This window comes from Streptomyces sp. BE303 (assembly GCF_036290945.1).
Taxonomy (GTDB): domain Bacteria; phylum Actinomycetota; class Actinomycetes; order Streptomycetales; family Streptomycetaceae; genus Kitasatospora.
In genome coordinates, this window is record NZ_JAQYWZ010000713.1 from 1 (window position 1) to 56311 (window position 56311).

Here is a 56311-nt window from a genome sequence, read left to right on the forward strand (position 1 = left end):
CCGGACGACCTGCTCTCGGGCACCGGCATCCGCTTCATGGAAGGCGCGATCCTCGCCGTCCCGCTGGTCGGCACCTACATCCAGATGTTCCTGTTCGGGGGCGAGTTCCCCGGCCACGACATCGTGCCGCGCTTCTTCACCATCCACGTGCTGCTGATCCCGGGCATCATGCTGGGCCTGCTCGTCGCCCACCTGATCCTGGTCTTCTACCACAAGCACACCCAGTGGGCGGGCCCCGGCAAGACCGAGAAGAACGTCGTCGGCATGCCGCTGATGCCGGTCTACATGGCCAAGGCCGGCGGCTTCTTCTTCCTGGTGTTCGGTCTCATCTCCGTCATCTCGGCGATCGCCACGATCAACCCGATCTGGGCGTACGGCCCGTACCGGCCGGACCAGGTGTCGACCGACGCCCAGCCCGACTGGTACATGGGCTTCTCCGAGGGCCTGATCCGCATCATGCCGGGCTGGGAGATCAGCCTCTGGGGCCACACCCTGAACCTGGGTGTCATGGTGCCGCTGGCGATCTTCCCGATGGTGCTGGCCGCGATCGCGGTCTACCCCTTCATCGAGGGCTGGATCACCGGCGACAAGCGCGAGCACCACATCCTGGACCGCCCGCGCAACGCACCGGTCCGCACCGGTCTGGGCGCCGCCTGGATCAGCCTCTACCTGATCCTGCTGATGGCCGGTGGCAACGACCTGTTCGCCACCCACCTGCACCTGTCGATCAACTCGGTCACGTACTTCGTCCGCGTGGGCATGTTCGTGATCCCGGTGCTCGTCTTCATCATCACCAAGCGCTGGTGCCTCGGCCTCCAGCGCCGTGACAAGGAGAAGGTGCTGCACGGCCGCGAGACCGGCGTCATCAAGCGCCTGCCGCACGGCGAGTTCGTCGAGGTGCACGCCCAGCTGCCGCAGAAGGAGCTGCACACGCTCACCGCGCACGAGCAGCAGCAGCCGTTCGAGCTGCCGGCCGCGACGGACGAGAACGGCGTGGCCCGCAAGGCCAACGTCATCACCCGGACCCGGGCGAAGCTCTCCCGCGGCTTCTACGGCGAGGGCAGCCAGATCTCCAAGCCCACCGCCGAGGAGCACCACGAGATCACCAGCGGCCACGGCCACCACTGATCCCGTACGCACCCCGCGTCACCCCCGAGGGCCGCTGACCAGAGTTCATCTGGTCGGCGGCCCTCGGGCTGTTCCGCCCCGACCCGACCGATCCCGACCCGCCCGAACCTCAGGAGCCCTTCCGTGCAGCTGTCCGTCGACCCGGCCTCCACCACTCCCCCGTACGAGCAGATCCGCGCCCAGATCTCCGGGCAGGCCCGCAGCGGCGAGCTGGCGACCGGGCTGCGGCTGCCCACCGTCCGGGCGCTGGCCGAGGAGCTGGGGCTGGCCGCCGGGACGGTCGCCCGCGCCTACCGGGAGCTGGAGGCGGACGGCGTGGTGGAGACCCACGGCCGGCGCGGCACCCTGATCGCCGCGGTCGGCGACGCCTCGCACCGGCTGGCCGCCGCGGCGGCCGCCGAGTACGCCGAGCGGGTCAGGCGGCTCGGGCTGCCACTGCCGGACGCCCTGGGGGCCGTGGACACCGCGCTCCGGCTGGCCTACCGCGACGGGGCGGGCGAGGGCTGAGGAGGGCCCCGGCGGGCCCCTCAGAGCTGCGGGGCGATCATCCCGGTGGCGGGGGCCCGGGTGACCGGCGCGGTGGTGCTGACGGGCTGCCCGAGGGCGCTGTGCCCGACCCAGTCCGTCCAGGCGATGTTCCAGTCCCCGAAGCCGTTGCCGAACGACTCCATGCCCTTGCCGCGGCTGTTCACCACCGTCACCAGGTCCCCCACCCTGGTGTTCTGGTAGAACCAGCGGGCGTTCTCGGTGCTCATGCCGGTGCAGCCGTGGCTGACGTTCTCGACCCCCTGAGCGCCCACCGACCAGGGCGCCGCGTGCACGTACTCGCCGCTCCAGGTGACCCGGGTCGCCCACTCGACGTCGAGGTCGTACGACTCCTCGCTGCCGGCCGCTATCCCGATCGTCTCGCCGCTCATCCGGACCTTGCGCTCTTGGCCGAGCACCACCTTGACGCCGTTGCGGGTGTCGAACCCCGGCTTACCGGTGGTGACCGGGATCGTCCGGACCACCTGGCCGTCACGCTTCAGGGTGAGTTCGTGGGCCGCCGCGTCCACCACGGTCTCGACCCGTTCGCCGATCCGCAGCGCCAGGGCGGCCCGGTCGCCGCCGTACAGGCCGTCCGCGATCCGGCTGCCGGTGCCCTCGAAGGCGAGGCTGACGGTGGTGCCGGTCGGCCAGTACTGCTCCGGGCGGAAGTGCAGGTTCCTGTCGTCCACCCAGTACCAGCCGCCGGTGACGGCCGGCTGCGAGGTGACGGTGAGGGCCCGCTCCACCTCCTGGCGGGCCTGCGGGTCCTTCACCGCCTCGGAGAGCTGGACGGTGAGCGGCTGGCCCACCCCGTAGACGCCGCTGCCGGAGGAGTCCGGGCCGAGCTTGGCGGCCAGCAGCCGCTGGGCGGCGACGGTGGCGAACCCCGCAGTGGTCTCACCGCGGCCGCCCTTGCCGTCGTCGGCGGCGATCCGGACGGTGTACGTGGTGGCGGCCTTGAGCCGCCCGGTGGTCTGCCAGCTGCGCTGGTCCTCGGAGAGCCGCCCGGCGACCACCCGGCCGTCCGGGCCGACCACCGTGACGTCGGTGAGCCGGCTGCCCTGCTCGGCGGTGACGGTGACCGGCTGGGACGGGTCCACCTGCTCGGTCGCCGAGAGATGGACCAGCCGCGCGGCGTCGACCGTACGGACGGTCCCGGCGAGGTCGTCGCCGCTTCCGGACGTGCAGCCGGCCAGCGGGGCCAGCACTGCCAGGGCCAGCGAGATGCCGCCGATACCCGCGATTCCGCGCCTGTCGGCCATGACCGCCTCCGGGGGTTCGCACGATTGATCAGATCGTAGGAACCGGTCCGGCCGAGCGACATCCGGGCGGCGCGCCGTTGCGCCGGGAGGGTGAGCCCGTCACTCCGGGGACGCAACGGGGCCGGGCATCCCGTGCGGGATGCCCGGCCCTGTGCGAGTGGCGGGGACCTACTGGTTCTGGTTCTCGCCGCGGTAGAACTCGAAGACCCAGCCGAAGAGGCCGATCAGGATCACCGGGATCGACCAGTACAGCAGCCACCAGCCGAAGATCACACCGAGGAAGGCCAGTGCGCCACCGATCGCCAGCGAGAGCGGCTGCCAGCTGTGCGGGGCGAAGAAGCCCAGCTCGCCGGAGTCGTCCGCGACCTCGGCCTCGGGGTTGTCACCCGCGCCGCTGTCCACCCGGCGGGCGGTGAAGGCGAGGTAGTACCCGATGAAGGCGCAGAGGGCGAAGGCGAGGAACAGCGCGGTGGTGCCCGCCGCCTCGATGCCGGTGTCCGAGCTGTTGGTCCACAGCCCGTAGGTGATGGCCATGGCCAGCACGAAGACCGCCAGGCCCAGGAAGATCTTGCCCTGTTCCTTCATCAGGCGTCCCCACCCTTCTTGCCCTTGCCCAGCTGCGGGGCGTCGTACTTCGCCGGGGTCACACCGGCGAGGTGCTTGGCCGGCTCACCGTGGTTCTCGAGGTAGTCCAGCGCCGCGATCTCCGGGTGGTGGAGGTCGAAGGCCGGGGATTCCGAGCGGATCCGGGGCAGCGTGAGGAAGTTGTGCCGCGGCGGCGGGCAGGAGGTCGCCCACTCCAGCGAACGGCCGTAGCCCCACGGGTCGTCGACCTCGATCTTCTCCCCGTACTTGGCGGTCTTCCAGACGTTGTAGAGGAACGGCAGGATCGACAGGCCGAGCAGGAAGGAGCCGATGGTCGACACGGTGTTCAGGGTGGTGAACCCGTCGGCCGCCAGGTAGTCGGCGTAGCGGCGGGGCATGCCCTCCGCGCCGAGCCAGTGCTGCACCAGGAAGGTGGTGTGGAAGCCGATGAACAGCGTCCAGAAGGTGATCTTGCCGAGGCGCTCGTCCAGCATCTTGCCGGTCATCTTCGGCCACCAGAAGTGGAAGCCGGCGAACATCGCGAAGACGACGGTGCCGAAGACCACGTAGTGGAAGTGGGCGACGACGAAGTACGAGTCCGAGACGTGGAAGTCGATCGGCGGGGAGGCCAGCAGGACACCGGTCAGACCACCGAAGAGGAAGGTCACCAGGAAGCCGACCGTCCAGAGCATCGGGGTCTCGAAGCTCAGCGAGCCCTTCCACATGGTGCCGACCCAGTTGAAGAACTTCACACCGGTCGGGACCGCGATCAGGAAGGTCATGAACGAGAAGAACGGCAGAAGCACTTGGCCGGTGACGTACATGTGGTGGGCCCACACCGTCACGGACAGACCGGCGATCGCGATGGTGGCCGCGATCAGGCCGGAGTAGCCGAACATCGGCTTGCGGCTGAAGACCGGGATGACCTCGGACACGATGCCGAAGAACGGCAGCGCGATGATGTACACCTCGGGGTGACCGAAGAACCAGAACAGGTGCTGCCAGAGCAGCGCCCCGCCGTTCGCCGGGTCGAAGACGTGGGCCCCGAACTTGCGGTCCGCCTCCAGGGCGAACAGCGCGGCGGCCAGCACCGGGAAGGCCAGCAGGACCAGCACGGCGGTCAGCAGGACGTTCCAGACGAAGATCGACATCCGGAACATCGTCATGCCGGGCGCGCGCATGCAGATGATCGTGGTGATGAAGTTGACCGCACCGAGGATCGTGCCGAAGCCGGAGAAGGCCAGACCCATGATCCACATGTCGGCGCCGATGCCCGGCGAGCGGACCGCGTCCGACAGCGGCGCGTAGGCGAACCAGCCGAAGTCGGCGGCGCCCTGCGGGGTGATGAAGCCGGCGACGGCGATCAGCGAGCCGAACAGGTACAGCCAGTAGGCGAACATGTTCAGACGCGGGAACGCGACGTCCGGGGCACCGATCTGGAGCGGCATGATCCAGTTCGCGAAGCCGGCGAAGAGCGGCGTCGCGAACATCAGCAGCATGACCGTGCCGTGCATGGTGAACGCCTGGTTGAACTGCTCGTTCGACAGGATCTGGGTCCCGGGACGAGCGAGCTCGGCGCGCATGACCAGGGCGAGGACGCCACCGATCAGGAAGAAGGCGAACGACGTGCCCAGGTAGAGGGTGCCGATCGTCTTGTGGTCAGTGGTGGTCAGCCACTTGATGATGGTGGAACCCGGCTTCCGGGTCCGCTGCGCCCCGACCGTGACGGCCCCGGCGCCCCCGCCGGCCGCGGCGGGCTCGTTGAGGATGGTCACTTCTCTTCACTTCCCATGGTCGTGATGCCGGAGGGCACCGCGCCGGTCTGCCCCTTGGCCCGGAGCTCCTTCAGGTGAAGGTCGTACTCGGCACGGTCGACGACCTTCACGTTGAACAGCATGCGCGAGTGGTCGACGCCGCAGAGCTCGGCGCACTTGCCCATGTATTCACCCTTGACGGTCGGGGTGACCTCGAACTTGTTCACCACGCCCGGCACGACGTCCATCTTCATCAGGAAGTTGATGGGCCAGAAGTCGTGGATGACGTCACGAGAGGTGAGGCGGAACTGCACCGTCTCGTTGACCGGCAGGTACAGGGTCGGCGCCGCCTGCGGGGTGCCCACGTCGTACGCCGCGTCCTGGTTGGCCGGGTCGGGGTTCTCGGTGTTCTCGTAGTTGAACGCCCAGCTCCACTGGAAGCCCACCACGTTGACGGTGTGCTGCGGCTTCTCGGAGACGGCGATCAGCTTCGACTCGTCGCGGGCGACGAAGTAGAAGAGGACCGACACGATGATGATGGGGACCGCGGTGTAGAGCGCCTCGATGGGCACGTTGTACCGGGTCTGCGGAGGGACCTGCACGCCGGTGCGGCTGCGCCGGTGGAAGATCACGCTCCAGATGATCAGACCCCACATCAGTACGCCGACCACCAGCGCCGCGATCCAGGAGCCCTGCCACATGTGGAGGACCAGGGGCCCTTCCTCGGTGACGGGACTCGGGAGGCCAAGCCTGGGGAGGTCGTTGGCCGAGCAGCCGGTGGCGGTCGCGATGACGAGGCCCAGTGCCAGCGCCTGAGGCAGCTTCCGCCGCATCGTGCGCCGCGGCGAGCGGTCGGAGCCGTTGGGACTCACGTAGCGCCTTCCCGAAGTCTCGCCCGCCTTCGCGTCGCCCCGGAGAGGTTGCTGCCTCCCGGCGACCCGACCACGGGCACGGTTTGAATGCTTATGCGGGCCAAACCCTACTCCAGCCTTATGCGCTGCTGACGGGCAGGTCCCGGTAACGCGCCGCCCGGACACCCGATCAGGCCCGGCAGGGGCTGCGCCGCAGGTCATCCTAGGCATTAGGGGTCCGTACGCCCGATCGGGGGATGACCTCGGACGACGTACGTGACAGTCCGTCGGACGTGGACTATTCGGACATTCGGGGTGATCGACTGACGGTCGGTAAGCACCCGGGGCACGCCGGAATACACCCGGGAGTGTCGTTAAATGTGACCGTGTACTTCGACGTGGCCTCCACCGCACCGCTCCACCCCGTCGCGCGGCAGGCGCTGACCGCCGCCCTGGACGAGGGGTGGGCCGACCCCGCCCGGCTCTACCGGTCCGGGCGGCAGGCCCGGATGCTCCTGGACGCCGCCCGCGAGACGGTGGCGGGGGTCCTCGGCTGCCGGGCCGACGAGATCGCCTTCACCGCGAGCGGGACCCAGGCGGTGCACCTCGGTGTGCTGGGCGCCCTGGCCGGGAACCGGCGCCGCGGCGGACACCTGGTGCACTCGGCCGTCGAGCACTCCGGCGTGCTGCACGCCGCGGAACGGCACGAGGCCGCCGGTGGCGAGGTCTCGGTCGTCCCGGTGGACCGGTACGGCCGGGCCGCCCCCGGGGGGTTCGCGGCGGCGCTGCGGCCGGACACCGCGCTCGCGGTGCTGCAGTCCGCCAACCACGAGGTCGGCACCGTCCAGCCGGTCGCCGAGGTGGCCGAGGTGTGCGGGGACGTGCCGCTGCTGGTGGACGCCGCGCAGAGCGCCGGGCGGGTGGACGTGCCGGGCGGCTGGTCGCTGCTGGCCGCCTCCGCGCACAAGTGGGGCGGACCCGCCGGGGTCGGGGTGCTCGCGGTGCGCAAGGGCGTCCGGTACTCCTCGCCGCTGCCCGCCGACGAGCGCGAGGGCGGCAGGGTCCCGGGGTACGTCAACGTGCCGGCGATCGTGGCCGCGGCGGCCTCCCTGCGCGCGGTACGGGCCGAGGCGGACCGGGAGAACGCCCGCCTGCACGCGCTGGTCGAACGGATCCGGACCCGGGTACCGCAGCTGGTGCCCGAGGTGGAGGTGGTGGGCGACCCGGTGCGGCGGCTGCCGCACGTCGTCACCTTCTCCTGTCTGTACGTGGACGGCGAGGTGCTGCTGACCGAGCTGGACCGGGCCGGGTTCGCGGTCTCCTCCGGCTCCTCCTGCAGTTCGTCCACGCTGACCCCCAGCCACGTCCTGGCCGCCATGGGCGTCCTCACCGAGGGGAACGTCCGGGTCTCGCTGCCGTTCGGCGCGGCGGAGGCGGACGTCGAGCGCTTCCTGACCGTGCTGCCCGGGCTGGTGGCCGGTGTCCGCGCCCCGCTGGGGCTGGACCTGACGCTGCCCCCGGAGCGCGCGCCGGAGTCCGGGCCCTCGGGTCCGGCCGGGGAGCCGGACGCGGGCGGGGATCCGCACGCGGCCGGGGGGACGACCGTCCTCGACGCCCTCGGCAAGCGCTGCCCGCTGCCCGTCATCGAGCTGGCCAGGCGGATCGGCGGAGTCCCCCTGGGCGGGACGGTCGCGGTGCTGGCGGACGACGAGGCGGCCCGGCTGGACGTACCCGCCTGGTGCGGGATGCGCGGGCAGGAGTACCTGGGCGAGGCCCCGGCCGCCGAGTACGGCGGCGACCGGGGCGTGGCCTACCTGGTGCGGCGGACTACTTGACCAGGTGCGCCCGGACGTCGGCGGCCGCCTCGGCGCCGTAGGCGCCCTCGAAGCGCTCCAGGAACGCGGTCGGGCGCAGCTCGTACTCCTGGGTGCCGACGGTCTCGATGACCAGGGTGGCGAGCATGCAGCCGAGCTGGGCGGCGCGCTCCAGCTCCAGCCCCCAGGAGAGGCCGGCCAGGAAACCGGCCCGGAAGGCGTCGCCGACGCCGGTCGGGTCGGTCTTGCTGTTCTCGGGCGCGCAGCCGACCACGATCGGGGTCTCGCCCTTGCGGTCGATCCGGACGCCCTTGCTGCCGAGGGTGGTGATCCGGGTGCCGACCCGGCCGAGGATCTCGTCGGCGTCCCAGCCGGTCTTGGTCTCGATCAGCGCGGCCTCGTACTCGTTGGTGAAGAGGTACGCGGCGCCGTCGACGATCTGGCGGATGTCGTGGCCGTCGAGGCGGGCCAGCTGCTGGGAGGGGTCGGCCGCGAAGGCGTAGCCGCGGGTGCGGCACTCCTGGGTGTGGCGGACCATCGCCTGCGGGTCGTCCGCGCCGATCAGGACCAGGTCCAGGCCGCCGACCCGGTCGGCGATCGGCTTGAGCTCGATGTTGCGGGCCTCCGCCATGGCGCCGGTGTAGAACGACGCGATCTGGTTGTGGTCCTCGTCCGTGGTGCACATGAAGCGCGCGGTGTGCCGGGTCTCGGAGATGTGGACGGACCGGCAGTCCACGTTGTTGCGCTCCAGCCAGCTGCGGTACTCCGCGAAGTCCGCGCCGGCCGCGCCGACCAGGACCGGGCGCAGGCCCAGGACGCCCATCCCGAACGCGATGTTGGGCGCGACACCGCCGCGGCGGATGTCCAGGGTGTCGACCAGGAAGGACAGCGACACGGTGTGCAGCTGCTCGGCGACGAGCTGGTCGGCGAACCGGCCCGGGAAGGTCATCAGGTGGTCGGTCGCGATCGAGCCGGCGACGGCGATACGCACGGGGTCTCCTCAGAAGGGCGGCAGGGCCGTGGAAGGGCGGTGGGTGAACCCACTCACGGTACCCGGCAGGGGGCGGGAGCCAGCAAGAACGCCTTCGGCGGCACCCTCCGCCCCCTACGGTGTACTACCAACCGGTAGCTCTGGTGGGGGCCGGACGACCGGCCTAGGGTCGCAGACAGGGGGCCGTTCCCGGCCCCGCCCAGGCCCGTGGCACCCCCGTCACGGCACCGGTGGATCGGAAGTGATGGCCGATGATGCCCAGTCACCACCCGCTGCGGGTCCCGCCCGCCCTGCTCGGCGACGCGGACGGCGACTCGCTGGACGCGCTGGTGGACTCCTCGCGGCGACTGAGGCGGTTCTGGCCGCTGCTGGCGACCGGTCCGCAGGACGCCGCACCCGCCCGGGCGGCGCTCAGGGTCCCCTCGCGGACCCAGCGGCTGGTCGCGGGGATGCCCGAGTACGGGCTGTAGGCCCCTGCCGGAGCACCCGCCGGGCTCGGACGGGAACCGGATTCGTCCGGCGCACGTCACATCGGCGCGGTGCGGCCCCGGAGGCGTGCCGCTGAGCCCTCGGGAGGAAGTACAGATGGATCTGGAGACGATGCCCCGGCGTTCCGGCCGGGCACGCGCGGTGACACTGGCGGGTCTGGTACTGGCGGCGGCGACGGTGCTGGCCGGGTGCGGCGACGGAGCGAAGTCGGGTTCGGACGCGGCGGCCTCCGGTACCGCGGCGCCCTCGGCGAGCGCGCCTGCCCCTCCCGCGGCGGGCACCGCCGAGACCCCGTCGGCGCCCGGGTCGGCCCCGGCGTCCCCGTCGGCCCCGGCTCCGGTGACCACCCCGCCGGCCGATCCCACGGCGACCACCCCCGATCCGCGGCCGGCCAGTCCGCCACCGGCCACCACCACCCCGGCACCGGCGCTGACGCCGACCCCGGCGCAGACTCCCCCCGGCGGCAACGGCATCGCGGTCGGCGAGCCGCCGCCCAACGGCTCGCAGGTGCACCCGGCGATCACCTACCGGGTGGACGGCAACAGGCTGACGGTCTGGTTCTACGGCGGGATCTGCCAGCGGTACGCGCTCAAGGCCGACGAGTCGCACCCGGGCCGGGTCGACATCCGGGTGACCGTCGCGGCCCCGGTCCCGGCCGGGCAGGCCTGCGCCGATCTGGCCAAGCGGCAGACGGTGGTCTCCGACCTGAAGCAGCCCCTGCAGGGCCGCACGGTGACGGACCTGGCGACCGGCCGTGAGGTGCCGCTGGAGGCCGACCCGCACGTCGGGGCGGAGCCGGTCGGACCGGAGATCGCCGGCACCCCGTAGCGGAAGACCCCGCGCCCCCTCTGCGGAAACGTTCCCGCAGACACGACGAAGGCGGCCCCGGGAGTCCCGGGGCCGCCTTCGTTCAGATCATCGACCGAACGAATTCGGACGACTAGTTGAACGAGTCGCCGCAGGCGCAGGAGCCCGTGGCGTTCGGGTTGTCGATCGTGAAGCCCTGCTTCTCGATGGTGTCGACGAAGTCGACGGTGGCACCGCCAAGGTACGGGGCGCTCATCCGGTCGGTGACGACCTTGACACCGTCGAAGTCCTTGAGGACGTCGCCGTCGAGCGAGCGCTCGTCGAAGAACAGCTGGTAACGCAGGCCGGAGCAGCCACCGGGCTGGACGGCGACCCGAAGTGCGAGGTCCTCGCGGCCTTCCTGCTCCAACAGGGCCTTGACCTTGCCCGCGGCGGCGTCGGTGAGGAGGATGCCACTCTCTACGGTGGTCTCGTCCTGGACGGTCATCTGCTTTCTCCCGGTCTTGACGACGGTCTGCCGCCAGTACCAACCGACAACCGCCCGGATTCATTTCCCGGACGGCGAACGTCTTCGACTGGTTCGTGGCGGCGGGGTTTCCGTGGGCCGGGTGTGCCAGCCGCTCCCCTACGCTCCCCATGCTCGCACACCGGCGGGGCGAACGGTCACCGCCCGAACGGTCCGATCCCGGCGAACCGGCCCCGCGGCGACACCCGGGCCGCCAGGATGGACGCCATGATCCTGCGCCTGGTCCAGGACACCGCCGCCGACGCGGAGGTCGTCCAGCACATCGCCCGCGCCGCCTCCGCCTCGCTGCCCGACTCCCCCGGGGCCGGTGACCGGACCCGCTCCCCGGTCCTGCCGCTGGCCCGGACCAGACATCTCGTCCGCACCGACCCGCAGGGCTGCTGGCTGGCCGAGATCGGCGGCGAGCCGATCGGCACGGTGCTGTCGCTGCGCCGCGAGGGGGTGTGGGTGCTGGCCCTCTTCGCGGTGGTGCCGGGGGCACAGGGCCGGGGGGTGGGCCGGCTGCTGCTGGAGCGGGCCGCCGCGTACGGGCGGGGCTGCCTGCGCGGGATGCTCTGCGCCCCGCCGTCCCCGGCGGCCGCCCGCCGCTACCGGCTGGCGGGGTTCACCCTGCACCCGGCGATGCGGCTGACCGGCAAGGTGGACCGGGCCGGGCTGCTCGATCCCGGGGACATCCCGGTGCACCCGGGCAACGCCTCGCACCGGCACCTGCTGGATTCGGTGGACCGGCGGCTGCGCGGCGCCGCGCACGGCCCGGACCACGAGCTGATGCTGGCGCACTGCGAGGAGCTGCTGGTCGCGGACGCGCTGGCGGGCAGCGGCTACTGCTACCGGGACGGCGGCGAGATCAGGCTGCTGGCGGCGTCCTCGAAGCGGATCGCCGTCCGGTTGCTGCGCGAGGCACTCGCCCGGGTGCCGGACGGCACGGAGGCCCGGGTGGACCACCTGACCGCCGAGCAGGAGTGGGCGCTGGACGTCGGGCTGGAACTGGGCCTGACCCTGGAGACCCGCGGCTACCTGGGCCTGCGCGGGATGCGCCCGCCGGCGCCGTACCTGCCGAACGGCGCGCTGCTGTGACGCCGAGCCCCCGCCGGGCAGGCCCGGCGGGGGCTCGGCGAGCGTGACCTCAGCTCATCGTGTCCAGGATCTCGCGGACCATCTCCATGGTGGTCCCGGGGTGCAGGAAGGCGAACCGGGCGACCGTCTCGCCGTCCCAGCCGGTGGGGGTGACGAAACCGATCTGGTCCGCGAGCAGCTGCTGCGACCAGCGGTAGTAGTCGGCGTTGGTCCAGCCGGTCCGCTTGAAGCAGACGGCGGAGAGCTGCGGGTCGAACAGCAGCTCCAGGTGCTCGGTGTCGCGGATCAGCTGCGCGGTGTCCCGGGCCAGTTCGAGGCCGGCCTCGATGGCGTCGGTGTACGCCTGGACACCGTGCACGGCGAGCGAGAACCAGAGCGGCAGGCCGCGGGCCCGCCGGGTCAGGTGGTAGGCGTAGTCGGTCGGGTTCCACTCGTCGCCCTCGGTGTGCAGCACGTCCAGGTAGGAGGCGTCCTGGGTGTGCACGGCGCGGGCGAGCTGGGGGTTGCGGTAGATCAGCGCGGCGCAGTCGAACGGGGCGAACAGCCACTTGTGCGGGTCCACCACGAAGGAGTCGGCGTGCTCGATGCCGTCGTAGCGGGCGCGCACGGAGGGGGCGAAGAGGCCCGCGCCGCCGTAGGCGCCGTCCACGTGGAACCACAGGTCGCGCTCGCGGGCGACCTCGGAGAGGCCCTGGAGGTCGTCGACGATGCCCTCGTTGGTGGTGCCGGCGGTGCCGACGACCGCGATCACGGTCTCGGGGTTCGGGTCGGCGGCCAGGGCGGTGCGCAGCGCCTCGCCGGTGAACCGGCGGTTCACGGTCGGGACCTTGAAGGCCTCGACGCCGATGATGTTGAAGGTGTTCTTGACCGAGGAGTGCACCTGGTCGGCGACGGCGATCCGCAGCCGCACCTCGGGCCCGCTGGGCAGCCCCTGCTCGGCGAGGCGGCGGCGGGCGGTGTCGCGGGCGACGACGAGGGCGGAGAGGTTGCCGGCCGAGCCGCCGGAGACGAAGGTGCCGCCGGCCGATCCGGGCATGCCCGCGCGGTCCGCGATCAGTCGCAGCACCTGGTTCTCGGCGGCGATGGCGCCGGCCGCCTCCAGCCAGGAGATGCCCTGGAGCGAGGCGCAGGAGACGACCATGTCGAAGAGCAGCGCGGCCTTGGTCGGGGCGCACGGGATGAACGACAGGTAGCGCGGGCTGTCGGCGGAGATCACCGCGCGGGAGAGCTCGTGGTCGTACAGCTTGAGCACGTCGGCCGGGTCGTTGCCGTCCCGGTTGATCAGGCCGGACAGCTGGGTGCGCAGGTGCTCCCCGTCGCCGGGGTGGTCGAGCGGGACGGGGTCGTACTGCAGACGGTCGCGCATGTAGTCGAAAACCAGGTCGACCAGGTCGCTGTCGGGCCGGTGCATGCGGTCGGGTGCTGCGGACACGGGTGTCCCTCTCGGCTGTGGGGGGTCGGGGAGGGCCCGACGGCACGGGAACGGGCACCGTTCTGCCGGACGTGATCAGCGTAGGCAGCGCGGGGCCTGCGCCGCGCGTCGGAACGCGGCCGGTCAGGCAGGTTTCGGGCGTCTTCGACGCGCCCCGCGCAGGATTCCTGCGCAGGGCTGGACCGGGCCGTCCGGAGGTCAGCCGATGAGCTGGGAGAGGACGACGGAGGAGCGGCTGCGCTGGACGCCGGGCTCCCGGCGGATCCGCTCGATGACCGCCTCCAGATGGCGCATGTCGGCGGCGCGCAGGTGGACCAGGGCGTCCGGGTCGCCGGTGACCGTCCAGGCGGCGATCACCTCGGGGAACTGGCGCAGGCTGGCCAGGATCTCCTCGGGCGCGGTCCGCTCGCGGCAGTAGACCTCGACGAACGCCTCCGTCTGCCAGCCGAGGACGGAGGGGTCGAGCACCACGGTGAAACCGCGGACCACCCCGCGCGCCCGCAGCCGGTCGATCCGGCGGCGGACCGCGGTGGCGGAGAGGTTCACCGACAGCCCGATCTCGGCGTACGAGGCGCGGCCGTCGCGGGCCAGCCGGGCGAGGAGCAGGCGGTCGGTCTCGTCCAGGGAGGCCCCGACCGTCTCGTGCGCTCGGCTGCTGCTCATCGGTGCGGGGCTCCACGGGTCGTGCGGCATCGGGGACGGGGGCGGGGCGACAACGGCCCGCCGAAACGGTTCTGCACCATTCTGGCGGATGACAGGACCGAGTCCACCGCTCGCAGATGACGGGCTTCGGTCGACCGGCCCCGGCGCCTCAGTCCACCAGCAGCACGATCTTGCCCCGGGTCCGGCCCTCCGCGCTGAGCGCCTGGGCCGAGGCGGCCTGGGCCAGCGGGAACGTGGACGCGACGGTCACGGTCAGCCGCCCCTCGTCGGCGAGCTCGGCCAGCTCGGCCAGCCCGGCGGCGTCCGGACGGACCCAGACGTAGTGACCCCCGCGCGCCTTCACGCCGAAGTCGGCGACCGAGGCGATCCGCGCCGGATCCGCGACGAGACCGGCCGAGACCTCGACGGCGTCGCCGCCGACCAGGTCCAGCGCGGCGTCCACGCCCTCCGGCGCCAGCGCGCGGACCCGGTCCGCCAGGCCCTCGCCGTGGGCCACCGGCTCGGCGCCGAGACCGCGCAGGTAGGCGTGGTTGCGCTCGCCCGCGGTGCCGATCACCCGGGCGCCGGCGGCCCGGGCGAGCTGGACGGCGAGGTGGCCGACCCCGCCCGCGGCGGCGTGCACCAGCACGGTGTCACCCGCGTTCACGCCGACCGCCCGCAGGGCCTGGAGGGCGGTGAGCCCGGCCAGTGGCAGTCCGCCGGCCTGCGCCCAGTCCAGCGCGGCCGGCTTGCGGGCCAGGGTGCGGACGGGCGCGGCGACGAGTTCCGCGTAGGTCCCGTGCTCGACCGCGTCCTTGCGGACGTAGCCGTAGACCTCGTCGCCGGGAGCGAACTCGGTGACCCCGCCGCCGACCGCGCGCACCACCCCGGCCGCGTCCCAGCCCATCACCAGCGGGAAGTGCGCGTCGAGCAGACCGTCCAGCCTGCCGTCCCGCACCTTCCAGTCCACCGGGTTCACCCCGGCCGCCCTGACCTGCACCAGTACCGAGTCCGGGCCGACCTTCGGGTCCGGGAGGTCGGTGTACTCCACCGCCTCGGGGCCGCCGTAGCGGCGGATCGCGATTGCCTTCATGCACCCAGCCAAACGCGGTCCGGCCGGATCCCGGCTCGGCCACGCCGGACCGGGTCGCAACTTCCCTCCGGCCGCACCGCGCGCCCACCGCGCACCCGTCTCTCACGCACCGCGCACCCCCCGCGGCGCTCCGAACCGGCAAGCGGTTCTCGTCACATCGCCAGGACGGCCATCGTCACTCTGACGCTAACCGGTTATCATAGATTGCGTCAGATAGACGAAAAGGCTGCACGCCCGATCGGCCGCACAGAAGGGCACTCGCCCGTGACCACCACCATCACCGAGACCTACGGCGTCGACCCCACTCCGACGCCGCTCGCTCTGCTGCTGCTCGGCCGCGAGGCCGACCCGAACAGCGAGCGCGGCGTCGAGTGCCCCGGCGACCTCCCACCGGCCTCCGACCCGAACCTCGTCCAGCGCGCCCGCGCGGCCAAGGCCGCGCTCGGCGACCGCGTCTTCATCCTGGGCCACCACTACCAGCGCGACGAGGTGATCGAGTTCGCCGACGTCACCGGCGACTCCTTCAAGCTCGCCCGCGACGCGGCGGCCCGCCCGGAGGCCGAGTACATCGTCTTCTGCGGCGTGCACTTCATGGCCGAGTCGGCCGACATCCTCACCGGCGACGCCCAGCAGGTCGTGCTGCCGGACCTCGCGGCCGGCTGCTCGATGGCCGACATGGCCACCGCCGAGCAGGTCGCCGAGTGCTGGGACGCGCTGACCGACGCCGGCATAGCCGACGTCACCGTCCCGGTCTCGTACATGAACTCCTCCGCCGACATCAAGGCCTTCACCGGCCGGCACGGCGGCACCATCTGCACCTCCTCCAACGCGAAGCGGGCCCTGGAGTGGGCCTTCGAGCAGGGCCAGAAGGTGCTCTTCCTGCCCGACCAGCACCTCGGTCGGAACACCGCGGTGCGGGACATGGGCTTCTCGCTGGACGACTGCGTCGTCTACAACCCGCACCGGCCGAACGGCGGCCTCACCGCCGAGCAGCTGCGCGACGCGAAGATGATCCTCTGGCGCGGCCACTGCTCGGTGCACGGCCGGTTCAGCCTGGACTCGGTGAACGACGTCCGCACCCGGATCCCCGGCGTCACCGTCCTGGTGCACCCGGAGTGCAAGCACGAGGTCGTCGCGGCGGCCGACATGGTGGGCTCGACCGAGTACATCATCAAGGCGCTGGACGCCGCCGAGCCCGGCACCAAGTGGGCCATCGGCACCGAGCTGAACCTGGTCCGCCGGCTCGCCAAGGCGCACCCGGACAAGGAGATCGTCTTCCTCGACCGGGCGGTCTGCTTCTGCTCCACCATGAACCGGATCGACCTGCCGCACCTCGTCTGGGCGCTGGAGTCGCTGGTCGAGGGCCGGGTGCCGAACGTGATCCGGGTCGACCCGGAGACCGAGAAGTACGCCAAGGCGGCGCTGGACCGGATGCTGGCCCTGCCGTAGCGGGCCCGCCGTACCGCTCCCGGTCGCGGCCGGCCGGTGCGGGACCGCAGACGGGCGGGCCCCCTCCCTGGTGGAGGGGGCCCGCCCTGGTGTCTGGCGCGGAGACGGCGGCTATCCGGAAACTCCCGGGATCAGGCCGTCACCTTCGTCCCGCAGCAACTGCCGGACCTCGTCGATCGTCGCATCGGCATCCGGGAGGATCAGGTCGGACGGCTCCAGGGAGTCGTCCGGCAGTGGGGTGCCGAACTGTTTCACCGCGCCGAGCAGCTCACCGAGCGCCCGGCGGAAGTGTTCCTCGTCCCCCGACTCCAGTGCGGTGAGGAGCTCGTCGTCGAGCTCGTTGAGGCGGTTCAGATGGGTCTCGCCCACCTGGAACTGCCCCTCACCCATGACCCTCATGATCATGCCGTGCGTCTCCCTGTTCCTGGGGAATGTTCCCGAAGGTGTTCCGGGGTGGAGCTCAGATCACTTGTTGTAGTTGATGCGCGGGGAGTCCTGCTGGGGGGCCGCGTCCTGCGGACGGCCCTGCTCGATGGCCTGCGGGCCGGAGGCCGGGGAGCCACCGGTCAGCTCGGCCTTCATCCGGGCCAGCTCCAGCTCGACGTCGGAACCGCCGGCCACGCGCTCCAGCTCGGCCTCGATGTCGTCCTTGCGGCCGAGACCGCTGGCGTCGTCGAGCGCGCCGGAGGCCAGCAGCTCGTCGATCGCACCGGCCCGGGCCTGCATCTGGGCGGTCTTGTCCTCGGCCCGCTGGATGGCCAGGCCCACGTCGCCCATTTCCTCCGAGATACCGGAGAAGGACTCGGCGATCCGGGTCTGCGCCTGGGCCGCGGTGTAGGTGGCCTTGATGGTCTCCTTCTTGGTGCGGAAGGCGTCCACCTTGGCCTGCAGCCGCTGGGAGGCGAGCGTGAGCTTCTCCTCCTCGGCCTGCAGCTGCTGGTACTGCGTCTGCAGGTCGTTGATCTGGGACTGCATGTTCGACTTGCGGGTCAGCGCCTCGCGGGCGAGGTCCTCCCGGCCGAGCGAGAGCGCCTTGCGGCCCTGGTCCTCGTACTTCGCCGACTGCTGCTGCAGCTGGGTCAGCTGGAGCTCCAGACGCTTGCGCGAGGTGGCCACGTCCGCGACGCCCCGTCGCACCTTCTGCAGCAGCTCAAGCTGCTTCTGGTACGAATAGTCGAGCGTCTCTCGCGGGTCTTCCGCGCGGTCCAAGGCCTTGTTCGCCTTGGAGCGGAAGATCAGCCCCATACGCTTCATGATTCCGTCGCTCATGGGCCTCGGGTGCCCCCTTCTCCGGCCTGCGGTCTCTATCTCGTTACCAGACACGACGAGTGTATGTGCAGCGAGCCCGTCGCCGCAGTGCACCTGCCTGCAACAAGCCTGCTACAGCCGACCCCCGTACGGCCTCCTCCGCGGGGTGGATACCGTCCTAGTCCCACGCTCCGGTCGGCGGAGTGATCCCCTACGGGAAACCCCCGGGAAACCCGTACCGACCGGCTATCGGACCCGATCGATATGCGTTTGGGTCCGAGGACATCGGAAGAAGCCGCCCCGCACCCCGTACGCTGGTGGTGTGTTCCGACGCCGTTCAGATGATGCCGCTGCCTCCGCCGCCGTGCTGGAGAAGCAGGACGAGACGACCCAGCCCCGCGATCCGCAGGCGAAGAAGGGCCGGCCCACGCCCAAGCGCAGTGAGGCCGAAGCCCACCGGCGTACCCGCGTGACCGTGCCCAAGGACCGCAAGGAGGCCTCCCGACAGGCCCGCGAGCGGATGCGCGCCGAGCGCGAGAAGCAGCGCACCGCGCTGCTGGAGGGCGACGAGCGCCACCTGCCGGCCCGCGACAAGGGCCCGGTGCGCAAGTTCACCCGGGACTACGTCGACGCCCGCTGGTCGCTCGCCGAGTTCTTCCTCCCCGCCGCGGTCCTCATCCTGGTCCTCAGCATCGTCAAGGTGCAGGCCCTCCAGCTGCTCTCCACGGTGCTGTTCCTGCTCTTCTTCGTCCTGGTGATCCTGGACTTCGTCCGGCTCGGCTTCGGTCTGCGCAAGCAGCTGGCCGAGCGGTTCGCCGGGCAGAACACCCGCGGCGCGGTCGCCTACGGCCTGATGCGCATCCTGCAGATGCGCCGGCTGCGGCTGCCCAAGCCGCAGGTGCGGCGCGGAGAGAAGCCCTGACCGCCGAACCGGTGGACTCCGGCTGGGCCCCTCCCGTCTGGGACGGGCCCGGCCTCTACGCGCTCCCGGGGCAGGGCGACGGCGGCCACGACCGGTTCGCCCAGGAGCGGGCCGGCCACGAGCGCCGGCTGCCCTCGCGCAGCGGCTCCTTCGCCGGCGGCACCGGCCACTGGCTGGAGCGCCTCGGCACCCTGCGCAACCTCGTCCGGCAGGAGATGGTCGCCCGGCAGCTCGCCGAGCAGCTCGCCGGGCGCAGCGCCCAGCGCGTCCTCGACATCGGCTGCGGTCAGGGCACCCAGGCACTGCGGCTGGCCAGGGCCGGCCACTACGTCACCGGCATCGACTCCGACCCGGACGCGCTCGGCGTCGCCCAGGGGGCCCTGGCCGAGGAGCCGGACGAGGTCCGCGACCGGATCCAGCTGCTCATCGGCGACGGCCACCAGTGCGGACGCTGGTTCGGCGCCCGCAGCTTCGACGTCGTGCTCTGCCACGGCGTCCTGACGTACCTCCCGGACCCCGATCCGATGATCGCCTCGCTCGCCCGGCTGCTCGCGCCCGGCGGGCTGCTCTCGCTGCTGGTCCGCAACCGCGACGCGCTGGCCCTGCGGCCCGCCGCCGCCGGTGACTGGCGGGCCGCCCTGCACGCTTTCGAGAGCGACCGGTACTACAACCGGCTCGGGCTGGCGGCCCGCGCCGACCGGATCACCGACCTCGCGGTGACCCTCTCCGAGGTGTCCGTACCGCTGCGGCACTGGTACGGCGTCCGGGTCTTCACCGACAACGCGCCCGACGACGCGGCGCCGCCGGTCGACGGCCGGCAGCTCGCCCAGCTGCTGGAGGCCGAGGAGCTCGCCGGCCGGACCGACCCCTACCGGCAGGTCGCCGCGTTGCTCCACGTCATCGGGATGAAGTAGCTCCCGGAGCCGTCACCCCCGGGCCTCAGCCCTCGTGCAGGCTCATCGAGTAGATCTCACGGCCGTCGTCCAGCAGCACGGCGGTGTCCACGCCGTCCTCGGCCAGCTGCTTCCAGGCCTCCCCGATCCAGGTCTCGGCGTCCCCCTGGCCGGCGAACTCCTCCACCTGGCCGTCGCCCGGGGCCACCGCGGTGCCGTCCGTCTTCTCGTACCGCCACGTCCAGACCATGCCCGGCTCCTCCCACTGGCGATCACTGCCGATCGCTGATGACGCGCTTGTGCTGCGCAGCCTAAGTCCTCAGGTTGCCCACCAGGGTCTTCGGTATGCGCGGTGGGAGAGGATGGGGCGCATGACTGATGACGCCCCGCTGCCCCGCACGCTCCTCCTCGGCGGCGCCCGGTCCGGCAAGTCGACCAGGGCCGAGCAGCTGCTCGCCCCGTACGGGGACGTGCTGTACGTGGCCACCGGCGGCACCCGCGACGGGGACGCCGAGTGGGCCCAGCGGGTGGCGCTGCACCGGGACCGGCGGCCGGCGAGCTGGCGCACCGCCGAGACCTGCGCGCTGGAGGCGGTGCTGGCGGACGCCGCCGACCCGGCGCCGGTGCTGATCGACTGCCTGGCGCTCTGGCTCACCTCCGTCATGGACGAGTGCGGCGCCTGGGACGACCGGGTCTGGGCCGACGGGGGCGAGGCGGCGGTGCAGGCCCGCTGCGACGCGCTGGCCGCGGCGTGGGCCGCGACCGGTCGGCCGGTGGTGGCGGTCAGCAACGAGGTCGGCATGGGGGTCGTCCCGGCCACCGCCGCCGGACGCCGGTTCCGCGACACCCTGGGCCGGCTCAACATGGCGGTCGCCGACGCGTCCGAGCGCGTGCTCCTGGTGGTGGCCGGGCAGGTGCTCACCGTCAAGCCGCCCGTCGGCTGAACACCTGCGGCGTGTAGCCTTCCGGACGATGGACACGACCGTGGATCTCGATACGTTCTCCTCGCTCGTCGAACGCCCCGACGAGAGTGCCCGGCGCGCCGCCGAGGAGCGCTGGCAGGAGCTGGACCGGCCGCGCAACGGCCTCGGCAAGCTGGAGGAGCTGGGCGCCTGGCTGTCGTCCGTGCAGGGGCGCTCCCCCGTGCGGCCGCTCTCGGCTCCCAAGGTGGTGCTGTTCGCCGCCGACCACGGGGTGGCGGCCCTCGGCGTCTCCCGGCTGCCGGCCCAGGGCGGTACGGCGGCGCGCGTCCGGGCCGTCCTCGACGGCACCGCGCCCGTCGCCCTGCTCGCCCGGCGGTTCGGTGCCGAGGTACGGGTGGTCGACGTCGCGGTCGACGCGGACCCCGCCGACTTCCCCGACGACGTGACCGCCCACCGGGTGCGGCGCGGTTCCGGGCGGATCGACGTCGAGGACGCGCTCAGCCCGGAGGAGACCGTCAAGGCGTTCCGGGCCGGGATCGCCGTCGCCGACGAGGAGGCCGACACCGGGACCGACCTGGTGGTGCTGGGCGACCTCGGGGTCGGCGCGACCACCGTCGCCGCGGTGCTGGTCGGCGCGCTCTGCGGGACGGACGCGGCGGCGGTCACCGGCCGCGGCTCGGGCGTCGACGACAAGGTGTGGATGGTCAAGTGCGCGACCGTCCGGGACTCGCTGCGGCGGGCCCGGCCGGTGCTGGGCGACCAGCTGGCACTGCTCGGTGCGACCGGCGGTGCGGACTTCGCGGCGATCACCGGGTTCCTGCTGCAGGCCGCGGTGCGGAAGCTGCCGGTGGTGCTGGACGGCGTGGTCTCGTCGGCGTGCGCCCTGGTCGCGCAGCGGATCGCGTTCCGGGCGCCCGAGTGGTGGCGGGCCGGGCAGTCCAGCGGCGAGCCGGCGCAGGCGAAGGCGTACGACCGGCTGACGCTGACGCCGCTGCAGGAGCAGGGCATCACCATGGGCGAGGGCGTGGGTGCGCTGATGGCGCTCCCGTTGCTGCAGGCCGCGTCGGACACGCTCGCGGAGAAGGTGCCGGCGCCGTTCGTGCAGGCGGCACCGAAGGAGCCGGCGAAGCTGCCGTCGGCGGCGGAGCTGCTCGGTCGGCCGTAGGACGGCCGGGAGTCGGTCAGACACGCCCCGGGCCCTCGGCCCGCCGGCCGTCCACGACGACGGTCCGGCGGACCGGGGGCCTTCGCCGTGCGCGGGGGCGGACCGCCGGGGAATGCGGGAGGCTGGTCACGGTGGAGGCGCGGACGATGACGGACGAGCGGGGACCGGGCGCACCGGGACCGGACGCACAGGGGCCGGGCGAGCGGGAACCGGACGGGCGGGCCGGGTGGGTGGACGGCCTGCGGTTCGCCTTCGGGACGCTGTCGGTCCTGCGGGTCCGGGTCGAGCGCTGGGACCGGGCCGCGGGCGGCCGGGCGATGCTCGCCGCCCCCCTGGTCGGACTCGTCCTCGGCACGACGGCCGCGGGCGCCGGGGCGCTGGTGGCCTGGCGCGCGGGCGGCCCGCTCGGCGCGGTCGCGGCCGTCGGGGTACTGGCGGCACTGACCCGCGGACTGCACCTGGACGGGCTCGCCGACGTCGCCGACGGCCTGGGCAGCGGCCGACCGGCCGAGGACGCGCTGCGCATCATGAAGCAGTCGGACATCGGGCCGTTCGGCGTCCTCACCCTGGTGCTGGTCCTGCTGGCGCAGGTCGCCGCACTCGCCGGGCAGTTCGCGGTCTCCCCCCTGCGCGGCGCGCTGGCGGTGCTCGCCGCGGCCGTGGCCGCGCGGTGCGCGCTCACCTGGGGATGCCTGCGGTCGGTGCCGGCCGCCCGCCCGGGCGGGCTCGGTGCGATGGTGGCGAGCACGGTGACCCCGGCCGCGGCGGCGCTGTCGACCGCCGCGGCGGCGCTGTCGACCGCCGCGGCGGCGCTCCTGACCGCGACCGCCGGGGCCGTTGACGGATGGTCATCCCTGCGACTGCCGCTGGCCGTTGTCGCGGGTGCGGGCTGCGCCTGGATCCTGCTGCGACGCTGCGTGCGACGCTTCGGCGGGATCACGGGCGACGTGCTCGGCGCGATGGCGGAGACCGCCGCGACCGGTGCGCTGCTGGTCCTCGCCCTGGCGGGCTGAGGACGGGGCCGGAACCCCGGCACCCGGAGGCGGTACACCGGGCGGCGCGTGATCTCGGCATGCGGACTACCATGCGGGGAGCATCGCAGCCCTGCACCGTCGCAGGTCCTGCCCGGCCGACGCGCGTTGGGGCGCCGGGGCCTCTGGTGTATGCGTCCGCCGCGGAGCCGGCGGGGGCACACAGCCAGGGGCCCCGGGTCCGGCGGGCGCCGGCCGGACAGCCCGGCCGGCGGTTCCGGGCTGCGCCGGTGCGGCACCCGCGCCGCGACCGGCCGTGGACCGCGAAAGAACAGGACGCATTACGTGACTGCATTGTCTGTGAGCACCTCCTCCGCCGCCTCGCTGCGTGCGGACGCCCTGGTGATCGGTGTCGCGAAGGGCCCCAAGGGCATTGTGCTGGCCCCCGGCGCCGAGGCCGTGAGCGAGGCGTTCGAGGGCAAGCTGGCCGAGATCCTCAGCACGCTGGGCGCGACCGGCGCCGAGGGCGAGGCCGTCAAGGTGCCTTCCCCCGCCGGCCTGAAGGCCGCGCTCGTGCTCGCGGTCGGCCTCGGTGACACCGCCGAGGGCTCCTACGAGCTGGAGGCCCTGCGCCGCGCCGCCGGTGTCGCCGCACGGGCCCTCGCCGGCAGCAAGAAGGCCGCGCTGGCCCTTCCGGCCGAGTCGGCCGAGGAGACCGAGGCGGTCGCGCTGGGCGGCCTGCTCGGCGCCTACGCGTTCGGCACCTACAAGAGCGGCGGCGGCAAGGAGCCGGTCGGCGAGCTGATCCTGCTCTCGACCCGCAAGGGCAGCAAGGACGCCAAGGCTGCCGTCGAGCGCGCCCTCGTCGTCGGCGAGGAGATGAACCGCGCCCGCGACCTGGTCAACACCGCGCCGAACGACCTGAACCCGAAGGGCTTCGCCGCGATCGCCCAGGCGGCCGGCAAGGAGCACGGCCTCAAGGTCGAGGTGCTGGACGAGAAGGCGCTGCTCAAGGGCGGCTTCGGCGGCCTGCTGGGCGTCGGCAACGGCTCGACCAACCCGCCGCGGCTGGTGAAGGTGGCGTACACCCACCCGAAGGCCAAGGCGAGCCTGGCGTTCGTCGGCAAGGGCATCACCTACGACTCGGGCGGCATCTCGCTGAAGCCGGCCGGTCACAACGAGACCATGAAGTGCGACATGGCCGGTGCCGCCGCGGTGTTCGCCGCCGTGGTCTCCGCCAAGCGCCTCGGCCTGGCCGTCAACATCACCGGCTGGCTGGCGCTCGCCGAGAACATGCCGTCCGGCTCGGCGACCCGCCCGGGTGACGTGCTGCGGATGTACGGCGGCAAGACCGTCGAGGTCCTGAACACCGACGCCGAGGGCCGCCTGGTGCTGGCCGACGCGATCGTCCGGGCCGGCGAGGAGAAGCCGGACGTCATCGTCGACGTGGCGACGCTGACCGGCGCGATGATGCTGGCGCTGGGCAGCCGCACCTTCGGCGTGATGGCCAACAACGACGAGCTGCGCTCGATCCTGCACGCCGCCTCGGGCGAGGTGGGCGAGCAGTCCTGGCCGATGCCGCTGCCGCCCGAGCTGCGCAAGGGCATGACCGAGTCGACCATCGCCGACCTGGCCAACATGGGCGAGCGGATGGGCGGCGGCCTGGTGGCCGGGCTCTTCCTGAAGGAGTTCGTGGCCGAGGGCATCGACTGGGCGCACCTGGACATCGCCGGTCCGGCGTTCCACGAGGGCGCGCCGTTCGGCTACACCCCCAAGGGCGGCACCGCGACCGCGGTCCGCACCCTGGTCCGCTTCGCCGAGCAGAAGGCGGCGGGCGGCAAGGCCTGACCGACACCGGCGCCCGCGGGCGCGGGACGAAGGCGGGGCGGGGTCCGGCGCGAGCGCGCCGGACCCCGTCCGGCTTTCCCCCCACCGGGCGGTCCTCGCGCGGCGGCCCTCGACCGACGGTCCTCGTCCGACGGTCCTCGTCCGGCCGAGCCTCGCGCCCGAGTCGGTTACCGGCCGGTAGGGGACGCGACGGGGAGTCCGCACCCCTGTTCGCTGCGGGCGAAACTTTGTTCCGCACTGCGGAACCGGGCGCTCCGCAGGCTCGGACGACTCCGTCGGGCCCGCTGTCAACACCGCCCTGAGCTGCGACGATGCCCCTCCGTCCGGGGTGCCCCCACCCCTGCGACCGCCCCTCGGGACACCCCTGGGGCGGACCCGGACATCAGCCGCCGCGAACAAGTGCGAAGATGTATTTCCGGCACGACTGGGCGCCCCACAAAGGCTTCCGAACTACCGGACCGTGACCGGCCCGGCGATCCACACCCCATTGCATGGAGGACGTGACGTGGCGAACGACGCCAGCACCGTTTTCGACGTAGTCATTCTCGGAGGCGGAAGCGGCGGTTACGCCGCGGCGCTCCGCGCCGCCCAGCTGGGCCTGAGCGTCGCCCTGATCGAGAAGGGTGAGCTCGGCGGCACCTGCCTGCACCGCGGCTGCATCCCGACCAAGGCGCTGCTGCACGCGGCCGAGATCGCCGACGAGACGAAGGAGGCCGCCGAGTTCGGTGTGCTGGCCACCTTCCAGGGCATCGACATCAACGGCGTCCACAAGTACAAGGACGACGTCATCGCCGGCCTGTACAAGGGCCTCCAGGGCCTGGTGGCGTCCCGCAAGGTGACCTTCATCCAGGGCGAGGGCAAGCTCTCCTCGCAGACCTCGGTGGACGTCAACGGCCAGCGCGTCGAGGGCCGCCACATCGTGCTGGCCACCGGCTCCGTGCCGCGCTCGATCCCGGGCCTGGAGATCGACGGCAACCGCGTGATCTCCTCGGACCACGCCCTCAAGCTCGACCGCATCCCGAAGTCGGCCGTCATCCTCGGCGGCGGCGTGATCGGCGTCGAGTTCGCCTCGGTCTGGAAGTCGTTCGGCGTCGAGGTCACCATCGTCGAGGCCCTGCCGCACCTGGTCCCGCTGGAGGACGAGAACTCCTCCAAGCTGCTGGAGCGCGCCTTCCGCAAGCGTGGCATCAAGTTCGAGCTGAAGGCCCGCTTCTCCGGCGTCGAGTACACCGAGACCGGTGTGCGCGTCTCCACCGAGAACGGCAAGCAGATCGACGCCGACCTGCTGCTCGTCGCCATCGGCCGCGGCCCGGTCTCGGCCGGCATCGGCTACGAGGAGAACGGCGTCGCGATGGACCGCGGCTACGTCCTCGTCGACGAGTACATGCGCACCAACGTGCCGACCATCTCGGCCGTCGGCGACCTCGCCCCGACCCTGCAGCTGGCTCACGTCGGCTTCGCCGAGGGCATCCTGGTCGCCGAGCGGCTGGCCGGCCTCAAGCCGGTGCCGATCGACTACGACGGCGTCCCGCGCGTGACCTACTCCAACCCCGAGGTGGCCTCCGTCGGCATCTCCGAGGCCAAGGCCGTCGAGCTGTACGGCAAGGACAAGGTCGTCACCCTCAAGTACAACCTGGCCGGCAACGGCAAGAGCAAGATCCTGAAGACCGCCGGCGAGATCAAGCTCGTCCAGGTCAAGGACGGCGCCGTGGTCGGCGTCCACATGGTCGGCGCCCGGATGGGCGAGCAGGTCGGAGAGGCTCAGCTGATCTACAACTGGGAAGCTCTGCCTGCCGAGGTCGCGCAGCTCATCCACGCGCACCCGACCCAGTCCGAGGCTCTGGGCGAGGCGCACCTGGCGCTGGCCGGCAAGCCGCTGCACGCGCACGACTGATCGCGCCCCACCCCCCAAACTTCCAGTACGCAAGACTTGATAGGAGTCGCTGAAACCATGGCGGTCTCAGTAACACTGCCCGCGCTGGGCGAGAGCGTTTCCGAGGGCACCGTCACCCGTTGGCTGAAGGCCGAGGGTGAGCGCGTGGAGGTCGACGAGCCACTGCTCGAGGTCTCCACCGACAAGGTCGACACCGAGATCCCGGCCCCGGCCTCGGGCATCCTGGCCTCGATCAAGGTCGGCGAGGACGAGACCGTCGCCGTCGGCGCCGAGCTCGCGATCATCGACGACGGCTCCGGTGCGCCGGAGGCCGCTCCGGCCCCGGTCGCCGAGGCCGCTCCGGCTCCGGCCGCTCCGGTCGCCGAGGCTGCTCCGGCCGCCGAGGCTGCTCCGGCCCCGGTCGCCGAGGCGCCGGCCGCCGCTCCGGCCCCGGCTGCCGCCCCGGCCGCCCCGGCCGGCGACGCCACCCCGGTGCTGCTGCCCGCACTGGGCGAGTCGGTCTCCGAGGGCACCGTCACCCGCTGGCTGAAGGCCGAGGGTGACACGGTCGAGGTCGACGAGCCGCTGCTCGAGGTCTCCACCGACAAGGTCGACACCGAGATCCCGTCGCCGATCGCCGGCACCCTGGTGAAGATCCTGGTCGGCGAGGACGAGACCGCCGAGGTCGGCGCCCAGCTCGCGCTGATCGGTGCCGCGGGTGCTGCCCCGGCTCCGGCCGCCGCTCCGGCTGCTCCGGCTCCGGCCCCCGTCGCCCCGGCTGCCCCGGCTCCGGCCCCGGCTCCGGCCGCACCGGTCGCCGCTCCGGCCCCGGCTGCCCCGGCTGCCCCGGCTCCGGCTCCGGTCGCTGCCCCGGCTCCGGTCGCTCCGGCTGCCCCGGCTCCGGCCCCGGCTGCCCCGGTCGCCGCTCCGGCTGCCCCGGCCCCGGCCGCGCCGGCCGCCCCGGTGGTCGACGCCGGTGACGCCTACGTCACCCCGCTGGTCCGCAAGCTCGCCGCCGAGCAGGGCGTCGCGCTGGCCTCCGTCACCGGTACCGGTGTCGGCGGCCGCATCCGCAAGCAGGACGTCCTGGCCGCCGCCGAGGCTGCCAAGGCCGCTCCGGCCCCCGTCGCCGCTGCCGCCCCGGCCGCCGCGCCGAAGGCCGCCGCCGCCGCGCCGTCCCCGCTGCGCGGCCAGACGGTCAAGATGACCCGCATGCGCAAGGTCATCGGCGACAACATGCTGAAGGCCCTGCACGAGCAGGCCCAGCTGACCAGCGTGGTCGAGGTCGACGTCACCAAGATCATGTCGCTGCGCGGCAGGGCCAAGGAAGGCTTCCTCGCCCGCGAGGGCGTGAAGCTGTCCCCGATGCCGTTCTTCGTCAAGGCCGCCGCCCAGGCGCTGAAGACCAACCCGGTCGTCAACGCCCGGATCAACGACGCCGAGGGCACCATCACCTACTTCGACACCGAGAACATCGGTATCGCGGTGGACTCCGAGAAGGGTCTGATGACCCCGGTCATCAAGGGTGCGGGCGACCTCAACATCGCCGGCATCTCCAAGAAGACCGCGGAGCTGGCCACCAAGGTGCGCGGCAACAAGATCACCCCGGACGAGCTGTCCGGCGCGACCTTCACCATCAGCAACACCGGCTCGCGCGGTGCGCTGTTCGACACCGTGATCGTGCCGCCGAACCAGGCGGCCATCCTGGGCATCGGCGCCACCGTCAAGCGCCCGGTCGTCATCGAGGCCGACGGCGGCACCGCCATCGGCATCCGTGACATGACCTACCTGTCGCTCTCCTACGACCACCGCCTGGTGGACGGCGCCGACGCCGCCCGCTACCTGGTGGCCGTCAAGGAGATCCTGGAGGCCGGCGAGTTCGAGGTCGAGCTCGGCCTGTAAGGGTCCCCGCAGGTACACAGCGGTACCGGAACCCCGCGTCGTCCCCGGACGGCGCGGGGTTCCGCGCTCCCCGGAGCCGCTCCCCGTGCTGCCTCCCGGCAGCCGCTCGCCGGCGGGTGCCTCCCGGGGGCGCGGACCGACGGGTGCCCGCCGGACGGTTCGGGCCGACGGGTACTCGCCGGCGGTGCTCACCGACGGGTGCGGACCGGCCTGCGGCCACGGATCTCCCCGCGGATTCGAGATTTTCGCGTGGTTCAGGGTGATTCGCACGACCATCGCATGCGCACGTGCGGGGGAACAGGGATGCTGGAGCGGTGATGGACGAGACCGACTTCTGGCAGATCATCGACGAAACCCGGGAAGCCTCCGACGGCGATCCGGACGAACAGGCCGAACGCCTGGTGGAACGGCTCGCCCAGCTGGCCCCGGACGACGTGATCGATTTCGCGCGACTCTTCGAGGCCCGGTTCCAGCGCGCCTACCGCCACGACCTGTGGGGCGCGGCGTACCTGTTGCTGGACGGCGCCTCCGAGGACACCTTCGACTACTTCCGGTGCTGGCTGATCGGCCAGGGCCGGGACGTGTTCGAGGGCGGGCTGCACGAACCGGACGACCTGGCGGACCTGCTGCCCGAGTTCGACGAGGAGGAGGACGGCGAGGCCGAGGACCTCGGCTACGCCGCCGACGAGGCGTACGAGCAGCTGACCGGACTGCCGCTGCCCGAGGTGGGCGAGCGGCAGCCCGCACGACCGTACGGGGCCGCCCTGGACTTCGACGACCCCGACGTCATGGCGAAACGGTTCCCCAAGCTCTGGGAGCGGTACGGGGACTGAGCCCCGCGGCGGGCGGTCAGGTGGTGGAGCCGCCCGCCGCGCCGGTGTCCTGCTTGATGCCCTTGAGGATCTGGTCCAGCACGGTGGGGTCGGGCGCGCCCGCGGCGTCGTCGACCCCGCCCTCGAAGGCCACGTAGCCCCCGCCCTTGGCCGGCACCGCCACCATCAGGACGTAGCCCTTGCTGCCGTCCGCCGTGACGATGTGCCAGCGCACCGCGTAGCCGGAGATGCCCGCGACCGTCGTGCTGGACGAACCGGCGTCGGTGTGCGACGAGATGTTGCTGAAGATCGCCGCGGCGTAGGTGGGCATCGCGGCCTCGGCCGCCGCCCGGGCCGAGGCGCCCGAGACGGTGTCCTTCTCGACCGAGAACTGTCCGCGGATGCAGGATCCCCCGCCGGGGCAGGTGTACCGGCCGCTGCCGAGGAAGACCGTCGAGTGCGCGCCGTCCGTCGTCGCGTCCCAGCCGTCGAAGACCGGCACCGTGATGGCGTGCTGAGGGTCGGCCACGGTGTCCTTGACCGCCGGCGCCGGGCGCGCGGTCGTCGTGGGCGTGGTTCCCCGGGTCGGGGTCGGAGTCGGGGTCGGAGTGCGGGTGGCCGTGGGGCTCGGGGTGTCCGTGACGGTCACGGTCGCCACCGGGGTGGTCGGACCGGCCGTCGGGGTGCCGCCGCCGCTGTTGAGCGCGATGGCGGCCACCACACCGACCACGGCCAGCACCCCGACCACGATGGCCACGGCCGTACCCGTCTTCATCCGGTTCGACTGGGGCTGGGGAGTGTAGGCGGCCTGCGGATAGCCGTAGGAGGGCGGGTTCTGCGTCGGGTAGCCGTACCCGGGCTGCCCCTGCTGCGCCGCACCGTAACCGTAGGAGGGGGGCGCGGAGGCCTGCGTCGGGTTCTGCCAGGAGACCTGTGTCGGGGCGTCGGCAATCTGACCGCCGCCCGCCTGGACGGGCCGCACCTCGCTGGTCCAGGCGTTGCCGTCCCACCAGCGCTCATGACCGGCCGTGCCGTCCGCACCCGGTACCGGGTACCACCCCGGAGGCGTCGAGTTGCTCACGGCCGTACCGTACCCGTCCGGGTGACGGTCCAGACAGGCCGGGTCTGTCACGACTCTGCACCACCCGCGTCCGGATCTGACGACTCGCCGGTAACGCGCCTGGTGGGGCGGCGGAAGCGGGTTCGGGGGCGGGGCGGCCCTGGGCGGGCGGCCCCGCCGCCGGGCCGTTCCGCCCCGCGGAGGGCCGGGGTCGGGCCGAGAGGTCGGGGCCGGGCGCGGGGGCGCGGTGTCAGGCCGTGAGGGTGCGGGCCATGAGGATGTCGTCGACGTACCGGCCGTCGATCAGGAACTCCTCGGCCATCGAGCCCTCGACGACGAAGCCGCAGCGCTCGTAGAGGCTGCGCGCCGGAGCGTTGTGGCCGAGCACGCGCAGGGTGAGCCGGCGGGCGCCCTGCTCGCGGGCCGCGGCGCAGGCGGCCTCGACCAGCGCGACGCCGACGCCGCGGCCCCGGGCCCCGGCGTCGACCGCGAGGCCCTGGATCTGGCGCACGTGCGCGTTGCTGGCCAGCGGAGTGGGCGGGACGACCCGGACGTAGCCGACGACGCGGTCACCGAGCACGGCGAGCAGGAACTGGTCCGGGCTGTGGCGCTCGTCGAACACGTCCGCACCCTCGTCGGGCCGTGGAGCGACATCGGCCAGCCAGGTCCACGCCGCACGGTTGAGGGCGGAGAGCTCCTTCTCGTCCTCGGCCTGAGCGGGACGGATGATCAGATCGTCGGCTTCGCGCATGCGCGTCATGCTAATCAGCGGGGTCCCGGGCGTACACGGAATTACCGGGTGGGGTGCCTCGACGTCCGGGCCCGACGTCCGGGCGCGACGTCCGGGCGCGACGTCCGGGCGGGCCGCGCCCCGGCCGGCGACGCTCCGGCCGGCAGCGCCCGGGTCTGCGAGGTCCCGGCTGCGAGGATGTCCGCATGAGAATCGCGGTCACAGGATCCACGGGACTGATCGGCTCGGCACTCGTCGACTCGCTGCTGGCGGACGGCCACGAGGTGGTACGGCTGGTCAGGCACCGCTCGAAAACCGGCCCTCGACCGGACGGCACCACCGCCATCGGCTGGAACCCGCTGCTGGGTCAGGTCGACCGGGCCGGGCTCGCCGGGGTGGAGGCCGTCGTGCACCTGGCCGGCGCCGGGGTCGGCGACCGGCGCTGGACCGACGCCTACAAGCGGGAGATCCGCGAGAGCAGGGTGCTCGGCACCGAGACGCTGGCCGCCGCGGTGGCCGGGCTCGCCGAGCCGCCGCAGGTCTTCCTCAGCGCGTCGGCGGTCGGCTTCTACGGACAGACCGGGGACCGGGTGATCGACGAGGAGTCGCCCGCCGGGGACGACTTCCTGGCCGAGGTCTGTGTCGAGTGGGAGGCCGCCGCCGGAGCGGCCGAGCGGGCCGGGGTCCGGGTGGTGCACCCGCGGACCGGGCTGGTGCTCTCGGCGGACGGCGGCGCGGGCGGGCGGCTCTTCCCGCTGTTCCGGCTCGGCCTCGGCGGGCGGCTCGGCGACGGCCGGCAGTACTGGAGCTTCATCTCCCTGGCCGACGAGGTCGCGGCGCTGCGGTTCCTGATCGACCGGGAGGACCTGAGCGGCGCGTTCAACCTCACCGCCCCGGAGCCGGTGACCAATGCCGAGCTGACGGCGGCGCTCGGCCGGGAGCTGCACCGGCCGACGCCGTTCCCGGTGCCCAAGGCACTCCTGGACGCCGTGCTGGGCGAGTTGGCGGTCGAAGTGGTCGGCAGCCACCGGGTGGTGCCGCGGAGGCTGCTGGACGCGGGCTTCCGGTTCCGGCACCCCGACGTGGATTCGGCGGTGCGGGCGGCCCTCTGACCCGACGGCGCGGCGGGAACGGGGCGGTGGGAACGGGGCGGGGCGTACGGCGCCGGGAGCGGGGGCTGCGGGCGACGGGCCGCCGGGCAGGGCCGCCGGGGGCGGGCGGCGGGCCGGGGGCGGCGGCCGGGGGGCAGGCGGGCGGCGGGCGGGCGACGGACGGCGGGCCGGGGGGCGGCGGCCGGGCGCAGCGGGCCGACCGGGGGCGGCGGGCGCGACGGGTTCGACGACCGCCGCGGCGCCGATGCACGGTCCCCCCACCACCGCGTAGGCGCCGTACGACGTCCGCCCTGGCCATGGGCATATGCCCGACGCAGTCCGGGCGGGGCTCCGTGAGGGGGCGCACGGGAGCACGCTGCGGGCGCGTTACGCGCCCCTGGTGACCGTGCGCGCCCGCCGGGCCGGAATCCCACCCGGATCGAATCACAGTCCGTGACCGAGCCCCCACCGGATGCTGTCACTCCTCTTCCCGGCTTCGGATCGGGCCCGATGCGCCTGTCTGACCCTCACACTGACTGGGCATCACATCGTCGGACCGTGTCCCAGCACCCCGCTACCTGCGCCGGCCCGAAACCCCGGGACCAGGGAGGGAGCCACCCGTGCCCACGTATGACTTCATTCGCCGCACCCGCCGGCAGTCCGATCCGGACGTCGTTGTGGTCGGAGCCGGACTCGCGGGCCTGGCCGCCGCCCGCGTCCTCACCGGCCACGGCCTGACCGTCCAGGTCCTCGAGGCCTCGGACCGGATCGGCGGCCGAGCAGCCACCCACGAGCTGGACGGATTCCGGCTCGACCACGGAAGCCACCTGCTGAACACCGCCTTCCCCGAGCCGCGTCGTGTGCTCGACCTCGACCGCCTCGAACTGCGCCCGCTCGCCCCCGGCGTCCTTGTGCACAGCGCCGGGCGCCGGTACCGGGTCGGGGACCCACAACTGACCACCGCCCGGCAGGCCGCCGCCCGGGCCCCACTGGGCAGTCCGCTGGACAAGGCGCGGCTCGGCAGCTGGCTCAACCGGCTGGCGGCGACCCCCGCCGCCCGTCTCAAGGCCCGACCCGAGACCACTGCCGCCCGGGCTCTCGCCGACCGCGGGCTCGCCCCGCGGACCGTCGACGGCCTCCTGCGACCGCTGCTCGGCGCCCTGCTCAGCGACCCGGCCCTCGGCACCAGCAGCCGGGTCGCCGACCTGGTGCTCCGCTGCTACGCGCGCGGCCGGCTCTGTCTGCCCGCCGGCGGGATCGCGGCCGTGCCGGCCCAACTGGCCGCCGCCCTCCCCGCCGGCACCGTACGCACCGGCGTACGGGTCACCTCGATAGCGGCCGACGGCGTGGAGACCGTCGGGCACGGGCGGATCAACGCCCAGGCCGTGGTGGTCGCCACCGACCCCCGGTCCGCCACCGGCCTGCTGCCGGGCCTGCGGCTGCCCGGCTTCCACCCCGTCACCACCTTCTACCACGCGGCCGACCGGAGCCCGCTCGGCGAGGCGGTCCTCCTCCTGGACGGGGACCGCCCGAACGGTCAGCAGTCGCTGGTCTCGCACTCGCTGGTGCTCAGCGAGCTGCACCCGTCGTACGCGCCGGCCGGGCAGGCGCTGATCGCCACGACCGTGCTCGGCCGCCGCAGCTTCGACGCCGGCGGGCCGGCCGCGCTGGAACCCGCGGTCCGCGGACGGTTGGCGGAGCTGTACGGGACACCGGTGGCGGGCTGGCAGTTCCTGAGCGTGCGGCACCTCCCGGACGCCGTACCGGCCATGCCCCCGCCGCACAACACCCGGCGGCCGGTCCGGCTGCTGGCCGGGCTGTACGTCTGCGGCGACCACCGCGACACCAGCAGCGTGCAGGGCGCGCTGGTGTCCGGACGCCGGGCCGCCGAGGCCGTGGTCCGTGACCTCGGGCTGCCGCTGGCCGTGCGGGAGGCGGAGGCGGCGGCCTGACGGGCCCGTTGCCGTCACCGGCACGCGGCCGGGCTGCCGGAGAGGGGCCCGGCCGCGTGCCAGTATGCCGATATGACCGCTGATCGGATGGTTCCTCCCCCTCCGCCGGACGCCCGGTGAGCGCCGGGCCTGAGGTCCAACCGCTCGCGCTGATCCTGGTCCCGGCCGCCGCGGTGGCCGCGCCGCTGCTCGCCGACCGGCTGCTGCGGTGGATCGCCGTCCCCACCGTGGTGTTCGAGATCGTGCTCGGCGTCCTGATCGGCCCGGACGTCCTGGGCTGGGTGCGCACCGACGACTTCGTCGACGCGCTCTCCCAGCTCGGTCTGGCCATGCTGATGTTCCTGGCCGGGTACGAGATCGACTTCGCCAAGCTGCGCGGCGGCCCGCTCCGGCAGGCGGGCACCGCGTGGCTGGTCACCCTGGTGGCCGCGCTCGGCGTCGGGGCGCTCGTCAACCCCGACCCACTGGACGGCGCCTTCACCGGGCTGGCTCTGACCACCACGGCACTGGGCACCATCCTGCCGATCCTGCGCGACTCCGGGGAGCTGCCCACCCCGTTCGGCTCGCTGGTGATGGCCACCGGCGCGGTCGGCGAGTTCGGGCCGATCATCGCCATCGCCGTCCTGCTCAGCGGCAACACCCCGGCCAGGACCGCCGTCATCCTGGCCGCCTTCGCGGTGATCACCGCCGTCGCGATCGGCTACGCCCGGCGCGCCCGGCCGGTCCGGATGACCCGGCTGATCCGGCGCACGCTGCGCACCTCCGGCCAGTTCGCCGTCCGTACCGTGATCCTCGCGCTCGCGACCATGGTCGCGGCCGCGCTCTGGCTGGACCTCGACATGCTGCTCGGCGCGTTCACCGCCGGCATCGTCTCCCGGCTGCTGCTGTCCGACGTCCCGGAGGCCGAGGGCGAGGTGATCGAGGCCAAGCTGGAGGGCATCGGCTTCGGTTTCCTCGTCCCGGTGTTCTTCGTCGTGAGCGGGATGAACTTCGACCTCTCGGCGCTGCTGGACGATCCGGGCACGCTGCTGCTCGTCCCGCTCTTCCTGGCCCTGCTGCTGGCCGTGCGCGGGCTGCCCGCGGCGCTGATCGCCCCGGTCGGGCTCGGACGGCGCGACCGGGTGGCGCTCGGGCTGTACGGCGCGACGGCGCTGCCACTGGTCGTGGTCATCACCACCATCGAGGTCGACTCTGGGCACCTGCCGTCCTCCACGGCCGCCGCACTGGTCGGCGCGGGGATGCTCTCGGTGCTGTGCTTCCCGCTCACCGCCCAGCGACTGCGCGGGGACGTCCGCCCGCCGGCCGCCGGCGAGGGCGACCGGCCACGGGTGAACGCCGAGAGCTGGTGAACACCGAGAACCGGTAGGCGCTCCGCCGCCCGGGGCTCGGGCGTATGCCGATCAGATCACCCCCGCCTGGCGCACGGTCTCCTCGAACGCCCGGGCCACCGGGCTGCCCCGGTACGGGGTGAGCCGGCGGTGGAAGTCCCGCACGTACTCCAGCGAGCGGGCCGACCGCATCTCCCCCGCCGCCCGCAGCGCGTCGGTGGCCATGCCGCAGGCCTCGTCGAGGTCGCCCATCCCGAGCCGGGCGGTGGCCAGCACCAGCCGGCAGAAGATCCGGCTCCGGGCGTAGGCGGGCGAACGCAGCCGCAGCGACTTCTCGGCGTGCTGGGCGGCCGTCCGCCACTGCTGGAGGTCCCGGTAGCAGTGGGCGAACTCGTCGGAGAGCTGGGCCTCGTCGAAGAACCGGGCCCAGGAGGGCAGTTCGTCGCCCGCCCGGGCCGCGGCCAGCGACCGCTCGGCGCGGACCAGCGCGGTGGTGCAGGAGCGGACGTCGCCGAGCAGGCCGTGCCCACGCGCCTCGGCGGCGTGCAGCAGCGCCTGCACCGTGGGCGGCACGGCTCCGCCGACGCCCTGCTGGGCGACCCTGGCCAGCTGGACGGCCTCCCGGCCGTGGCCGAGGTGCACGGCCTGCTGGCTCATCGTCACCAGGACGTACCCGCCGAGCGCGCGGTCGCCGGCGGCCTGGGAGAGCCGCAGGGCCTGGACGAAGTAGCGCTGGGCGAGGCCGTGCGCGGCGATGTCGAAGGACGTCCACCCGGCCAGTCGGGTGAGGTCCGCGACGGCACCGAACAGCGCGCGGCCGATCTGCTCGCCGTAGCGGCCCCGCAGCATCGGCTCGGCCTCGCTCTCCAGGTAGCGCACCAGCGCCTGGCGGGCGTGGCCGCCGCCGTAGGCGTGGTCCAGCGCGCGGAAGAGGTCGCCGACGGCGCGGATGGCCGCGATGTCCCCCCGGCCGACCCGCAGCGCCGGGCGGGGCTCGCGGGCCGGGTCGTGGTACGGCGGCTCGACGGCGATGGGCGGACGCCGGCTCTGGGTCGGCACCCGGCCGAGCGCGGTCGTGCCGGCGGCCGTCCCGGAGGCGGGCCCCGCAGTCGCCCCGGCGGGCGTGCCCGCGGCGGCCGGAGCCGCTCCGGTGGCCGATCCGGCCGGGGTCGCAGCCCGGCCGAGGCCCGTTCCGGGCGTGCCGGAGGTGCCCGGGGCGGAGCCGCGGGCCGGAGGCGCGGCGGAGCCGCCGGGCGCACCCGGGCCGGGTGGTCCGGCGGACGGCGCGCCACTGCCCGGATCGGGCCTGGCCAGGGTGGAGCCGTCCCGCGCGACCCGCTCGTCGGTCCGGCCGATCAGCCAGTCCCGGCTCGGCACGACCAGCCCGGCCGGGGTGAAGGCGATCCGGCGCAGCTCCGACTGCGGGCCGTTGTCCTTGCGCCACATGCTCGCCACGATGTCCACCGCCTCCTGCGGCGTCTCGGCGAACTCCAGGCCCGCGTAGACCGGGGCGCAGGCGTCCAGGCCGAGGTCCTGGGCGGTGAGGCGGCGGCCGAGCCGGCGGGTGAACACCTCGGCGATCAGTGCCGGGGTGGCGCCGCGCGGCTGCTGGCCGCGGAGCCAGCGGGTGACCGAGGTCTTGTCGTACCGCAGGTCCAGGCCGTGCTCCAGGCCGAGCTGGTCGACCCGGCGGGCCAGCCCGGCGTGCGAGAAGCCCGCCTCCTCGATCAGGGCGGCCAGTTGGAGGTTCTGCGTGGCCGACCCGGAGTGGCCGCCCGACTGACCTCCCGTCCGGCCCGCCGGACGGCCGCCCGCGGGGTCGACCTGGGCCGGCCGGGGCGGCTCGTCGGCGGTGGCGAGCACGGTCGGGTGCCGGTCGGGCGTGGCCTGGACGGGAAGCCGCAGCTCGTCGGCGGTCGGGGTGTCGGGGGCGTCCGGAAGGGCCCGGCCGACCGGACCTCGGTGCTGGTCGAGCGGGTCGAGCGGTCCGTACGCCGGGCTGTCGGTTACAGGCCTTTGGGGCATAGTCAGTCAACACCTCTCGGACGCCGCACCGGCTCCACCAGCGGTTCGGCTGCCTGTGGCGACGCCCCCTGTCGGGAATCGGCGTGAATGTAGCGAGCATTCGGGCGCTATGGGTGGTTCTGACCGAGCAATCCTCCGAACGGGTGAAGCATCCGCGCCCATTGTGGGGAAGACGCCCAGCGATCGGTTTGGCTTTCACGACTCCTCCCGCCGATGGACCGTCATGACGGTGATCACCACAGTTCACCCTGATGCTGTAGGGGTTCGCCACATAGGAGGGAAGCCGCCGGATTCCTACCGTTCTGGGCCATGGACACCACTTCAGACCGCCCGCTCGACGGCCGCACCGCCCTGGTCACCGGGGCCGCCTCGGGCATCGGCCGCGCCTGCGCCGAAGCCCTCGCCGCGGCCGGCGCCCGGGTCTACGTCGTCGACGTCGCCGGCGAGCCCGCCCGCCGGCTCGCCGGGCGGATCGGCGGCGTCGCCCACGTCGCCGACCTCTCCGACCCGGAGGCGGTGGAGGCGCTGCCGGCCGACGCCGACATCGTGGTCAACAACGCGGGCCTCCAACACGTCGCGCCCTTGCACGAGTTCCCGGTCGACCGGTTCCTGCTGATCCAGCGGGTGATGGTCGAGGCGCCGTTCCGGATCCTGCGCCGGACCCTCCCGCACATGTACGCGCGGGAGTGGGGGCGGGTGGTCAACGTCTCCTCCGTCCACGGCCTGCGGGCCAGCGCCTTCAAGTCCGCCTACGTGACCGCCAAGCACGCGCTGGAGGGGCTGAGCAAGACGGTGGCGCTGGAGGGCGCGCCGTACGGCGTCACCAGCAACTGCGTCAACCCGGGCTACGTCCGGACCCCCCTGGTGGAGCGTCAGATCGCCGACCAGGCACTCGCCCACGGCATCCCCGAGGACGAGGTGGTGGAACGGATCATGCTCGACCGCACCGCCGTCAAGCGCCTGATCGAACCCGACGAGGTCGCCCGGCTGGTCCTCTGGCTCTGCTCCCCGCACGCCTCCTACGTCACCGGCGCCAGCCTCCCGATCGACGGCGGCTGGACCGCCCGTTGACCGCGCGGCGAAGACCGGAGAGCAGAAGTGGGCCGGGGCCGAGGACCGCCGGCTGCTCGGCGTCCGCAGCGGCAAGTGCCCGGAGATCCCCGGTCGGAGCTCCGCGCAGGTGCCGTGGTCGCAACCACTCGCCGGCGGCCCCGCCGGCTCGTCGGGGCATCGCGACTACCGCGTCAACCGCGCGGTCGGGCGTCCCACCCTCCGGGGCCTATGGCCCCCTCGCCCATATCGCCGCCCATTGATGTATCGGCCTCCACCATAGGATCCGGGCAAGGGAGTTCCTACCTTGTGGCAACACCGTCCCCCAGCCGGAAGTGGTGACCATGAGCAGCGCCGACGCCCCGAAGGACACGAGAGGTTCACTGCCACGAGTCGTGGCCGCCAGCCTCATAGGAACGACGATCGAGTGGTACGACTACTTCCTGTACGGAACGGCGGCGGCGCTGGTGTTCGGGAAGCTGTTCTTCCCGAACAGCGATCCGCTGACCGGCACGCTGCTCTCCTTCCTCACCTACGCCATCGGGTTCGCGGCCCGGCCGCTCGGGGCCCTGGTGTTCGGGCACTTCGGGGACCGGGTGGGGCGGAAGAAGCTGCTCGTGGTGAGCCTGCTGCTGATGGGCGGGTCGACCACCCTGATCGGCTGTCTGCCGACGTACGACTCGATCGGGGCGACGGCGCCGGTCCTGCTCACCGTGCTGCGGCTGGTGCAGGGGTTCGCGCTCGGCGGCGAGTGGGGCGGCGCGGTGCTGCTGGTGTCGGAGCACGGCGACGCCCGGCGGCGCGGGTTCTGGGCGTCCTGGCCGCAGAGCGGCGCACCGGCCGGGAACCTACTGGCGGCCGGCGTCCTGTCGCTGCTGACCACCGTGCAGTCGGAGGAGGCCTTCCTCTCCTGGGGCTGGCGGGTGCCGTTCCTGCTGTCGGCGGTGCTGGTCGGCGTCGGGCTGTGGATCCGGCTGGCGGTGGACGAGTCGCCGCTGTTCAAGCAGGCCCTGGCCCGGGCCGAGGCGCGCGAGGCGGCCCTGGGGAAGCCCGAACAGACGCCGCTGGTGGCGGTGTTGCGACACCACTGGCGGGAGGTGCTGGTGGCGATGGGCGCCCGGATGGCGGAGAACATCTCGTACTACGTCATGACCACGTTCGTCCTCGCCTACGCCGTCAACCACGTCCACCTGCCGAAGCAGACCGCGCTCAACGCCGTGCTGATCGCCTCGGCGATCCAGTTCGCCCTGATCCCGGTCTTCGGGGCGCTCTCCGACCGGGTCGGGCGCAAACCGGTGTACCTGGTCGGCGCGGTGGGCGTCGGCGCCTGGGCGTTCGTCTTCTTCGGACTGGTCGACACCAGATCCTTCAGCTCGCTCCTGCTGGCGGTGACCGTCGGACTGGTCTTCCACAGCGCGATGTACGCGCCCCAGGCCGCCTTCTTCTCCGAGCTGTTCGCCACCCGGATGCGCTACTCGGGCGCCTCGATCGGCGCCCAGTTCGCCTCGGTCGCGGCGGGCGCGCCCGCCCCGCTGATCGCCACCGCGCTGCTGAAGGACCACGGGAGCTCCACCCCGATCTCGGTGTACGTGGCGATCGCCGCCGTGATCACCGTGCTGGCCGTGCTCTGCGGACGGGAGACGCGGGGGCACGACCTGGCGGAGGCGGAGGAGGAGACGTCGGGGGACGCGGCGGCGGAGGCCGGACAGGGGACGGCGACGGCGGCAAAGCCGGCAACCGCCTGACACCACGGGCGGCCTGACGGTACGTACGGCGGCCTGCGCTCACGACGGGCGAGCGCAGGCCGCCCGCGGGCACCCGGGCTGACCAGCTACGATCGCGCTTCCCTCCCCAGGGCTTGAGACCCACTGCCGATTGGCGGCCGCACCCGTGAACGACCGCGCCATCAACGACCGCGCCACGAACGACCTCGCCGCGAACGACCTTCAGCCCGGCTCGGCGCCGGCGCTCCGGAAGCTCCTCGACCTGCTCGCCTCCGGCGCCGCCACCGAGGACTTCACCGACGTGCTCGCCGAAGCCCGCCGCCGGGGTGCGCCGGCCGCCGTCCTGGACGAGATCGACGAGGCCACCTGGCAGGCGCTGCGCGTGCACCGGACGCTGCGTCAGCACCGTCGCCGCGAGGCCGAGCTGACCGCCCTCTTCGACACCGCCGGGGACCTCGCCGCCTCCCGGGACCTCGACACCGTGCTGCAGGCCATCGTCCGCCGGGCCCGCATGCTGCTCGGCACCGACACCGCCTACCTGACCCTCCCGGACGAGGCCGCCGGCGACACCTACATGCGGGTCACCGACGGCTCGGTGTCCGTCCTCTTCCAGACCCTGCGGCTCAGCCTCGGCGACGGACTCGGCGGGCTGGTCGCACAGACCGCCCGCCCGTACGCCTCCCCCGACTACCGCGCCGACGACCGGTTCCACCACACCGGCACCATCGACGCGGGCGTCCTGGACGAGGGCCTGGTGGCGATCATCGGAGTGCCGCTGCTCCTCGGCGGCCGGGTCATCGGCGTCCTGTTCGCCGCCGACCGCTCGCCGCGCACCTTCTCCCCCGACGAGGTCGCGCTGCTCTGCACCCTGGCCGCACACGCCGCGATCGCCCTGGACACCGCCAAGTCGCTGGCCGACACCCGGGCCGCGCTCGCCGAGCTGAACACCGCCAACGCGCTGATCCGCGCCCACTCCGACGCCGTCCAGCGCGCCGAGCAGGGCCACGACCGGCTGACCGACCTGGTCCTGCGCGGTGCCGAGGTGCCGGACGTGGCGGCCGCCGTGGCCGCCCTCCTCGGCGGCGGGATAACGGTCCTGGACGCCGAGGGCGAGCCGCTGGCCGGACGGTCCGGGCCCGGAGCCGGGCTCGCCGAAGCCGCCGCCGCGTCCCGCGCCGAGGGCCGCTCGGTCCCGCACGGCGACGCCTGGGTCTGCGCGGTACTGGCCGGCCAGGAGCAGCTCGGCACCCTGGTGCTGCGCGGTCGCCCGGACCTCGACGACGCCGACCGGCGGCTGTTCGAGCGGGCCGGTGTGGTGACCGCGCTGCTCCTGCTGCTGCGCCGTTCGGTCGCCGAGACGGAGAACCGGGTCCGCGGCGAACTGCTGACGGACCTGCTCACCGCCCCCGAGCGGGACCCGGCCGGGCTGACCGCGCGCGGCCGGCGGCTCGGCGTGGACCTCGGCCGACCGCACCTGGTCCTGGTCGCCGAACCGGCCGAACCGGCCGGTGGAACCACGGCGGCGGGCGCGGCCTCCACCGCCGCCGGCGACCGCTCCCGGCTGGCCGGCGCGGCCGGACGGTACCTGTTCGGCTCCAGGGGGATCAGCGCGGAGCACGGCGAGGCGGTGGTGCTGCTCGTCCCCGACGGCGCCGACGAGGGCGGGGACGCCGCCCTGCGGGCGGCCGAGCAGGCCGCCGAGCGGCTCGCCCGGCTGGCCGGGTTCCCGGTCACCGTGGGCGCCGGCCGCCCCGCCGCCGGACCGGTGGCGCTCGCCGCCGCCCACGCCGAGGGCCTGCGCTGCGTGCGGGCACTGCGGGTCCTGGGCCGGGCCGGGGACGGAGCCTCGGCCCGGGCGCTCGGCTTCCTCGGCGTCCTGCTCGGCGACGGCCACGACGTGGACGGCTTCGTCCGGGCGACGCTCGGCCCGCTGCTGGACTACGACGGCCGGCGCGGCACCGAGCTGGTCCGCACCCTGCGCGCCTACTTCGACTGCGGCGGCAGCCTCACCCGGGCCAAGGACGAGCTGCACGTCCACGTGAACACGGTGGTGCAGAGGCTGGACCGGGTCGAAGTGCTGCTGGGACGGGACTGGAACCACCCCGAGCGCTCGCTGGAGCTCCAGCTGGCCCTCCGGCTGCAGCTGCTCTCGGACACCTGAGCGGCCACGACGGCGGCGACCGGGTCGCGGGCCGGGCGCGGGACGGGGGCGAGCACGGGGGGCGAGCACGGCCGCAGGCACCTGGACGGCCCCTCGGCGGGCGGGCGTACAGTGGCCAGGTTGGTCTCGAACGCCTGGCAAGGAGCAGTTGGTGAGCGAGAACGTACGTTTCGTGCGGATGGGCATAGGCGAGGGCTCCGTGCCCTACCAGGAGGCCTGGGAGGAGCAGCAGCGGCTGCACGCCCTGCGGGTCGCGGACGAGATCCCGGACACGGTGCTGCTGCTGGAGCACCCGCCGGTGTACACCATGGGCAAGCGCACCAACCCCGCCGACCTGCCGCTGGACGGCACCCCGGTGGTCGAGGTCAACCGGGGCGGCGAGATCACCTGGCACGGCCCGGGCCAGCTGGTCGGCTACCCGATCGTGAAGCTGCCCGATCCGATCGACGTGATCGCGTACGTGCGCCGACTGGAGGAGGCCCTGATCCGCGCCTGCGGCGCGTCCGGCGTGGAGACCACCCGGATCGAGGGCCGCAGCGGCGTCTGGGTGCTGGGCGACAGCATCCCGGACGCGGTGGTGGACCCGTCGCAGGTGGTGGACATCGGCAAACTCACGCTGCGGATGGGCCTGCCGCTGGGCATCGACCCGCGCCTCGCCGGCCCCGAGTACGCGCCCTCCAACGCCGGGCAGCGCGGCGACGACCGCAAGCTCGCCGCGATCGGCGTCCGGGTCGCGCGCGGGGTGACCATGCACGGCTTCGCGCTCAACTGCGACCCGGACATGACCTGGTTCGACAAGATCGTGCCGTGCGGCATCCGGGACGCCGGCGTCGCCTCGCTGGCCGGTGAGCTGGGACGGGACCTCCCGGTCGCCGAAGCGTTGCCGCTGGTCGAGAAGCACCTGGCCGAGGTGCTCGCGGAACTCCCGGAGCCGGCGCTCCGCCACTGAGCTCCGGCCGCCGCCCACCGGGCCCGGCCCCGAACGCCCGCGCCCGGAGCCGCCACCCCGAAGTCCCGGGCGGCTTCCGGGGAATCTACCCGCCGGTACCGCTGTTGCCCTGCGATTGCAGGGCCACTGCCCCGACGAAGGCCGTACAAGCACAGGCGTACCCTGGGGGTACCCCGTCTAGTTCTAGGAGTCGCACGTGTCCGCTGTCGCACCCGACGGCAGGAAGCTTCTCCGCCTGGAGGTCCGCAACAGCGAGACCCCCATCGAGCGGAAGCCCGAGTGGATCAAGACCCGCGCGAAGATGGGCCCGGAGTACAACGCCCTCCAGTCGCTGGTGAAGAAGGAGGGGCTGCACACCGTCTGCCAGGAGGCCGGCTGCCCCAACATCTTCGAGTGCTGGGAGGACCGCGAGGCGACCTTCCTCATCGGCGGTGACCAGTGCACCCGCCGCTGCGACTTCTGTCAGATCGACACCGGCAAGCCCGCCGACTTCGACCGCGACGAGCCGCGCCGTGTCGCCGAGTCCATCGTCACCATGGACCTCAACTACGCCACCATCACCGGCGTGGCCCGCGACGACCTGCCGGACGGCGGCTCCTGGCTGTACGCCGAGACCGTCCGCCAGGTGCACGCGATGACGGCGGGCCGCGAGAGCGGCCGCACCGGCGTCGAGCTGCTGATCCCCGACTTCAACGCGGTGCCCGAGCAGCTCGCCGAGGTCTTCTCGTCCCGCCCCGAGGTGCTGGCGCACAACGTCGAGACGGTGCCGCGGATCTTCAAGCGGATCCGCCCGGCGTTCCGCTACGAGCGCTCCCTGGACGTCATCACGCAGGCCCGGGCCGCCGGCCTGGTCACCAAGTCCAACCTGATCCTGGGCATGGGCGAGACCCGCGAGGAGGTCAGCCAGGCGCTGGCCGACCTGGTCGGGGCCGGTTGCGAGCTGATCACCATCACCCAGTACCTGCGCCCCTCGCTGCGCCACCACCCGGTGGAGCGCTGGGTCAAGCCGCACGAGTTCGTCGAGCTGCAGCAGGAGGCCGAGGAGCTCGGCTTCGCCGGGGTCATGTCCGGCCCGCTGGTGCGCTCGTCGTACCGCGCCGGGCGGCTGTACCGGCAGGCGCTGGAGCACCGCGCGCAGCACGAGCAGGCGGCGGTCTGAGCCGCGCTCCGGTGCGGGCCGACGGTTTTACGCCATCGGAGGGGCGGAGCTTCGGCTCCGCCCCTTTCGCTTCACCGGGCTTTGACTGCCTGGTCACGGACTGGTAACACGGGGTGGGGACGATGGGTCCGCCGCGGTCGTTCGATTTTTCTCGGCCACGAGACGTGGTGGCCGCGCGGACGCGGGGACGAACGGGTCCTCGCAGGAAAACTTCCGAGCCACGAGAGGAGCTGTTCGGCATGCGGGTCGGTATCCGGTCGGTGGGCACCGCGCTGCGGCTGGCCGAGAGCGTGCTGCTGGCGGGCGGCCAGCGCCAGGCCCGGCGGAATGCCTGGTCAGCGGTCTGCGAGAACCGCCAGTACGCGGCGGACAGGGAGCGGGACTCGCTCGTCGCGACCGCCCGGGCGAAAGCCGCGGGCCGCTGACGGAGCCCCTGCGGGACGCCGTCGAAGGCGCCGGTACGAGCACGCACGGGTCACGGTTCGGGGCGAACGGGTACCCGGGCTTGGATATCCCGTACCCACGCCACGTACCATGAGCGTTATGGCGAGGGAAACATCCGAGAACCCCGGGCGACTGAAGCAGATCCGCCTGGCGTACACCATGACCAAGAAGGTCGACACCAAGATCGGCCTGATCATCGCCGGCGTCGGCCTGCTGACCTTCGGCGTGTTCCTCGCCATCGGCTTCGCGATCGACCACCCTGTCTACCTGGGCATCCTGGGCTTCATCGTGGCGTTCCTCGCCATGGCGATCGTCTTCGGGCGCAGGGCCGAGCGCGCAGCGTTCGGACAGATGGAGGGGCAGCCGGGAGCGGTCGCGGCGGTACTGAACAACATCCGACGGGGCTGGAGCGCGAACTCCACCCCGGTCGCGGTCACCCGCAACCAGGACGCGGTCTACCGCGCCGTGGGCCGGGCCGGTATCGCGCTGATCGGCGAGGGCAACCCGAACCGGGTCCGCCAGCTGCTGGCGTCGGAGAAGAAGAAGATGGCGCGGATCGTCGGCGACGTTCCGGTGCACGACATCGTGGTGGGCACCGGCGAGGGCGAGATTCCGCTCAAGAAGCTGCAGATCCACCTGATGCGCCTGCCCCGTGCCATCACCGCCGCCCAGGTCACCGAGACCAACGACCGCCTGCGGGCGCTGGGCGACCTGCTCTCCAAGGCGCCGATCCCCAAGGGCCCGATGCCCAAGGGCGCCCGGATGCCCAAGGGTGGCCAGGCCCGCTGACCCCCTCCCCTTACGACACGGAACGGCCCCGCCGCGGAGTTACCGCGGCGGGGCCGTTCCGTGTTTCCGGTCGGTGATCAGGGGGTCGCGGTCCGGGCGGTCAGATCCGGACCTCGACCGTGCCGACCGCCTTGTCGTGCAGACCCCGGGTGTCGCGGTCCCAGACCAGGGCCGGCACCACCAGGCAGAGCAGCAGCGTGCGCAGCAGCACCTGCGGGATGGTGGCGCGGCTGCCGTCCAGGCGGACCACCCGCAGGCCGAACAGCCGCTTGCCGACGGTCGTCCCCGTCGTGGCGATCAGCAGGACGGTGACGGTGAAGAACAGCGGGGTGGTCCACAGGTTCGCCGAGGCCGGGGATCCCTTGGAGACCAGCCCGAAGGCGACCAGCGCGACCAGCCAGCCGTCGACGAACAGCGCGCCCATCCGGCGGCCGGGGCCGCCGACCGAGCCGGGGCCCTCCTGGGGCAGCCCGAGGCGCTCACCGCGGTAGCCGAAGTCGGCGCCCATCTTCTCGGCGGCCGCTTTCGGGCCGTCGATCCACGATCCCAACGCTTCTCTGGTGTCCACCGATCCACACTAACCGGGCATACACCCGGCACCGCCACCGGCTCCCCCGAGGAATCCGGAGAAGTCCCGGGGTAGCCCCGAGGTAGCCCCGGGGTAGCCCACCGAAGAGTGAACCGCACCACTCGGGCTTTCCGTCACCCTCTCCAAGTGGTCCAGACCACCTGGAGGGCCCCACCTGGGAGGGCGAGGCGTTTTGTCCAGACCCGTACGTCTTTGCCGCCCGCCCGACAACGGCGGTTAACATTCAGGAAACGACTGGGTCACCGGTCGGAAACGGGCCATTCCTAGGGTGAGCCCCATTCGCACGCCGAGGAGGACGAATGTTCAACAACGCCACCGAAGTGAAGCAGTTCATTCAGGACAACGACGTCAAGTTCGTCGATGTCCGGTTCTGCGACCTGCCGGGCGTCATGCAGCACTTCTCCGTACCTGCGGCGACCTTCGACCCGTCCGAGATCCTGATGTTCGACGGCTCGTCGATCCGTGGCTTCCAGGCCATCCACGAGTCGGACATGGCCCTGGTCCCCGACCTCGCCACGGCCAGGCTCGACCCGTTCCGCCAGGTGAAGCACCTCAACATCAACTTCTTCATCCAGGACCCGGTGACCGGCGAGGCCTACAGCCGCGACCCGCGCAACGTCGCCAAGAAGGCCGAGGCCTACCTCGCCTCCTCCGGCATCGCCGACACCGCCTTCTTCGGGCCCGAGGCCGAGTTCTACGTCTTCGACTCGGTGCGGTTCGACACCAGCGCCAACGCCTCCTACTACCACATCGACTCGGAGGCGGGCGCCTGGAACACCGGCTCCGCCGAGGGCGACGCGCGCGGCTACAAGGTCAAGTACAAGGGCGGCTACTTCCCCGTCCCGCCCGTCGACCACTTCGCCGACCTGCGCGCCGAGATGTCCCTGGAGCTGGCCAAGGCCGGCCTGGAGGTCGAGCGCCAGCACCACGAGGTCGGCACGGCCGGCCAGGCGGAGATCAACTACAAGTACAACACCCTGCTGCACGCCGCCGACGACCTGATGCTGTTCAAGTACATCATCAAGAACGTCGCCTGGCGCAACGGCAAGACCGCCACCTTCATGCCGAAGCCGATCTTCGGCGACAACGGCTCGGGCATGCACGTCCACCAGTCGCTGTGGACCGAGGGCTCCCCGCTCTTCTACGACGAGCAGGGCTACGCCGGGCTCTCCGACACCGCCCGCTACTACATCGGCGGTCTGCTCAAGCACGCCCCGTCGCTGCTGGCCTTCACCAACCCCTCGGTGAACTCATACCACCGCCTGGTGCCCGGCTTCGAGGCCCCGGTCAACCTGGTCTACTCGCAGCGCAACCGCTCGGCCGCGATCCGCATCCCGATCACCGGCTCCAACGCCAAGGCCAAGCGCATCGAGTTCCGCGCGCCCGACCCGGCCTCCAACCCGTACCTGGCCTTCGCCGCCATGCTGATGGCCGGCCTGGACGGCATCAAGAACAAGATCGAGCCGCTGGAGCCGGTCGACAAGGACCTCTACGAGCTGGCCCCCGAGGAGCACGCCAACGTCCCCCAGGTGCCGGCCTCCCTCCCGGCCGTCCTGGAGGCCCTGGAGGCCGACCACGAGTACCTGCTCGCGGGCAACGTCTTCACGCCCGACCTGATCGAGACCTGGATCGACTTCAAGCGCACCCAGGAGATCGCCCCCATCGCCCTCCGGCCCCATCCGCACGAGTTCGAGCTCTACTACGACCTGTAGACCGCGGACACCGCGACGTGTGTCCCGGCTGCGGCCGGGGGCGCGGGCGGGTCGGACACGCAGGCGCCCCCGGGCCCCGTCGCTCTCACCGGAGTGCGACGGGGCCCGGCGCCGTGCTGCGGGCGACTGGGCGGGTGGGGCGGCGGGAGCCGCGCGATACTGGGGGCATGGCGAAGAACACTCCGCCGCCGCACGCTCCGCCGACCGTCACGGTCAAGGGCCGGGCCCTGCGGCTGCGTACGATCGGGATCGCCGTCCTCGCGGTCCTCGCTGTCTGGTTCATCGCGGCCAACACGGAGTCGGTCTCGATCACCATGTGGATCGTCGACGTCACGATGCCCCTGTGGGTGGTCCTGACGGTGACCCTGGTGGTCGGCCTGATCATCGGCTTCTTCCTCGCCCGGCGCCGCCCGAAGGGCTAGCGGCCTACCGCCGCGGTGTGCGGGAGGGGGCCGCCGGGCGCATCCGGGCCCTCGGGCGCCGGCCGCGGCGGAGGTGCAGGAGACGGCCAGGTCGAGCGAACCGTTGCGGGCGGGCACCGGGCCGAGGATGAGGTTCTGGGCGACGTGGCGACGGCCTGCGCGTCGGCCAGGTCGCGTTCGGCCAGGCGGCGCTGCTCCTCGGCGTCCCTCCGGTGCGCCTCGGCCCGGCGGTGGGCGCCGGAGGCGCAGGCGCCCGCGGCCGTCACGGCGACCACCGCGCCGTAGGCCACGAAGGCGCGCTCCTAGGTCGGGATGCCGTTGACGGCCGCTGCCCCCAGGCAGGCGAGGGGAGCGCGGTGGTTCCGACGAGGAGGACCCGCCGGGGCGCGGAGCCCACGGCGGCGAGGGCCGGTGGCGCCGCCAGCAGGGCGAGCAGGATCGTGGCGCCGACCAGGACGTCGAGCGCCGTCACGACGGCGATCAGCGCGTACGGCAGGAGGGCGTCCGTGGGTATGCGGGGCGCACGGGGCGGGCGCCCATCGGGTGTTCCCTTCGGGCGGGTGCTCGGGGAGCCGAACCCCGCCCAGCCCGACGGGGTGGCTGACGGGCACCCCCCGGATCCCTCTCCTCAGGGACAAAAGATAGGTAAAGCGACAGACGAACGGGGGGAAACCGGCGCAAATGTGATCGATCCACCAAACAGTCCTCGTGGCCGAAGGCAGGACCAGGGCGGGGCGGGGGCGGGGACGAACGCCGAGGGGCTGCTCCTGTGCGTCAGCGGACCGTGACGGGGAGCGTGTCGAAGCCCCGCAGGACGAGGCGGTCACGGCGGGTCGGCACGCCGCCGGGGGCCAGCCTCGGGAAGCGGTCGAGGAGGGCGGGCACGGCGACGTCCGCCTCCAGGCGGGCGAGCTGACTGCCGAGGCAGAAGTGCGGCCCGCCGCCGAAGCTGAGCGGCTGGCTGTCCGTCCGGGTCGGGTCGAAGCGCTCGGGGCGCAGGTAGCGGGTCGGGTCGTGGTTGGCCGCGCCCAGCATGACGAACACCACCGTGCCGGGCGGCGCGGGCAGGTCGGCCACCGTCAGCCCGTCGGCGGCGGCGACCCGGGTGGTGAGCTGGACCGGCGAGTCGAAGCGCAGCACCTCGTCCGTGAAGAGCCCCGGGGGCAGCGCACCGGTGCGCAGCCCGTCCGCGGCCTCCGGGTGGTGGAAGAGCTGGGCGAGGCCGTTGCCGAGCAGGTTGGTGGTGGTCTCGAATCCGGCCACCAGGAGCAGGACGAGGTTGCTCAGCAGCTCCTGGCCGGAGATCCGGTCCGGGGAGTCGGCGGCGATCCGGGCCAGGTCGCTGACCAGGTCGCCGGTCGGGCGGGCCAGTCGTTCGGCGACCAACCCGGTGAAGTAGGAGGACAGTTCCTCGGCGGCGGTGTCGGCGGAGTCGAGTTCGGCGAGGTCCTCGACCAGCTCCAGGGCGATGGTGAGGTCCGACGCCAGGGTGCGGAAGCGGTATCGGTCCGCGGCCGGGACGCCGAGCAGTTCACAGATCACCTCGACCGGCAGCCGGAAGGCGAAGGCCTCCATGAAGTCGACCGGAGAGCCGTCGGCACCCCGCTCGGCCATCTCGCCGAGCAGCCGCCCCACCGCCGTCGCGATCGTCGGGCGGAGCGCCGCCACCCGGCGGGCGTTGAAGGCCGAGGCGATCAGCGAACGGACCCGGGCGTGGTCGGGGGCGTTCCGCTGCAGGATCGACCGGCTGAGCAGGGCGATCGACGCGTGCGAGAACAGCTCGGATTCGGCCCCCGCCAGGGTCGCGGCGTCCTCCAGGGCGAAGGCGGGGTTGCGCAGCACCTGGTTGGCGGCGGTATGGCCGAGCGCCATGATCCCGCCCGGGCCGGCCGTGGCCGCGGCGCCCAGTTCATGGGCCCGCGCGTACAGCGGGTAGGGGTCGATCCTCCCCTCCGTGGTCATGAGCTGCTCGATGATCGCTGCGCCGTCCATCCGGTGCTCCCCTCCAGAGACCCGACTCCCTCGGGGGACCAACCATCGACAGGGGGGCGGTAGTTCCCGGTCGGCGGGAGTGCGGGAGGCAGGGGGAGGGGAGCACGGGAGGGCGTGCGTCGGGAGGTCGCGCGACGCCCCCGGGGCGTGCCGGCGGGCCCGTCGGGCCGACGCACGGCCCGGGCGCGGGGCGCGGGGGCACGGCACGGGCGGGCGTGCGGCGTGCGGATCGTCGGTAGGCTGACGGGATGGAGATCTGGATCAACCCGCGCTGCGGGAAGTGCCGTGCCGCGCTCGGCGTCCTGGAGGGCGCGGGCGTCAAGTACACCGTGCGGCGCTATCTGGAGGATCCGCCGAGCGCCGCCGAGCTGGAGCAGGTCCTGGAGCGGCTCACGTTGGAACCGTGGGACATCACCCGGATCGAGGAGCCGGTGGCCAAGGAGCTCGGCATGAAGCAGTGGAGCCGGGAGCCCGACGACCGGGCCCGGTGGATCGCGGCCATGGCGGAGCACCCGATCCTGATCCAGCGCCCGATCATCACCGCGGACGACGGGCACGCACTCGTCGCGCGGACTCCCGAGGCGGTCAGGTCCGTCCTGCCGTAGGCCCGTCACGGGTGCGCCGCCGGGGTGCCGGGAAGTCCCGCCCCCGGGGCGCCGGGCCGGTGGGCACGGCCTCAGCGGCGCTCGACGGTCCTCACCGGCTCGCCCGGCCGCCAGGAGCTGATCCGTACCGCGTCGTCCTCGACGGTGGTGTGCACGACCTGTTCCAGCTCCAGCCGGAAGGCGTGGTACGGGCCGGAGGGCGGCTCGGGGAGGTCGGCCTCGTAAGCGGCGACCTCGGCGGCGTCGGTCAACTCGACGGCCCGGCCGGAGACCTTGGAGTCACCGCCCGCGAGCGTCTCGTCGCTCGGGTTGCTGTGCAGGGCGAAGCGGGCGTCGCGGCGGAGGTCCGCGGCCTTGACCGCTCCGCCCATCGACCCGAGCATCAGGTCCGCGCCGATGAAGTCCACCTCGGTGCCGCTGACCCGGGGGGAACCGTCCTTGCGGAGCGTCGCCAGGACGTGGTGCTTGTTGGCCTCGAACCGGGCCCGCACGGCGGGGGCGAGGTCCGGCGCCTCGTGCTCGAAGTCCTGCCAGGTAGCCATGGCGCCAGTCTGGCACCCGGTACCGACGGCCGCCCGGGCGTGCGGCGCGTACGCACGCGCCGCACGCGGGAGGCCCGGGGCATGCGCCGGAGGACCGCGCGCGGGCCGGGTGTCGGTGGCCGGTGCCAGACTGGCCGGGTGACCACCACGACCACGTACATCGCCTTTCTGCGGGCCGTCAACGTCGGCGGCCGGACGGTGCGGATGGAACGGCTGCGCGCCCTCTTCGCCGAACTCGGCCTGGAGCGCGTCGGCTCGTACATCCAGAGCGGCAACGTCTTCTTCGCCGCCGACGCCCTCGGCCCGGCGGACCGCGCCGCCCTCACCGACCGGATCGAACAGCACCTGGCCGACTCGCTCGGCTATCCCGTGCCGGTGCTGCTGCGGACCGTCGACGAGGTCGAGGCCGTGCTCGCCGCCGAGCCCTTCGCCGGCGTCGAGGTGACCCCTGACGTCCGGCTGACGGTGAACTTCCTCTCCGAGCCGCTGCCCACGGACTTCCCGGTCCCGTACACCTCGCCGAAGGGCGACTACGAGGTGATCGGGGCCGACGCCGGCACCGCCTACGTGGTGGTGCACCTGAAGGACGGCAAGTGGGTGACCAGCGGTTCCCTCTTCGGCAAGTCCTACCGGGGCGCGGCGACTTCGCGCTTCCTGCACACCACCGTCAAGATCCTGGCAGCCGCCAGGAAGACCTGATCCGGCCACCGGCGGCCTCCGCGCCCCACCGCGCGCCCGCCTCCCCGCCGCACTGCCCGGCCACCCGCTCGTACGGATCGCCGGGCCGGGCCCGACGGACGGAGCCACGCCGGATCGAGCGGCGTACCGGACGGCGTACCGGGCGGGGGCGCCGCGCACGGTCGACCGGTCGGCTGCGCACGGGAGCCTGGACAGGCGGGCGGAGACGAGCCGACAATCAGGCCATGACGTCTCCAGAGATCCGGACACACGTGGTCCGGCCGTCCGAGGCCGAGCGGGAGCAGGCTCTCGACGTGCTGAGGGACGGCGCCGGCAGCGGCCGGCTGTCGCACGACACCTTCCTCGGACGGCTGGACCTCGTCCTCCACGCGAGCAGCCGGTCCGAGCTGAACGCCGCGATGGCGGACCTGCCGGCCGGGAACCCGGTCGGACGGTTCGTGCTGCGGGCGGTCGGCCGGGTGTCGGCGTTCGGGGTGCGGCTGCGCGGGGCCTGGCGCGTCGAACGGCTGCCGGGCCTGAGCCTCCCGCACGCCGGCGCACGGAAGTTGACGATAGGCCGGATCCCCGGGTCGGGGCTGCGGCTGAACGACGCCTCGGTCTCCCGGCACCACGCCGAGCTGCGGCGCGAGGGCGAGGACTGGGTGCTGTACGACCTCGGGTCGACCAACGGCACCCACGTGAACGGGTACCGGATCGCCGGCGGGGTGCGGGTCCGACCGGGCGACCAGGTACGGTTCGGCAACCTGGAGTTCCGGCTCGCGGCGGGCTGAGCGGACGCGTCGTCAGGGGGCGGACCGGGGAGGCGGCAGCACCGGTCCGCCGGCTTGTCGGCGGTCCGGTCCGTGGCCCTGCTCCGCGGGCCCCGGACGGCCGGACGGATTGTCAGCGGTAGGTGCTTGGATACGGGCATGGACCAGGACACCGCGCACACCACTCTTGCCGCCGACGCGCTGCGGGACGCCGAGGAACGGGCCCGCGAGCTGATCCGGTGCGGCTTCCAGGAGCCGGACGAGATAGTCGAGTCCCTGGTCGAGGACCTCGACGACCAGGGACTGACGGCGGAGGAGGCGGAGCGGATCGTCGCTCCGCTGTGGCGGGCACGTCTGGAGGAACAGGCGTCCTGGCCGGAGACGACCGACGTCGACCGGCTGGAGGCCGCCTTCGACACCCTGGAGGAGCAGGGCATCGTCGCCGCGATGGACTTCACCTGCTGTGCGAGCTGCGGATACGCGGAGATCGGCGGCGAGGCCGACGAGGACTCGCGCGGCTTCGTCTTCTTCCACCAGCAGGACACCGAACGGGTCGCCACCGGCGGTTCGTTGATGCTGCGGTACGGCGGTTTCCAGGTGGACGGCGAGTCGACGGAGGCGGCCGTCCGGCGGACGGTCCGGGTCGGGCGCGAGGTGGTCTCGGCGCTCAAGGAGGTGGGGCTGCCGGTGAAGTGGGACGGCTCGCCGGAGGTGGCGATCACGGTCACGCCGATGGTCTGGCTCAACCGCCTGCCGGAGTAACCGCGTTCGGGGACCACGGCAACAGTGCCCGCAGCGGCTACCCCCTTGGCTCTCCCCGGCGGTCGCGAGGCGGCGGCGGAGGCGCCGACGGTCAGCGGACGACGTGGAGTTCGGCTGTGTGCCCACGTGCGTCGGCATGGCGGAGGGTGATCTTCGCCGTACCGACGGCGGTCTCGGTGTCCTCGGTGAGGGTCCTGGTCTCCTCGCCGAGCCTGACCTCGGCCGTGGTGTCGGTGATCCGGCCGACGGTCAGCCGGACGGTCCGGTCGCCGCCGAACACCTCGACGGTGTGGGTGGAGTCGGCGTTGTCGGTGCGGACGACGACGTCGCAACTGTCGTCGCTGAGGCAGAGCGAGGCGCCGCCCTTGCAGGCGGTGAGCCCGGCGCCGAGCAGCAGCACGGCGCCTGCGGCGAGGGCGGCCGAGCGGGCGACCGGGCCAAGGCGGCGGGCCGCCCCGGGAGCGGGCCGGTGCCCTGCGCGGCGGTCGGGGCGGTCGGGGTGGTCGTGACGGTCGGATCGGTCGAAGTCACGGTCGTCGTGGCGGTGGCGGTCGCGGTGGCGGTCGCGGTGCGAAGCGGTCGGCGCACTGGTCATGGCATCGACGGTAGGGGCGTCTCCCGCGCCGGCCATCGCCCCTCGGCGGTACCCGCTCCCTGGTCGGCCCCGGACCGCGCGGGCGGTCGCACCTCGGAGACGGATGGGTCGAAACCCCTAGGGGTCGAACGGAGTTGGAGGTCCGAAGAGGATCTCCACCGAGGCCCTCCCCCCGGCCCGTTCTGCACCGAACCGTGCCCCGACGCGATCGGCATGTGCCACTGACATGTGTCGGCGTCCCGTGCCACGCGCGTAGAACGAGGCCACGAAAAAGGCCCGCGGGTCAGTCCCCGGCGACGTCCCAGGACTCGGGCGTCCCCCACAGCGGCGCCGTGCAGCGCTGGTAGGTCGCCTGCCAGTGCGGCCAGTGCCGGGCCACCGCGTCGTCGCAGTCCGCCACCAACCGCTCGACCGTCGCCGGTTCGACGCCGTCCAGCAGCCAGGCGAGCGCGTCGGCGGTGCCCGGCCCGCCCGCGACGTGCAGCACGTCCAGCAGCTCGGACAGGCTGCCGACCCGGGAGTTCTCCGTGAAGACCCGCTCCATCCGGGGCAGCAGCTGCCGCTCCTCGATCCTCAGATGGGTCTCCAGCCGCGCCGCCAGGTCCTCGATCGCGTAGGCCACCGGCCAGACCGAGCCGGCGTCCCGGCTGGCGATCCGGACCAGGGTGGTGACCCGGGTGAAGGAGTGATCGAGGTTGTGGTGGTCGGCCTCCAGCCAGTTGAGCAGCAGCCGCAGCTCGGGCGCGAACCGGCTGACGATCGGCCAGATCCTGGTGTCCTGCTGCTCGTGGTGGCAGGTCAGCATGGTGGTGACGAAGTTCCAGTGCCGCAACAGTGCGGCACCCTTCTCGTCCTCGCCGGGCTGGATCAGCCGGAGCGCGTTGGGCAACCGGGCGAGGTCCCGGCGGAGCGCGGCGTGTACCAGCTTCAGCCCGGCGAAGCGGACGGCCTGCGGTTCCTCGTCGGCGGTGCGCTCACGCGACGAGCCCCCCTGGGCGGGGACGGACGGAGACGCTACGGGCAACAGGTGGCTGGGCATGGCACTCTCTTCACGGCTTGGCTGGGCTGGGCTCGACCTGGGCACAGCTGGCGGGCCGGCTGTCCCACCACAGTGGGCAGAGCACATCAGGACGGAATCAATGTCCGATTGACGTGCAGGTCAGGGGCCCGGCGCAGGGTTCCCCCCGGACTCTCGGGAGACGCGAGATCCCTCCGGCCCCACTCCGTGCAGGGGGTGAGGTTCGTCCGGCGCACCGGGGAACGAAGGAGGGACGGCGAGGACGGATGCCACCGGAAGGCGCACAGCCACGCCCGGACGACGCCCGCCGACCCGGCGGGCGGGCGGGCGGAAGGGGGGCGGGCGGAAGGGGGGCGACGCACGGCGGTAGGCCGGCGGGCCGGCGGGAGCTGACGAGGAGCGCGGGTTCGTCCGGGCGGTCGACGAGGGCCGGCGGGGCTCCGCGTGCCGCTGAGCCCCGCGCCGGGTGCCCGGCACGGGGCTCGGCACGAGCACGGCTCAGTCGGCCTGCGGTCCTGCGAGGTTCTTGCTGAGCCACTGCAGGGTGTCCGGGATCATCTTCTTGAAGTCGCTGGTCAGGTGCTTGCCGCCGGGCTGCTCGTAGTACTCGACGGTGAGCGGCGGCGCGGCCTTGGCGGCCCACGCCTTGACCAGCTTCATCTCGTACGCGTTGGCGCCGCCGGCGGTGGCGAGGATCCGCACGTCGGCCTTGCCCTGGGTGACCAGCAGTTCGGGGCTGTTGGCCTGCCGCTCGGCGTCGTGTCCCTTCCAGAGCGGCGAGTCCGGGACGAAGTAGCCGTCGATCGGGACGGCGGCCTTGAACTTGTCCGGGTGCTGGAGGGCGAGCTTCGCACTGCAGAACGCGCCGGTGGAGGCGCCCATCAGGCCCCAGCCGTCGCGGCCCTTCACGGTGCGGAAGTTGGCCCGGACGAAGTCGGGGATGTCCTCGGCCATCCAGGTGCCCATCTTCGGCTGGCCCGGGATGTCCGCGCACTCCAGGGCCTTGGCCTCGTTGGAGTCGAGGTTCTGCACCGGCATCACCATGATGAAGGGGTGCGCCTTGCCCTGCTTGGAGAGGTCCGCGCCGTACTCCTGGATCGGCAGCTGGTTGTCGGTCCAGGTGTTGTAGCCGGCGCTCTGGCCGCCCGCGTAGAGGGTGAGCACCGGGAAGCCGGTCCG

General features: G+C 73.0%; 53 protein-coding genes (1 of these 53 cut by a window edge). 32 read left to right on the forward strand and 21 right to left on the reverse strand.

Annotated features, from left to right (window positions below):
- Positions 1-1128, forward strand: a 1128-nt coding sequence (locus tag PUR56_RS19615; protein WP_329949884.1) for a cytochrome b, incomplete at its 5' end; no start/stop codon positions are given.
- A 123-nt stretch (positions 1129-1251) separates the two neighbouring features.
- Entirely contained in the window at positions 1252-1635 is a 384-nt protein-coding gene (locus PUR56_RS19620) for a GntR family transcriptional regulator (RefSeq protein WP_329881674.1), read from the forward strand.
- 20 nt (positions 1636-1655) lie between these two features.
- On the opposite strand, the gene PUR56_RS19625 is transcribed toward PUR56_RS19620, so the two are convergent.
- From PUR56_RS19625 to ctaC, 4 genes are all read right to left on the reverse strand, one after another.
- Positions 1656-2918 carry a L,D-transpeptidase gene (locus tag PUR56_RS19625; protein ID WP_329949885.1) on the reverse strand — a complete coding sequence of 421 codons (1263 nt, stop codon included), beginning with the start codon at positions 2916-2918 and terminating at the stop codon, positions 1656-1658.
- 168 nt (positions 2919-3086) lie between these two features.
- Complete coding sequence (locus tag PUR56_RS19630; protein ID WP_329949886.1) at positions 3087-3503, reverse strand: cytochrome c oxidase subunit 4; 417 nt, start codon at positions 3501-3503, stop codon at positions 3087-3089.
- The gene (ctaD, locus tag PUR56_RS19635) at positions 3503-5278 is read right to left on the reverse strand and encodes an aa3-type cytochrome oxidase subunit I (RefSeq protein WP_329881677.1); all 1776 of its coding nucleotides are present in this window, start codon (positions 5276-5278) and stop codon (positions 3503-3505) included. The genes PUR56_RS19630 and ctaD overlap by 1 nt, the downstream gene beginning before the upstream one ends.
- Positions 5275-6129 carry an aa3-type cytochrome oxidase subunit II gene (gene ctaC, locus PUR56_RS19640; RefSeq protein WP_329949887.1) on the reverse strand — a complete coding sequence of 285 codons (855 nt, stop codon included), beginning with the start codon at positions 6127-6129 and terminating at the stop codon, positions 5275-5277. The genes ctaD and ctaC overlap by 4 nt, the downstream gene beginning before the upstream one ends.
- A gap of 236 nt (positions 6130-6365) precedes the next feature.
- Here ctaC and PUR56_RS19645 point away from each other — a divergent pair, with 236 nt between their 5' ends.
- Positions 6366-7943 carry a cysteine desulfurase/sulfurtransferase TusA family protein gene (locus PUR56_RS19645; RefSeq protein WP_380353429.1) on the forward strand — a complete coding sequence of 526 codons (1578 nt, stop codon included), beginning with the start codon at positions 6366-6368 and terminating at the stop codon, positions 7941-7943.
- Here PUR56_RS19645 and PUR56_RS19650 read toward each other — a convergent pair.
- Positions 7936-8913: a carbohydrate kinase family protein gene (locus PUR56_RS19650; protein ID WP_329949889.1), complete on the reverse strand. Its 978-nt coding sequence runs from the start codon at positions 8911-8913 to the stop codon at positions 7936-7938. The two genes, PUR56_RS19645 and PUR56_RS19650, sit on opposite strands and share 8 nt — an antisense overlap.
- A 251-nt stretch (positions 8914-9164) precedes the next feature.
- On the opposite strand from PUR56_RS19650, the gene PUR56_RS19655 reads away from it, so the two are divergent.
- Positions 9165-9383 carry a hypothetical protein gene (locus PUR56_RS19655; protein ID WP_327676422.1) on the forward strand — a complete coding sequence of 73 codons (219 nt, stop codon included), beginning with the start codon at positions 9165-9167 and terminating at the stop codon, positions 9381-9383.
- A 115-nt stretch (positions 9384-9498) separates the two neighbouring features.
- A complete protein-coding gene (locus tag PUR56_RS19660; RefSeq protein ID WP_329949890.1) occupies positions 9499-10230 on the forward strand; it encodes a hypothetical protein in 732 nt (243 codons plus the stop codon).
- 112 nt (positions 10231-10342) lie between these two features.
- Here PUR56_RS19660 and PUR56_RS19665 read toward each other — a convergent pair whose 3' ends face one another.
- On the reverse strand, positions 10343-10696 hold the full coding sequence (locus PUR56_RS19665) for a HesB/IscA family protein (RefSeq protein WP_329881682.1): 354 nt from the start codon (positions 10694-10696) through the stop codon (positions 10343-10345).
- 246 nt (positions 10697-10942) lie between these two features.
- Between PUR56_RS19665 and PUR56_RS19670 the strand changes: the two genes are divergently transcribed.
- Positions 10943-11812, forward strand: coding sequence for a GNAT family N-acetyltransferase (locus PUR56_RS19670; protein ID WP_329881683.1), 870 nt, complete (start codon positions 10943-10945; stop codon positions 11810-11812).
- A gap of 49 nt (positions 11813-11861) precedes the next feature.
- Here the strand turns inward: PUR56_RS19670 and PUR56_RS19675 are convergent, their stop codons facing one another.
- The 3 genes from PUR56_RS19675 to PUR56_RS19685 form a co-directional block, all read right to left on the reverse strand.
- Entirely contained in the window at positions 11862-13244 is a 1383-nt protein-coding gene (locus PUR56_RS19675; RefSeq protein WP_329949891.1) for a pyridoxal phosphate-dependent decarboxylase family protein, read from the reverse strand.
- A 198-nt stretch (positions 13245-13442) separates the two neighbouring features.
- Positions 13443-13907, reverse strand: a complete 465-nt coding sequence (locus PUR56_RS19680) for an Lrp/AsnC family transcriptional regulator (protein WP_329881685.1) — start codon at positions 13905-13907, stop codon at positions 13443-13445.
- Positions 13908-14055: 148 nt separating this feature from the next.
- On the reverse strand, positions 14056-14979 hold the full coding sequence (locus PUR56_RS19685; RefSeq protein WP_329949892.1) for an NADP-dependent oxidoreductase: 924 nt from the start codon (positions 14977-14979) through the stop codon (positions 14056-14058).
- Positions 14980-15243: 264 nt separating this feature from the next.
- On the opposite strand from PUR56_RS19685, the gene nadA reads away from it, so the two are divergent.
- Complete coding sequence (gene nadA, locus PUR56_RS19690) at positions 15244-16428, forward strand: quinolinate synthase NadA (protein ID WP_329881687.1); 1185 nt, start codon at positions 15244-15246, stop codon at positions 16426-16428.
- Between the two features lie 111 nt (positions 16429-16539).
- Here the strand turns inward: nadA and pspAA are convergent, their stop codons facing one another.
- On the reverse strand, positions 16540-16833 hold the full coding sequence (gene pspAA, locus PUR56_RS19695; RefSeq protein WP_329881688.1) for a PspA-associated protein PspAA: 294 nt from the start codon (positions 16831-16833) through the stop codon (positions 16540-16542).
- 60 nt (positions 16834-16893) lie between these two features.
- A complete protein-coding gene (locus PUR56_RS19700; protein WP_329881689.1) occupies positions 16894-17697 on the reverse strand; it encodes a PspA/IM30 family protein in 804 nt (267 codons plus the stop codon).
- Between the two features lie 301 nt (positions 17698-17998).
- Here PUR56_RS19700 and PUR56_RS19705 point away from each other — a divergent pair, with 301 nt between their 5' ends.
- Positions 17999-18598, forward strand: a complete 600-nt coding sequence (locus tag PUR56_RS19705) for a DUF3043 domain-containing protein (RefSeq protein ID WP_329881690.1) — start codon at positions 17999-18001, stop codon at positions 18596-18598.
- 215 nt (positions 18599-18813) lie between these two features.
- Positions 18814-19512, forward strand: coding sequence for a class I SAM-dependent methyltransferase (locus tag PUR56_RS19710; RefSeq protein ID WP_329949916.1), 699 nt, complete (start codon positions 18814-18816; stop codon positions 19510-19512).
- Between the two features lie 25 nt (positions 19513-19537).
- Here PUR56_RS19710 and PUR56_RS19715 read toward each other — a convergent pair whose 3' ends face one another.
- The gene (locus PUR56_RS19715) at positions 19538-19741 is read right to left on the reverse strand and encodes a hypothetical protein (protein WP_329881691.1); all 204 of its coding nucleotides are present in this window, start codon (positions 19739-19741) and stop codon (positions 19538-19540) included.
- Positions 19742-19862: 121 nt separating this feature from the next.
- Here PUR56_RS19715 and cobU point away from each other — a divergent pair, with 121 nt between their 5' ends.
- The 7 genes from cobU (at position 19863) to PUR56_RS19750 (ending at position 29006) form a co-directional block, all read left to right on the forward strand.
- Positions 19863-20435, forward strand: a complete 573-nt coding sequence (gene cobU, locus PUR56_RS19720; RefSeq protein ID WP_329881692.1) for a bifunctional adenosylcobinamide kinase/adenosylcobinamide-phosphate guanylyltransferase — start codon at positions 19863-19865, stop codon at positions 20433-20435.
- Between the two features lie 28 nt (positions 20436-20463).
- Positions 20464-21579, forward strand: a complete 1116-nt coding sequence (locus PUR56_RS19725; protein ID WP_329949893.1) for a nicotinate-nucleotide--dimethylbenzimidazole phosphoribosyltransferase — start codon at positions 20464-20466, stop codon at positions 21577-21579.
- 146 nt (positions 21580-21725) lie between these two features.
- Positions 21726-22592, forward strand: coding sequence for an adenosylcobinamide-GDP ribazoletransferase (locus tag PUR56_RS19730; protein WP_329949894.1), 867 nt, complete (start codon positions 21726-21728; stop codon positions 22590-22592).
- A 303-nt stretch (positions 22593-22895) separates the two neighbouring features.
- Entirely contained in the window at positions 22896-24398 is a 1503-nt protein-coding gene (locus PUR56_RS19735) for a leucyl aminopeptidase (RefSeq protein ID WP_329949895.1), read from the forward strand.
- A gap of 487 nt (positions 24399-24885) precedes the next feature.
- Positions 24886-26292, forward strand: coding sequence for a dihydrolipoyl dehydrogenase (gene lpdA / locus PUR56_RS19740; RefSeq protein ID WP_329881696.1), 1407 nt, complete (start codon positions 24886-24888; stop codon positions 26290-26292).
- 57 nt (positions 26293-26349) lie between these two features.
- Positions 26350-28173: a 2-oxoglutarate dehydrogenase, E2 component, dihydrolipoamide succinyltransferase gene (sucB, locus tag PUR56_RS19745; RefSeq protein WP_329949896.1), complete on the forward strand. Its 1824-nt coding sequence runs from the start codon at positions 26350-26352 to the stop codon at positions 28171-28173.
- Between the two features lie 317 nt (positions 28174-28490).
- A complete protein-coding gene (locus PUR56_RS19750) occupies positions 28491-29006 on the forward strand; it encodes a DUF4240 domain-containing protein (RefSeq protein WP_329949897.1) in 516 nt (171 codons plus the stop codon).
- 16 nt (positions 29007-29022) lie between these two features.
- On the opposite strand, the gene PUR56_RS19755 is transcribed toward PUR56_RS19750, so the two are convergent.
- Both PUR56_RS19755 and PUR56_RS19760 read right to left on the reverse strand, forming a co-directional pair.
- The gene (locus PUR56_RS19755) at positions 29023-30066 is read right to left on the reverse strand and encodes a DUF2510 domain-containing protein (RefSeq protein ID WP_329949898.1); all 1044 of its coding nucleotides are present in this window, start codon (positions 30064-30066) and stop codon (positions 29023-29025) included.
- A gap of 229 nt (positions 30067-30295) precedes the next feature.
- Positions 30296-30805, reverse strand: a complete 510-nt coding sequence (locus PUR56_RS19760) for a GNAT family N-acetyltransferase (RefSeq protein ID WP_443034533.1) — start codon at positions 30803-30805, stop codon at positions 30296-30298.
- 176 nt (positions 30806-30981) lie between these two features.
- On the opposite strand from PUR56_RS19760, the gene PUR56_RS19765 reads away from it, so the two are divergent.
- The 3 genes from PUR56_RS19765 to PUR56_RS19775 all read left to right on the forward strand — a co-directional run bounded on the left by PUR56_RS19765 (position 30982) and on the right by PUR56_RS19775 (position 35167).
- A complete protein-coding gene (locus tag PUR56_RS19765) occupies positions 30982-31887 on the forward strand; it encodes a TIGR01777 family oxidoreductase (protein WP_329949900.1) in 906 nt (301 codons plus the stop codon).
- Between the two features lie 599 nt (positions 31888-32486).
- Positions 32487-33818, forward strand: coding sequence for an FAD-dependent oxidoreductase (locus tag PUR56_RS19770; protein ID WP_329949901.1), 1332 nt, complete (start codon positions 32487-32489; stop codon positions 33816-33818).
- Between the two features lie 116 nt (positions 33819-33934).
- On the forward strand, positions 33935-35167 hold the full coding sequence (locus PUR56_RS19775; RefSeq protein ID WP_329949902.1) for a cation:proton antiporter: 1233 nt from the start codon (positions 33935-33937) through the stop codon (positions 35165-35167).
- 51 nt (positions 35168-35218) lie between these two features.
- Here PUR56_RS19775 and PUR56_RS19780 read toward each other — a convergent pair whose 3' ends face one another.
- Positions 35219-37171: a regulator gene (locus PUR56_RS19780; RefSeq protein WP_329949903.1), complete on the reverse strand. Its 1953-nt coding sequence runs from the start codon at positions 37169-37171 to the stop codon at positions 35219-35221.
- A 309-nt stretch (positions 37172-37480) separates the two neighbouring features.
- Here PUR56_RS19780 and PUR56_RS19785 point away from each other — a divergent pair, with 309 nt between their 5' ends.
- The 7 genes from PUR56_RS19785 (at position 37481) to PUR56_RS19815 (ending at position 45447) form a co-directional block, all read left to right on the forward strand.
- Positions 37481-38242 carry a 3-hydroxybutyrate dehydrogenase gene (locus tag PUR56_RS19785; RefSeq protein WP_329949904.1) on the forward strand — a complete coding sequence of 254 codons (762 nt, stop codon included), beginning with the start codon at positions 37481-37483 and terminating at the stop codon, positions 38240-38242.
- A 323-nt stretch (positions 38243-38565) separates the two neighbouring features.
- Positions 38566-39966, forward strand: coding sequence for an MFS transporter (locus tag PUR56_RS19790; protein WP_329949905.1), 1401 nt, complete (start codon positions 38566-38568; stop codon positions 39964-39966).
- A 160-nt stretch (positions 39967-40126) separates the two neighbouring features.
- Positions 40127-42106 carry a helix-turn-helix domain-containing protein gene (locus tag PUR56_RS19795; protein WP_329949917.1) on the forward strand — a complete coding sequence of 660 codons (1980 nt, stop codon included), beginning with the start codon at positions 40127-40129 and terminating at the stop codon, positions 42104-42106.
- A 178-nt stretch (positions 42107-42284) separates the two neighbouring features.
- A complete protein-coding gene (gene lipB, locus PUR56_RS19800) occupies positions 42285-43055 on the forward strand; it encodes a lipoyl(octanoyl) transferase LipB (RefSeq protein ID WP_443034534.1) in 771 nt (256 codons plus the stop codon).
- A gap of 196 nt (positions 43056-43251) precedes the next feature.
- Positions 43252-44214 (forward strand): lipoyl synthase, encoded by a 963-nt coding sequence (locus tag PUR56_RS19805; protein ID WP_329881708.1) that lies wholly within the window; start codon positions 43252-43254, stop codon positions 44212-44214.
- A gap of 239 nt (positions 44215-44453) precedes the next feature.
- Entirely contained in the window at positions 44454-44639 is a 186-nt protein-coding gene (locus tag PUR56_RS19810) for a hypothetical protein (RefSeq protein WP_329949907.1), read from the forward strand.
- 118 nt (positions 44640-44757) lie between these two features.
- Positions 44758-45447 carry a DUF4191 domain-containing protein gene (locus PUR56_RS19815; protein ID WP_329881711.1) on the forward strand — a complete coding sequence of 230 codons (690 nt, stop codon included), beginning with the start codon at positions 44758-44760 and terminating at the stop codon, positions 45445-45447.
- A 100-nt stretch (positions 45448-45547) separates the two neighbouring features.
- On the opposite strand, the gene PUR56_RS19820 is transcribed toward PUR56_RS19815, so the two are convergent.
- The gene (locus PUR56_RS19820) at positions 45548-46015 is read right to left on the reverse strand and encodes an RDD family protein (protein ID WP_329881713.1); all 468 of its coding nucleotides are present in this window, start codon (positions 46013-46015) and stop codon (positions 45548-45550) included.
- A 320-nt stretch (positions 46016-46335) separates the two neighbouring features.
- On the opposite strand from PUR56_RS19820, the gene glnA reads away from it, so the two are divergent.
- Together glnA and PUR56_RS19830 are read left to right on the forward strand one after the other, a co-directional pair.
- Complete coding sequence (gene glnA / locus PUR56_RS19825; protein WP_329881714.1) at positions 46336-47748, forward strand: type I glutamate--ammonia ligase; 1413 nt, start codon at positions 46336-46338, stop codon at positions 47746-47748.
- A gap of 167 nt (positions 47749-47915) precedes the next feature.
- On the forward strand, positions 47916-48170 hold the full coding sequence (locus PUR56_RS19830) for a DUF1049 domain-containing protein (protein WP_329949908.1): 255 nt from the start codon (positions 47916-47918) through the stop codon (positions 48168-48170).
- Positions 48171-48944: 774 nt separating this feature from the next.
- Here the strand turns inward: PUR56_RS19830 and PUR56_RS19835 are convergent.
- Positions 48945-50162: a cytochrome P450 gene (locus PUR56_RS19835; protein WP_329949909.1), complete on the reverse strand. Its 1218-nt coding sequence runs from the start codon at positions 50160-50162 to the stop codon at positions 48945-48947.
- A gap of 248 nt (positions 50163-50410) precedes the next feature.
- Here PUR56_RS19835 and PUR56_RS19840 point away from each other — a divergent pair, with 248 nt between their 5' ends.
- Positions 50411-50767 (forward strand): arsenate reductase family protein, encoded by a 357-nt coding sequence (locus PUR56_RS19840; RefSeq protein WP_329949910.1) that lies wholly within the window; start codon positions 50411-50413, stop codon positions 50765-50767.
- Positions 50768-50838: 71 nt separating this feature from the next.
- On the opposite strand, the gene PUR56_RS19845 is transcribed toward PUR56_RS19840, so the two are convergent.
- Complete coding sequence (locus PUR56_RS19845) at positions 50839-51309, reverse strand: pyridoxamine 5'-phosphate oxidase family protein (protein ID WP_329881720.1); 471 nt, start codon at positions 51307-51309, stop codon at positions 50839-50841.
- Positions 51310-51447: 138 nt separating this feature from the next.
- Between PUR56_RS19845 and PUR56_RS19850 the strand changes: the two genes are divergently transcribed.
- The 3 genes from PUR56_RS19850 to PUR56_RS19860 all read left to right on the forward strand — a co-directional run bounded on the left by PUR56_RS19850 (position 51448) and on the right by PUR56_RS19860 (position 53519).
- The gene (locus PUR56_RS19850; RefSeq protein ID WP_329881721.1) at positions 51448-52008 is read left to right on the forward strand and encodes a DUF1697 domain-containing protein; all 561 of its coding nucleotides are present in this window, start codon (positions 51448-51450) and stop codon (positions 52006-52008) included.
- A 224-nt stretch (positions 52009-52232) separates the two neighbouring features.
- Positions 52233-52778: a DUF1707 and FHA domain-containing protein gene (locus PUR56_RS19855; protein ID WP_329949911.1), complete on the forward strand. Its 546-nt coding sequence runs from the start codon at positions 52233-52235 to the stop codon at positions 52776-52778.
- 138 nt (positions 52779-52916) lie between these two features.
- Positions 52917-53519, forward strand: coding sequence for a DUF6891 domain-containing protein (locus PUR56_RS19860; RefSeq protein ID WP_329881723.1), 603 nt, complete (start codon positions 52917-52919; stop codon positions 53517-53519).
- Positions 53520-53610: 91 nt separating this feature from the next.
- Here PUR56_RS19860 and PUR56_RS19865 read toward each other — a convergent pair whose 3' ends face one another.
- The 3 genes from PUR56_RS19865 to PUR56_RS19875 form a co-directional block, all read right to left on the reverse strand.
- A complete protein-coding gene (locus tag PUR56_RS19865) occupies positions 53611-54114 on the reverse strand; it encodes a hypothetical protein (RefSeq protein ID WP_329949912.1) in 504 nt (167 codons plus the stop codon).
- Between the two features lie 283 nt (positions 54115-54397).
- Positions 54398-55153, reverse strand: coding sequence for a hemerythrin domain-containing protein (locus PUR56_RS19870; RefSeq protein ID WP_329949913.1), 756 nt, complete (start codon positions 55151-55153; stop codon positions 54398-54400).
- Positions 55154-55630: 477 nt separating this feature from the next.
- Positions 55631-56311, reverse strand: the 3' portion of a protein-coding gene (locus PUR56_RS19875) for an alpha/beta hydrolase (RefSeq protein ID WP_329949914.1). Its footprint extends 489 nt past the window's final position; the window shows 681 of its 1170 coding nt (coding positions 490-1170); its start codon lies off the right edge, out of view; the stop codon is at positions 55631-55633.

Excerpts from the sequence above, each read along its gene's own strand:
- PUR56_RS19625 (WP_329949885.1), bottom strand. The coding sequence starts at position 2,918 with ATGGCCGACAGGCGCGGAATCGCGGGTATCGGCGGCATCTCGCTGGCC.
- PUR56_RS19630 (WP_329949886.1), bottom strand. The coding sequence starts at position 3,503 with ATGAAGGAACAGGGCAAGATCTTCCTGGGCCTGGCGGTCTTCGTGCTG.
- PUR56_RS19645 (WP_380353429.1), top strand. The coding sequence starts at position 6,366 with ATGACCTCGGACGACGTACGTGACAGTCCGTCGGACGTGGACTATTCG.
- PUR56_RS19655 (WP_327676422.1), top strand. The coding sequence starts at position 9,165 with ATGATGCCCAGTCACCACCCGCTGCGGGTCCCGCCCGCCCTGCTCGGC.
- PUR56_RS19660 (WP_329949890.1), top strand. The coding sequence starts at position 9,499 with ATGGATCTGGAGACGATGCCCCGGCGTTCCGGCCGGGCACGCGCGGTG.
- PUR56_RS19665 (WP_329881682.1), bottom strand. The coding sequence starts at position 10,696 with ATGACCGTCCAGGACGAGACCACCGTAGAGAGTGGCATCCTCCTCACC.
- PUR56_RS19670 (WP_329881683.1), top strand. The coding sequence starts at position 10,943 with ATGATCCTGCGCCTGGTCCAGGACACCGCCGCCGACGCGGAGGTCGTC.
- PUR56_RS19680 (WP_329881685.1), bottom strand. The coding sequence starts at position 13,907 with ATGAGCAGCAGCCGAGCGCACGAGACGGTCGGGGCCTCCCTGGACGAG.
- PUR56_RS19685 (WP_329949892.1), bottom strand. The coding sequence starts at position 14,979 with ATGAAGGCAATCGCGATCCGCCGCTACGGCGGCCCCGAGGCGGTGGAG.
- pspAA (WP_329881688.1), bottom strand. The coding sequence starts at position 16,833 with ATGATCATGAGGGTCATGGGTGAGGGGCAGTTCCAGGTGGGCGAGACC.
- PUR56_RS19700 (WP_329881689.1), bottom strand. The coding sequence starts at position 17,697 with ATGAGCGACGGAATCATGAAGCGTATGGGGCTGATCTTCCGCTCCAAG.
- PUR56_RS19710 (WP_329949916.1), top strand. The coding sequence starts at position 18,814 with ATGGTCGCCCGGCAGCTCGCCGAGCAGCTCGCCGGGCGCAGCGCCCAG.
- PUR56_RS19715 (WP_329881691.1), bottom strand. The coding sequence starts at position 19,741 with ATGGTCTGGACGTGGCGGTACGAGAAGACGGACGGCACCGCGGTGGCC.
- cobU (WP_329881692.1), top strand. The coding sequence starts at position 19,863 with ATGACTGATGACGCCCCGCTGCCCCGCACGCTCCTCCTCGGCGGCGCC.
- PUR56_RS19725 (WP_329949893.1), top strand. The coding sequence starts at position 20,464 with ATGGACACGACCGTGGATCTCGATACGTTCTCCTCGCTCGTCGAACGC.
- PUR56_RS19730 (WP_329949894.1), top strand. The coding sequence starts at position 21,726 with ATGACGGACGAGCGGGGACCGGGCGCACCGGGACCGGACGCACAGGGG.
- sucB (WP_329949896.1), top strand. The coding sequence starts at position 26,350 with ATGGCGGTCTCAGTAACACTGCCCGCGCTGGGCGAGAGCGTTTCCGAG.
- PUR56_RS19750 (WP_329949897.1), top strand. The coding sequence starts at position 28,491 with ATGGACGAGACCGACTTCTGGCAGATCATCGACGAAACCCGGGAAGCC.
- PUR56_RS19760 (WP_443034533.1), bottom strand. The coding sequence starts at position 30,805 with ATGACGCGCATGCGCGAAGCCGACGATCTGATCATCCGTCCCGCTCAG.
- PUR56_RS19765 (WP_329949900.1), top strand. The coding sequence starts at position 30,982 with ATGAGAATCGCGGTCACAGGATCCACGGGACTGATCGGCTCGGCACTC.
- PUR56_RS19780 (WP_329949903.1), bottom strand. The coding sequence starts at position 37,171 with ATGCCCCAAAGGCCTGTAACCGACAGCCCGGCGTACGGACCGCTCGAC.
- PUR56_RS19785 (WP_329949904.1), top strand. The coding sequence starts at position 37,481 with ATGGACACCACTTCAGACCGCCCGCTCGACGGCCGCACCGCCCTGGTC.
- PUR56_RS19790 (WP_329949905.1), top strand. The coding sequence starts at position 38,566 with ATGAGCAGCGCCGACGCCCCGAAGGACACGAGAGGTTCACTGCCACGA.
- lipB (WP_443034534.1), top strand. The coding sequence starts at position 42,285 with ATGGGCATAGGCGAGGGCTCCGTGCCCTACCAGGAGGCCTGGGAGGAG.
- PUR56_RS19810 (WP_329949907.1), top strand. The coding sequence starts at position 44,454 with ATGCGGGTCGGTATCCGGTCGGTGGGCACCGCGCTGCGGCTGGCCGAG.
- PUR56_RS19815 (WP_329881711.1), top strand. The coding sequence starts at position 44,758 with ATGGCGAGGGAAACATCCGAGAACCCCGGGCGACTGAAGCAGATCCGC.
- glnA (WP_329881714.1), top strand. The coding sequence starts at position 46,336 with ATGTTCAACAACGCCACCGAAGTGAAGCAGTTCATTCAGGACAACGAC.
- PUR56_RS19830 (WP_329949908.1), top strand. The coding sequence starts at position 47,916 with ATGGCGAAGAACACTCCGCCGCCGCACGCTCCGCCGACCGTCACGGTC.
- PUR56_RS19835 (WP_329949909.1), bottom strand. The coding sequence starts at position 50,162 with ATGGACGGCGCAGCGATCATCGAGCAGCTCATGACCACGGAGGGGAGG.
- PUR56_RS19840 (WP_329949910.1), top strand. The coding sequence starts at position 50,411 with ATGGAGATCTGGATCAACCCGCGCTGCGGGAAGTGCCGTGCCGCGCTC.
- PUR56_RS19845 (WP_329881720.1), bottom strand. The coding sequence starts at position 51,309 with ATGGCTACCTGGCAGGACTTCGAGCACGAGGCGCCGGACCTCGCCCCC.
- PUR56_RS19855 (WP_329949911.1), top strand. The coding sequence starts at position 52,233 with ATGACGTCTCCAGAGATCCGGACACACGTGGTCCGGCCGTCCGAGGCC.
- PUR56_RS19860 (WP_329881723.1), top strand. The coding sequence starts at position 52,917 with ATGGACCAGGACACCGCGCACACCACTCTTGCCGCCGACGCGCTGCGG.
- PUR56_RS19865 (WP_329949912.1), bottom strand. The coding sequence starts at position 54,114 with ATGACCAGTGCGCCGACCGCTTCGCACCGCGACCGCCACCGCGACCGC.
- PUR56_RS19870 (WP_329949913.1), bottom strand. The coding sequence starts at position 55,153 with ATGCCCAGCCACCTGTTGCCCGTAGCGTCTCCGTCCGTCCCCGCCCAG.